This is a genomic window from Streptomyces sp. NPDC050549, from assembly GCF_040655035.1.
Lineage (GTDB): Bacteria > Actinomycetota > Actinomycetes > Streptomycetales > Streptomycetaceae > Streptomyces.
Genome location: NZ_JBFAJD010000013.1, coordinates 168906 through 216443, shown reverse-complemented (window position 1 = coordinate 216443; position 47538 = coordinate 168906). Strand labels below are relative to the sequence as shown.

Annotated in this window: 41 protein-coding genes, 3 tRNA genes and 2 pseudogenes (1 of these 46 cut by a window edge); 24 read left to right on the top strand and 22 right to left on the bottom strand. The window is 71.5% G+C overall.

Annotated elements, in window-relative coordinates; genetic code table 11:
• Nucleotides 1-686: 686 nt before the first annotated feature.
• The 4 genes and pseudogenes from AB0I51_RS21265 to AB0I51_RS21250 all read left to right on the top strand — a co-directional run.
• Nucleotides 687-1154 (top strand): annotated as a pseudogene (locus tag AB0I51_RS21265) (hypothetical protein); the annotation flags it as partial.
• Between the two features lie 119 nt (nucleotides 1155-1273).
• The gene (locus AB0I51_RS21260) at nucleotides 1274-1939 is read left to right on the top strand and encodes a vitamin K epoxide reductase family protein (RefSeq protein WP_362977292.1); all 666 of its coding nucleotides are present in this window, start codon (nucleotides 1274-1276) and stop codon (nucleotides 1937-1939) included.
• A gap of 343 nt (nucleotides 1940-2282) precedes the next feature.
• Nucleotides 2283-4214: a trehalase family glycosidase gene (locus AB0I51_RS21255; RefSeq protein ID WP_362977290.1), complete on the top strand. Its 1932-nt coding sequence runs from the start codon at nucleotides 2283-2285 to the stop codon at nucleotides 4212-4214.
• A gap of 2 nt (nucleotides 4215-4216) precedes the next feature.
• Nucleotides 4217-5164 carry a hypothetical protein gene (locus tag AB0I51_RS21250; RefSeq protein WP_362977289.1) on the top strand — a complete coding sequence of 316 codons (948 nt, stop codon included), beginning with the start codon at nucleotides 4217-4219 and terminating at the stop codon, nucleotides 5162-5164.
• Nucleotides 5165-5220: 56 nt separating this feature from the next.
• Here AB0I51_RS21250 and AB0I51_RS21245 read toward each other — a convergent pair whose 3' ends face one another.
• Together AB0I51_RS21245 and AB0I51_RS21240 are read right to left on the bottom strand one after the other, a co-directional pair.
• A complete protein-coding gene (locus tag AB0I51_RS21245; RefSeq protein WP_362977287.1) occupies nucleotides 5221-5556 on the bottom strand; it encodes a hypothetical protein in 336 nt (111 codons plus the stop codon).
• 75 nt (nucleotides 5557-5631) lie between these two features.
• Nucleotides 5632-6234 carry a glycoside hydrolase family 9 protein gene (locus AB0I51_RS21240; protein ID WP_362977285.1) on the bottom strand — a complete coding sequence of 201 codons (603 nt, stop codon included), beginning with the start codon at nucleotides 6232-6234 and terminating at the stop codon, nucleotides 5632-5634.
• A 28-nt stretch (nucleotides 6235-6262) separates the two neighbouring features.
• On the opposite strand from AB0I51_RS21240, the gene AB0I51_RS21235 reads away from it, so the two are divergent.
• From AB0I51_RS21235 to AB0I51_RS21215, 5 genes and pseudogenes are all read left to right on the top strand, one after another.
• Entirely contained in the window at nucleotides 6263-7189 is a 927-nt protein-coding gene (locus tag AB0I51_RS21235) for a hypothetical protein (protein WP_362977283.1), read from the top strand.
• Nucleotides 7190-7224: 35 nt separating this feature from the next.
• Nucleotides 7225-7962 carry an ABC transporter ATP-binding protein gene (locus AB0I51_RS21230; RefSeq protein WP_362977316.1) on the top strand — a complete coding sequence of 246 codons (738 nt, stop codon included), beginning with the start codon at nucleotides 7225-7227 and terminating at the stop codon, nucleotides 7960-7962.
• Nucleotides 7959-9199: pseudogene (locus tag AB0I51_RS21225) on the top strand (ABC transporter permease). The gene AB0I51_RS21230 and the pseudogene AB0I51_RS21225 overlap by 4 nt, the downstream one beginning before the upstream one ends.
• 157 nt (nucleotides 9200-9356) lie before the next feature.
• Complete coding sequence (locus AB0I51_RS21220; protein ID WP_362977281.1) at nucleotides 9357-11411, top strand: phosphocholine-specific phospholipase C; 2055 nt, start codon at nucleotides 9357-9359, stop codon at nucleotides 11409-11411.
• Between the two features lie 52 nt (nucleotides 11412-11463).
• Entirely contained in the window at nucleotides 11464-12282 is an 819-nt protein-coding gene (locus AB0I51_RS21215; RefSeq protein WP_362977279.1) for a phospholipid scramblase-related protein, read from the top strand.
• Nucleotides 12283-12288: 6 nt separating this feature from the next.
• Here AB0I51_RS21215 and AB0I51_RS21210 read toward each other — a convergent pair whose 3' ends face one another.
• Entirely contained in the window at nucleotides 12289-13254 is a 966-nt protein-coding gene (locus tag AB0I51_RS21210; RefSeq protein WP_362977277.1) for a hypothetical protein, read from the bottom strand.
• The gene (locus tag AB0I51_RS21205; RefSeq protein WP_362977275.1) at nucleotides 13251-14048 is read right to left on the bottom strand and encodes a phosphatase PAP2 family protein; all 798 of its coding nucleotides are present in this window, start codon (nucleotides 14046-14048) and stop codon (nucleotides 13251-13253) included. The genes AB0I51_RS21210 and AB0I51_RS21205 overlap by 4 nt, the downstream gene beginning before the upstream one ends.
• Nucleotides 14049-14272: 224 nt before the next feature.
• On the opposite strand from AB0I51_RS21205, the gene AB0I51_RS21200 reads away from it, so the two are divergent.
• Complete coding sequence (locus tag AB0I51_RS21200) at nucleotides 14273-14887, top strand: TetR/AcrR family transcriptional regulator C-terminal ligand-binding domain-containing protein (protein ID WP_362977273.1); 615 nt, start codon at nucleotides 14273-14275, stop codon at nucleotides 14885-14887.
• 153 nt (nucleotides 14888-15040) lie between these two features.
• On the opposite strand, the gene AB0I51_RS21195 is transcribed toward AB0I51_RS21200, so the two are convergent.
• On the bottom strand, nucleotides 15041-16066 hold the full coding sequence (locus AB0I51_RS21195; RefSeq protein WP_362977271.1) for a DUF2510 domain-containing protein: 1026 nt from the start codon (nucleotides 16064-16066) through the stop codon (nucleotides 15041-15043).
• A gap of 322 nt (nucleotides 16067-16388) precedes the next feature.
• Here AB0I51_RS21195 and AB0I51_RS21190 point away from each other — a divergent pair, with 322 nt between their 5' ends.
• Nucleotides 16389-19073 (top strand): AAA family ATPase, encoded by a 2685-nt coding sequence (locus AB0I51_RS21190; RefSeq protein ID WP_362977269.1) that lies wholly within the window; start codon nucleotides 16389-16391, stop codon nucleotides 19071-19073.
• A gap of 69 nt (nucleotides 19074-19142) precedes the next feature.
• Here AB0I51_RS21190 and pcaD read toward each other — a convergent pair whose 3' ends face one another.
• The 7 genes from pcaD to AB0I51_RS21155 are packed head-to-tail and all read right to left on the bottom strand — an operon-like array spanning nucleotide 19143 to nucleotide 25586.
• Entirely contained in the window at nucleotides 19143-20261 is a 1119-nt protein-coding gene (gene pcaD / locus AB0I51_RS21185) for a 3-oxoadipate enol-lactonase (RefSeq protein WP_362977267.1), read from the bottom strand.
• Complete coding sequence (gene pcaB, locus AB0I51_RS21180) at nucleotides 20258-21592, bottom strand: 3-carboxy-cis,cis-muconate cycloisomerase (RefSeq protein WP_362977265.1); 1335 nt, start codon at nucleotides 21590-21592, stop codon at nucleotides 20258-20260. Before pcaB ends, pcaD begins: the two co-directional genes overlap by 4 nt.
• Nucleotides 21589-22194, bottom strand: a complete 606-nt coding sequence (pcaG, locus tag AB0I51_RS21175; protein ID WP_362977263.1) for a protocatechuate 3,4-dioxygenase subunit alpha — start codon at nucleotides 22192-22194, stop codon at nucleotides 21589-21591. The genes pcaB and pcaG overlap by 4 nt, the downstream gene beginning before the upstream one ends.
• A 6-nt stretch (nucleotides 22195-22200) precedes the next feature.
• The gene (pcaH, locus tag AB0I51_RS21170; protein WP_362977261.1) at nucleotides 22201-22974 is read right to left on the bottom strand and encodes a protocatechuate 3,4-dioxygenase subunit beta; all 774 of its coding nucleotides are present in this window, start codon (nucleotides 22972-22974) and stop codon (nucleotides 22201-22203) included.
• A gap of 7 nt (nucleotides 22975-22981) precedes the next feature.
• Entirely contained in the window at nucleotides 22982-24184 is a 1203-nt protein-coding gene (locus AB0I51_RS21165; RefSeq protein WP_362977259.1) for a thiolase family protein, read from the bottom strand.
• Nucleotides 24181-24825: a CoA transferase subunit B gene (locus tag AB0I51_RS21160; RefSeq protein WP_362977257.1), complete on the bottom strand. Its 645-nt coding sequence runs from the start codon at nucleotides 24823-24825 to the stop codon at nucleotides 24181-24183. The genes AB0I51_RS21165 and AB0I51_RS21160 overlap by 4 nt, the downstream gene beginning before the upstream one ends.
• Nucleotides 24825-25586, bottom strand: coding sequence for a CoA transferase subunit A (locus AB0I51_RS21155; protein WP_362977255.1), 762 nt, complete (start codon nucleotides 25584-25586; stop codon nucleotides 24825-24827). The genes AB0I51_RS21160 and AB0I51_RS21155 overlap by 1 nt, the downstream gene beginning before the upstream one ends.
• Nucleotides 25587-25820: 234 nt before the next feature.
• Between AB0I51_RS21155 and AB0I51_RS21150 the strand changes: the two genes are divergently transcribed.
• Nucleotides 25821-26285: a MarR family transcriptional regulator gene (locus tag AB0I51_RS21150; RefSeq protein ID WP_362977254.1), complete on the top strand. Its 465-nt coding sequence runs from the start codon at nucleotides 25821-25823 to the stop codon at nucleotides 26283-26285.
• Between the two features lie 17 nt (nucleotides 26286-26302).
• Here the strand turns inward: AB0I51_RS21150 and AB0I51_RS21145 are convergent, their stop codons facing one another.
• Nucleotides 26303-27295 carry a DUF3048 domain-containing protein gene (locus AB0I51_RS21145; RefSeq protein WP_362977252.1) on the bottom strand — a complete coding sequence of 331 codons (993 nt, stop codon included), beginning with the start codon at nucleotides 27293-27295 and terminating at the stop codon, nucleotides 26303-26305.
• Nucleotides 27296-27420: 125 nt separating this feature from the next.
• On the bottom strand, nucleotides 27421-28491 hold the full coding sequence (locus AB0I51_RS21140; protein ID WP_362977250.1) for an ATP-dependent DNA ligase: 1071 nt from the start codon (nucleotides 28489-28491) through the stop codon (nucleotides 27421-27423).
• Nucleotides 28492-28566: 75 nt separating this feature from the next.
• On the opposite strand from AB0I51_RS21140, the gene ligD reads away from it, so the two are divergent.
• From ligD to AB0I51_RS21125, 3 genes are all read left to right on the top strand, one after another.
• The gene (ligD, locus tag AB0I51_RS21135; RefSeq protein ID WP_362977249.1) at nucleotides 28567-29601 is read left to right on the top strand and encodes a non-homologous end-joining DNA ligase; all 1035 of its coding nucleotides are present in this window, start codon (nucleotides 28567-28569) and stop codon (nucleotides 29599-29601) included.
• Nucleotides 29602-29605: 4 nt separating this feature from the next.
• Nucleotides 29606-30535, top strand: a complete 930-nt coding sequence (locus AB0I51_RS21130; RefSeq protein WP_362977247.1) for an ornithine cyclodeaminase family protein — start codon at nucleotides 29606-29608, stop codon at nucleotides 30533-30535.
• An 89-nt stretch (nucleotides 30536-30624) separates the two neighbouring features.
• Nucleotides 30625-31671, top strand: coding sequence for a LacI family DNA-binding transcriptional regulator (locus tag AB0I51_RS21125; protein WP_362977245.1), 1047 nt, complete (start codon nucleotides 30625-30627; stop codon nucleotides 31669-31671).
• Between the two features lie 25 nt (nucleotides 31672-31696).
• Here the strand turns inward: AB0I51_RS21125 and AB0I51_RS21120 are convergent, their stop codons facing one another.
• Nucleotides 31697-32488, bottom strand: coding sequence for a VOC family protein (locus tag AB0I51_RS21120; RefSeq protein WP_362977243.1), 792 nt, complete (start codon nucleotides 32486-32488; stop codon nucleotides 31697-31699).
• Nucleotides 32489-32778: 290 nt separating this feature from the next.
• Between AB0I51_RS21120 and AB0I51_RS21115 the strand changes: the two genes are divergently transcribed.
• The 5 genes from AB0I51_RS21115 (at nucleotide 32779) to AB0I51_RS21095 (ending at nucleotide 35841) form a co-directional block, all read left to right on the top strand.
• The gene (locus tag AB0I51_RS21115; RefSeq protein ID WP_362977241.1) at nucleotides 32779-33024 is read left to right on the top strand and encodes a WhiB family transcriptional regulator; all 246 of its coding nucleotides are present in this window, start codon (nucleotides 32779-32781) and stop codon (nucleotides 33022-33024) included.
• A gap of 64 nt (nucleotides 33025-33088) precedes the next feature.
• Nucleotides 33089-33160, top strand: a tRNA-Ala gene (locus tag AB0I51_RS21110).
• Nucleotides 33161-33170: 10 nt separating this feature from the next.
• A tRNA-Glu gene (locus AB0I51_RS21105) sits at nucleotides 33171-33242 on the top strand.
• Between the two features lie 29 nt (nucleotides 33243-33271).
• Entirely contained in the window at nucleotides 33272-34621 is a 1350-nt protein-coding gene (locus AB0I51_RS21100) for an SDR family oxidoreductase (RefSeq protein ID WP_362977239.1), read from the top strand.
• Nucleotides 34618-35841: a ribonuclease inhibitor gene (locus AB0I51_RS21095; protein ID WP_362977237.1), complete on the top strand. Its 1224-nt coding sequence runs from the start codon at nucleotides 34618-34620 to the stop codon at nucleotides 35839-35841. Before AB0I51_RS21100 ends, AB0I51_RS21095 begins: the two co-directional genes overlap by 4 nt.
• Here AB0I51_RS21095 and AB0I51_RS21090 read toward each other — a convergent pair.
• The gene (locus AB0I51_RS21090; protein WP_362977235.1) at nucleotides 35819-37645 is read right to left on the bottom strand and encodes an AAA family ATPase; all 1827 of its coding nucleotides are present in this window, start codon (nucleotides 37643-37645) and stop codon (nucleotides 35819-35821) included. The genes AB0I51_RS21095 and AB0I51_RS21090 overlap by 23 nt on opposite strands.
• The gene (locus tag AB0I51_RS21085) at nucleotides 37646-39049 is read right to left on the bottom strand and encodes a hypothetical protein (RefSeq protein WP_362977233.1); all 1404 of its coding nucleotides are present in this window, start codon (nucleotides 39047-39049) and stop codon (nucleotides 37646-37648) included.
• Between the two features lie 91 nt (nucleotides 39050-39140).
• Between AB0I51_RS21085 and AB0I51_RS21080 the strand changes: the two genes are divergently transcribed.
• A tRNA-Trp gene (locus tag AB0I51_RS21080) sits at nucleotides 39141-39216 on the top strand.
• A 15-nt stretch (nucleotides 39217-39231) separates the two neighbouring features.
• Here the strand turns inward: AB0I51_RS21080 and AB0I51_RS21075 are convergent.
• From AB0I51_RS21075 to AB0I51_RS21060, 4 genes are all read right to left on the bottom strand, one after another.
• Nucleotides 39232-40080 (bottom strand): hypothetical protein, encoded by an 849-nt coding sequence (locus AB0I51_RS21075; RefSeq protein ID WP_362977231.1) that lies wholly within the window; start codon nucleotides 40078-40080, stop codon nucleotides 39232-39234.
• Between the two features lie 74 nt (nucleotides 40081-40154).
• Entirely contained in the window at nucleotides 40155-41129 is a 975-nt protein-coding gene (locus tag AB0I51_RS21070; protein ID WP_362977229.1) for an acyl-ACP desaturase, read from the bottom strand.
• Nucleotides 41130-41345: 216 nt separating this feature from the next.
• On the bottom strand, nucleotides 41346-42122 hold the full coding sequence (ddaH, locus tag AB0I51_RS21065; protein WP_362977227.1) for a dimethylargininase: 777 nt from the start codon (nucleotides 42120-42122) through the stop codon (nucleotides 41346-41348).
• 135 nt (nucleotides 42123-42257) lie between these two features.
• Entirely contained in the window at nucleotides 42258-43880 is a 1623-nt protein-coding gene (locus tag AB0I51_RS21060) for an ABC-F family ATP-binding cassette domain-containing protein (RefSeq protein WP_362977225.1), read from the bottom strand.
• Between the two features lie 338 nt (nucleotides 43881-44218).
• On the opposite strand from AB0I51_RS21060, the gene AB0I51_RS21055 reads away from it, so the two are divergent.
• A complete protein-coding gene (locus AB0I51_RS21055; protein WP_362977223.1) occupies nucleotides 44219-45052 on the top strand; it encodes an isocitrate lyase/phosphoenolpyruvate mutase family protein in 834 nt (277 codons plus the stop codon).
• Between the two features lies 1 nt (nucleotide 45053).
• On the opposite strand, the gene AB0I51_RS21050 is transcribed toward AB0I51_RS21055, so the two are convergent.
• Nucleotides 45054-45470: an SsgA family sporulation/cell division regulator gene (locus AB0I51_RS21050; RefSeq protein ID WP_362977221.1), complete on the bottom strand. Its 417-nt coding sequence runs from the start codon at nucleotides 45468-45470 to the stop codon at nucleotides 45054-45056.
• A gap of 296 nt (nucleotides 45471-45766) precedes the next feature.
• On the opposite strand from AB0I51_RS21050, the gene AB0I51_RS21045 reads away from it, so the two are divergent.
• Both AB0I51_RS21045 and AB0I51_RS21040 read left to right on the top strand, forming a co-directional pair.
• Nucleotides 45767-46807, top strand: a complete 1041-nt coding sequence (locus AB0I51_RS21045) for an oxidoreductase (protein ID WP_362977314.1) — start codon at nucleotides 45767-45769, stop codon at nucleotides 46805-46807.
• Between the two features lie 70 nt (nucleotides 46808-46877).
• Nucleotides 46878-47538, top strand: partial view of an endonuclease V gene (locus AB0I51_RS21040; protein WP_362977219.1) — the 5' portion only. The gene runs 29 nt beyond the window's last position; only the first 661 of its 690 coding nucleotides appear in the window; its start codon is at nucleotides 46878-46880; its stop codon lies beyond the right edge, outside the window.

Sequence of the window (47538 nt, the reverse complement as noted above, 5' to 3'; positions counted from 1 at the left end):
TCCGGCACCGGCAGGGCCCTCGTACCCGGCCCCAGCCTTCCGCCGTCCTCCGCGGCGTGCTGCCGATCAGCACCTCTCCCGGCGACACCTCCACCACCGCACGCAAAAGACTGGCCGCACACCACCGGCCGTCCGGCCATGGGGAGTTCGGCAGCCCGGCCGCGGAGGACTTCCACTCATTGAAGCGCCTCTCCCCTGAAGCGCCTCCGCCTCCAGCGGTCTGCGACGCGGGGCATACGGCTTTGATCGCAATGTGCGGTGTGAAGGGTCCCGGGCGTGGAGGAAGGCTCAGGCACCCGAGTGCGGCCCAGGGTGTGACGCCGCCTCGGATGCCGCCACATCTCGCGAGCCGTATTTCCCCCCGGCAAGGCGTGAGAATCCCCGCAGGCCGTGCCGTACGGAACGGCCGGACGACTGTATGACGCCCGTGACCGGATCAGACCGGACAGGGCCATTTGCCGCGGCCGACTGGCCCAACCAGCCTTCTCTGCCGGGGCCGTTCGGCCCTTGTCGCTGGTTGGGCGGACTGACTTCACTGATCTTGCGGTCCTGCCCGTGCTGCTTGGATCCCGCCCATGAACCGGTCTTAGCGGTCCCGTTCACGGGTAGGGCGGGCGGGGCCGTCCATGGCGAGGGGAAACGGCACAGCGCCGGATCGACGGTTCGGCTGGGAGGTGAGCGGGGAGATGATCGCGGCGGTTGGGCATGCCGACCTGGCTCCGGGCGCGCTGACGCTGGTGGAGGCCGAGCTGCGGGCGCGGCTGGAGCGGATGGCCGCCGGGGTGCCGGGGCTGGTGCGCGCAGGCGCCGGTGTGCCGTTGGCGTTCGGTCGGGCGCTGCGGGCGGCTGGGCGTCAGCTGGTCGTGGTGACGCCCACGCAGGGGATGGTGCCCGCGTTGCTGCCGGGGCGGGATCGGGTGGCGACCGGTGAATTGCTGGCCCTCGCCTGGCAGGTGCGGTTGCTGACGTACGACCCGGCCGACCGGGACGCGTGCGTGGCTGCGGACGAGCGGATGATCGCCGGTGCCCGACAGCTGCTGGCCGTGTGGGACGGTTCCCCGTCCGATGGACGTGACGCCACCGCGCATCTGGTGGCCTATGCCCGTGCTCACGGCGTTCCGGTCGAGATCGTGTGGCCGCGGGGCGCCGTCCGTGAGGGCATGCGCATCGCGCCGCAGCCGGAACGCGGGCGCGGTCCGCATGACGGCGGACATGCGTCGATCACCGTGGGCCGCCGGCCCACCCCGACCACCAGCGAGACGAGAACCCTCTGATGACCGGCATCACCACGAGCGTGCACCACCCCGTCACCAGGGCCCGGCGGGACGGAGGCGACCGGGAGATCACAGCGGCGGGCGCGACCGGAGCCTCGCGTGCGCTCGCCTGGCTGCTGATCGTCTCGGGTGCCCTCGGGATCCTCGCCTCCTTTGTGATCACCATCGACAAGTTCCAGCTGGTTCAGGACCCGGGCTTCACGCCGTCGTGCAACATCAGCCCGGTGCTGTCGTGCACGAACGTGATGCGCAGTCACCAGGCGTCCGTCTTCGGCTTCCCGAATCCGCTGCTGGGCCTGATCACGTATCCGGTGGTCGTCGCCGTCGGTGCGGCGTTGCTGTCCGGAGCCCGCTGTCGCCGCTGGTTCTGGCTCGGCCTGAACCTCGGCACGCTGTTCGGCGCCGCCTTCTGCATGTGGCTGATGACCCAGGCGCTGTACGAGATCGGCGCGCTGTGCCTGTGGTGCTGCCTCGCCTGGGCGGCCACCATCGCCATGTTCTGGTACGTCACCGCCCACAACCTCCGCCACGGCATCGTCCCGGCACCGCGCGGACTGGTCGCGGGGGTTCGGGAGTTCCACTGGGTGGTGCCGGTGACCTGGTACCTGAGCATCGTGATGCTGATCGCCACCCGCTTCTGGACCTACTGGCAGACGCTGCTCTGAGCCCGCACGAGCGCCTCGATCTCACGATGGGAGACGCCGGGGGTGAATGGATTCAGCTCTGGATCAAAGGTCCATACCTCTACCCGTACTCGACGCAGTGAACCGGCTTGGTGCGGCCCTGTCAATGTCGTAAGGTGCGCTTTTTGCCTGGGAGTTGAAGGCCGTCGCGATGGGTTGACACCCGCTCTCCCGGCGCCCATCATCGGTGCGAACTTCGGCGAGTCATCTCGCGCACCCGTCACTCCTCTGACTCCTGGCTTCCGTGGTCGATCGAATTGAATCGATTCACCCACCTGGTTGTCCAGTTGAGCGGCTGGTTCCCCCACCGATCCGGGAGGCACCCATGCGCCGTCGCAGGCCAGCGCTGAACCGAAAGCCCAGACCAGGGCGCCTAGTCGGGCTCGCCGTGGTGGTGGCCGCCGCGCTGGCCGTGACCCCGGCCCTGTCCGCCGGGGCGGCACCGGCGAGCGCGACGCCCGCTCCCAGGGCGGCGCTCGACGCCGTGAACTACTCGCCGACCTCGCGCACCCTCAAACCGACCGCCGTCTACCGCACCTCCGGCAGTGTCGCGAACCCGACGAACGTGCTGAACGGGCAGGCGACCCGGATCTCCGGCTCGCAGTCCGCCGTCACGCTCGACTTCGGGAAAGAGGTCGGCGGCTTGGTAACGTTGTCATTCGGCAGCACCAGCTCCAGCGGCCGGCGCGTCGGCCTGGCCTTCAGTGAGTCGTCGCTGTACGTGGGCAACAACAGCGACCGCAGCAGTGGTCGCGACGGGGAGGACGGCGCCCTCTACACCACCCCCTCGGCCAATGGCGCCTACACCGTGCCCACTGCCCAACTCCGGGGCGGCTTCCGCTACGTGACCGTCTTCCTGGACAGCACGGGCTGGGTCGACCTCAAGGGCGTCAGCCTCGACTTCACCGCGGCGCCGGGGAAGTCCGACCCGGCCGACTACGCCAACTACTTCACCTCCAGCGACGAGTTGCTCAACCGCATCTGGTACGCCGGGGCGTACACCGTGCAGTTGAACACGATCGCCTCCAACCAGGGCCGCGCCTGGCCGCCGCCCTCCTCGGCCTGGGACAACAGCGCCACTGTCGGCGTCGGCGACTCCGTGCTGGTGGACGGGGCGAAGCGCGACCGTACGGTGTGGCCCGGCGACATGGGCATCGCCGTCCCCACGCAGTACGCGTACTCCAACGACCTCACCTCGACCCGCAACGCGCTGACCACGATGTACAACGCGCAGTCGTCCGCGGGTGAAATCCCCTGGTCCGGCCCGCCGTTCAACCTCACCGGCTCGGACACCTACCACACCTGGACGCTGCTGGGGACGTCCACGTACTACACGTACACCGCCGACCGGGCGTGGCTGGACTCCGAATGGTCCAACTACAAGCGGGGGATGGCCTTCATCACCAACAAGATCGACGGCAACAACCTGCTCAACGTGACCCGCACCCAGGACTGGGCCCGGGTCGGCCAGGGCGGCGAGAACATCTCCGCCAACGCGCTGCTGTACGGCGCCCTCAGGGGCGGTGCGACCCTCGCCACGGTCGAGGGCGACAGCGCGCTCGCCGCGAGCTGGAACAGCAGGGCCGACGCCATCAAGGCCGCGGCCAACTCCCGGCTGTGGGACGCCTCCAAGGGCATGTACAAGGACAACCCGACCAGCGGCCTCTATCCGCAGGACGGCAACTCCCTCGCCGTCTGGTACGGGTTGAGCGACTCCACGGCCAAGTCGAAGGGCATCATCGCGGGGCTCGGCAACAACTGGGGCATCTACGGCCCGACCACGCCCGAGTGGGGCGGCAACGTCTCGCCGTTCGCCGGCGGCATGGAGCTGAACGCGCGCTTCACCGCCAACGACGACTACACCGCCCTGGACCAGATCCGCCGTACCTGGGGCCACATGCTCGACAGCGACATCGGCACCAAGAGCACGTTCTGGGAGGGCATCCAGTCCGACGGCGGCCTCGCCTACGGCGGTTCGTTCATGAGCCTGGCCCACGGCTGGTCGACCGCGCCCACCTCGACGCTCACCTTCGACGTGCTCGGCACCGCGCCCGAGTCGTCCACCGGCGCCTACCGCTTCGTCCCGCACCCCGGCGACCTGACCAGTGCCCAGGGCCGCATCACCACGCCCCAGGGTGCGATCACCGCCTCCTGGTCCCGCGACCCGTCGGCCGGCACCTACTCGGCCACCTCTCCAGCCCGTCCGGCAGCACCGGCCGGATCGGCGTCCCGAAGCTCGGCGGCAACATCACGGTGACCGTGAACGGCGCGACCGTCTGGAGCAACGGAACCTTCACGCCCGCCTCCGGCATCACCGGCGGCAGCCAGGACGACACCTACGTCTACCTCACCGGCGTCGCCCCCGGCAGCTATACCGTCTCCGCCTCCGGCCTCGGCAACCCGGCACCGCCCACCGAACCCGGCACCGGCGCCCTGCGCGCGGGCTACACCCGGTGCGCGGGCGAGGGCGGCACCTGCTCCTTCAGCGGCACCCGCTCGGTGGCCTACGGCGCCGGGACGTACACGTACAAGACCGTGACGAGCAGCACCGCCTGCTCCAACGACTCCTTCGGCGGCGACCCGGCGGCGAACCTCGTCAAGTCCTGCTACGTCGCCGACGCGGGCGGCCCGCCCGGATACACCGCCTGTGCGGCCGAGGGCGGCACCTGCTCCGTGCCGGGCTACAACCGTGACGTCGCCTACGGAGCCAACGGCAACTTCGTCCACCAGGTCACCGAGGGCTCCGTCGACTGCTCCAACGCCCACTTCGGCGATCCCGTCGACGGCGTCGCCAAGTCCTGCTACCTGCCGCCCGCGGGCGGCCCGGCCGGCGGCTGGACCAAGTGTGCCGACCAGAACGGGACTTGTTCGGCGGTGGCGGGACAGCCGGTGATGTACGGCGCCTACGGAGCGTTCACCACGGCCACCGCGACCGGCGACACCGCGTGCACGGACGCCACGTTCGGCGACCCCATCTCCGGTGAGTCGAAGGCCTGTTACACCGCCACCGGCGGCCCGGTCGGCTATGCCACCAACTGCTCGGCGGAAGGCGGCACCTGTGCCTTCAGCGGACAGCAGACAGTCGCCTACGGCGCCCGGGGCCGCTTCCTCTACAAGACCTTCAGCGGCGGTACGAGCTGCACGACGGCCGCCTTCGGTTCCGACCCGCTGCCCAACGTGAGCAAGTCCTGCTACCTCACGTCCTGAGCGGCCCGACACCTCCGGCGGCCCCCGCCCTCCCCGTGTGCTCTGGGGCTGCCGGATCACTCCGGATGTGCCACCGCCTCCTTCTGGAGCTGCACCGCCGCCAACAGGCTCAGCCCCGGTTCCGCCTGCCGCAGTGCCCGTACCGCGGCGACCGAGGCGAGGTCCCCGGTGAAGCCGGCCGCGGTCAGCCGGGAGCGGACCCAACGGGCCCGCAGCCGGCCTTCGTCGGAGGCCGCGGTGGACTCGACCAGCGCGGCGGCGCGTTTCAGGCCGGGGCGTTCCTCGGGGGAGGCCCCGGCCAGTGCCTGACGCAGGGCCGCCGCGATCACGTCCGCGTCCCGGACGGTCAGCACGAAGGTGTTCTTCCTGCCCAGTCCCGTGATTCCTGTCATAGGGACAGACTGGCCGTCATCTCCGGTACTCGCCAAGCGACTTGAGGAGACTCAGAGACTCAGGGGCCGGCCCGGTCACTCGTCCGCGTCCTGCGCCGTCAGGGCGAAGGCCAGCAGGGCCGTCGTGGTGAAGTCCAGCGAGGGCTCCACCGTCTGCCATGCGCCCACGTCGTCCACGTACCGCGAACCCTTGCCGTCGAAGTCGGCCCAGGCTCCGGCAGGCGGCCCGGCGGTGCACTTCTTCATGGTCGGAAAGCCGTTCAAGTCGGTCAGTTTCTCTGCCGCGTTGGGGCCGTTGACCACCGCGCCGCGCAGGATCGCGCCCTTCCCGTCGTGGCTGCCGTGCAGGTTGGCCAACTGGTGTTCCGGGCAGTGCGGGTAGACCTCGCCCGCGCCGATCATGAAGCTGGTGCCCCACGGGTTGGCGCCGAGCGCCCAGCCCCGCTGCCGCCCGGCGCAGGCCGCGAAGCGGGTGTCCCCGGTCGCCTCGGCGTAGAGGCGGGCGGTGGCCACCAGACCGAACGTGTGCGGTACGGCGTCGAAGTCGTCGTAGACCGCGCCCGCGCCGAACGGGTCGTGCCCGGCGCGCTCGACCCCGTCCTCCAGCTGGCGGCGCAGGTCCTTGTACAGGTCGTCGGCCCCCACGCCGTTGCTGCGGCTGCCCGCCCCCAAAGCCACGGTCTCCCGGGGCCGCCCCCTGTACAAGGTGGACAACGTCCCCGTGCCGGTGTTCTACGGCGGCACCCCCCTCTACCGCACGCTGAGCGCGCGGGGCACCACCGGGCCCGACGTACGGGTGGTCGCCGACAACCTCAAGAAGCTCGGCTACGACAGCGGCGTCCAGCCGGGGGCGGGGACCTGGGTCACTCAGCACCCGGCCGCCGCGGACCGGGCCGGCACCGGCGCGTCCGGCAAGACGGACGGTACGGCCGCCCCCTCCGCGAGCGCCGCCCCTTCTCCCGCGCCCGCCCCCACCGCGACCTCGGTCAAGGTGAAGGAGGGCGACGGAGTGCTCACCGCCGAGCTGATCGCCGCGATCCGGCGCCGGCAGGCTCATGTCGGGGTGCCCGCCACCGGAGTGCTCGGCATCGGGGACGTGACGGTGCAGTCCGGCGAGGTGCGCGTCGGCGCGGTGCAGGCGCAGAGCGGCGACGACGCCACCGGGGCCCTGATGACGGTCAGTTCCACCACCAAGAAGGTGTCCGTGCCGGTGGACGCGACGGAGGTCGGCACGATGTCCCGGGGCGATCGGGTCACGGTGGCCCTGCCGGACAACTCCACCGTCAAGGGGACCATCGACGTGGTCGGTTCCACCGCCGCCACCGACAACTCCCAGGGCGACACCAGCGGTTCGGCCCCCGCGCAGCTCACGGTCACCGTCTCGCTGCCCGACACCGGGGCGGTCCGGAAGCTGACCTCCGCCCCGGTGCAGGTCGCGTTCACCTCGGAGAGCCACAAGGGCGTGCTCGCCGTACCGGTCGGCGCGCTGCTGGCGCCGAGCGAGGGCGGCTACGCCGTCCAGCTGCCCGGCGGCCGGCTGATCGCGGTGAGGACCGGGATGTTCGCCAAGGGGCTGGTCGAGATCAGCGGTGCCGGTGTCACGGCCGGGATGAAGGTCGGGACCACCTCGTGAAGAGCCGACCGGTACTGGCCGTGATCGACGCGGGCATGGAGTACCCCGGCGGGGTGAAGGCGCTCGACGGTGTCCCGCTCGCCATCGCGGAGGGCGAACTCCTCGCCATCGTCGGCCCGTCCGGGTCCGGCAAGTCGACCCTGCTGAACATCATGGGCACCCTGGACCGGCCGACCGGCGGCACCGTGGAGACCGGCGGCCACGATGTCGCGGCCCTCTCCGACCGCCGGCTCTCCGCGCTGCGCGGGCGATGGCTGGGCTTCGTGTTCCAGCAGTTCCATCTCGCCGACGGACTGACCGCGGCCGAGAACGTCGCAACCGGCCTGCCCTACGCCGGAGTTCTCCGCCGGCAGCGCGCTCCGCTGGCCAGGGAGGCACTTGCCCGGGTCGGCCTGGCGCGCCGCGCCGGCCATCTGCCGAACCAGCTCTCCGGCGGCGAACGCCAACGGGTCGCCATCGCCCGCGCGTTGGTCAACCGCCCGGCCCTGGCCCTCGCGGACGAACCCACGGGTGCCCTGGACACCGCCAACGGCCGTGCCGTACTGGAGCTGTTGACCACCCTGAACGACGAGGGCACCACCATCGCGATCATCACCCACGACCGGGACATCGCCGCGCACCTGCCCCGCAGGGTGGAGATCCTCGACGGCCGGCTGGTCGCCGACGTCCAGGGCGAGGACACCAGGGCCGTCGACACGGCCGACTTCGCCGACGACACCCTCGCCATCCGCAGGGACACCTTCACCGACACCCATGGGGAACGCCGGTCATGACCATCACCGCACCGAAGCCGACTGCCGTCCAGGCCGTCGCGGACACGAGGCCGGTGCGCCTCGCCCCGCTGGACATCCTGCGCCTGGGGCTGCTCGGCATCCACACCCGCAGGATGCGTGCCGCGCTGTCCGCGCTGGGCATCGGATCGGCATCGCCACGATGATCGTGGTGACCGGGATCCCGGCGTCCAGCCAGAAGGCGCTGATGAACCAGCTCTCGGCACTTGGCACCGACATGCTCCAGGCCGTCCCCGTGCCCAACCAGACACCACCGGTCCAACTGCCGCCCCAGTCGGTGGACATGGTCCGCCGGATCGGACCGGTCACCGTGGTCGGCGCGGTCGCGAACACGCACGTCGAGGTGTTCCGCAACGACCGTGTCGACGCCGACGACCACGCGGGGCTGACCGTGCTGGCCGGCAGGACCGACCTGTTGAAGGCGATCAACGCCGAGGTCCAGTCCGGGCGTTACCTCAGCGCGAGCACCGAGCGGTTCCCCACGGCGGTCCTCGGCCCGGTCGCCGCCACCCGGATGGGCATCGCCAAGGTGGTCCCGGGTCGGCCGGCCCCGCAGATCTACATCAACCACCGCTGGTTCACGGTCATCGGCGTCCTCGCGCGGACTCCGCTGTCGCCCGACATCGACCGCTCGGTCCTGGTCGGCTGGGACGCCGCGCGCACCCAACCGGGCTTCACCGGGCACCCCACCATCATCTACGTCAAGGCCAGGGAGGACGGCATCGACGCCGTCCGCAACGTGCTCGCCCCGACCATCTATCCCGAACTCCCCGGCATGGTGCAGGTCAGCCGCCCCTCCGACGCCCTCGCCGCGAAACGCGCCACACGGACGACGTTCTCCGCGCTCTTCCTCGGCCCGGCCGGAGTGGCCCTCCTGGTGGGCGGGATCGGCGTGGCCAACACCATGGTCATCTCGGTCCTCGAACGCAGAAAGGAGATCGGTCTGCGGCGGGCCCTGGGAGCCGACAGGGGGCAGATCCGCGGCCAGTTCCTCCCCGAGTCGGTGGCCCTGTCCTGTCTCGGCGGCCTGGCCGGAACGGTCCTCGGCATCCTGGCGACGGTCGGCTGCGCCGCCTGTCGGGGCTGGCCGCCGGTGATCCCGCTGCCGGCGGTGGGCGGCGGCTTCGGCGGCGCCGTCCTGATCGGCATGTCCGCCGGTGTCTACCCCTCCATCAGGGCCTCCCGCCTCACCCCGACGGAGGCGTTGGCGACAGCGTGACGGTTCGCCCCGCCGCTTCGACCCCGCACATACGCACGACTTTCACACGAGCGTCACCAGGCCCTTCCCTGACGTTTGCTGCACTTGGAACACTCGCAGCGCGCGCATTACGTCACGTTCCGGCCAGCCGCGCGTCAGGATGAGAGGTACCTCACCCATGTCCGAAGTCAACCGGCGCCGCTTTCTCCAACTCGCGGGGGCCACAACGGCGTTCACCGCGCTGTCCAACAGCATCGAGCGTGCCGCCGCGCTCCCCGCGAACCACCGTTCCGGAAGCATCGAGGACGTCGAGCACATCGTCGTCCTGATGCAGGAGAACCGGTCCTTCGACCACTACTTCGGTTCGCTCAGAGGCGTCCGGGGCTTCGACGACCCGCGTCCGGTCGTGACCCGGCAGGACGGCAAACCGGTCTGGTACCAGTCGGACGGCACGAAGGACATCCTTCCGTTCCGGCCCGAGGCCGACGACCTGGGCCTGCAGTTCATCCAGGACCTCCCGCACGGCTGGAACGACGGGCACGCCGCGTTCGACGGCGGCAAGTACGACAAGTGGGTGCCGTCCAAGGGCTCCACGACAATGGCGTACCTGACGCGCGAGGACATCCCGTTCCACTACGCGCTCGCCGACTCCTTCACCATCTGCGACGCCTACCACTGCTCGTTCATCGGCTCCACGGACCCCAACCGCTACTACATGTGGACGGGTTACACGGGCAACGACGGCAGCGGCGGCGGCCCCGTCCTCGGCAACGACGAGGCCGGCTACAGCTGGACGACCTACCCCGAGCGGCTCGAAAAGGCCGGGGTCTCCTGGAAGATCTACCAGGACGTCGGCGACGGCCTCGACGCGGCCGGCAGCTGGGGCTGGATCCAGGACGCGTACCGCGGCAACTACGGCGACAACTCGCTGCTCTACTTCAAGCAGTTCCAGAACGCCCAGCCCGGCGACCCGCTCTACGACAAGGCCCGCACCGGCACCGACGCCACGAAGGGCGAGGGCTTCTTCGACCAGTTGAAGGCCGACGTCAAGGGCGGCAAGCTGCCGAAGATCTCCTGGGTCGTCGCCCCCGAGGCCTTCACCGAGCACCCCAACTGGCCCGCGAACTACGGCGCATGGTATGTCTCGCAGGTCCTGGACGCGCTGACCTCCGACCCCAAGGTGTGGGCGAAGACGGCCCTGTTCATCACCTACGACGAGAACGACGGCTTCTTCGACCACCTGGTCCCGCCGTTCGCGCCGGGCTCCGCCGCGCAGGGCAAGTCGACCGTCGACGTCGGCCCCGACCTCTTCAAGGGCGACGCCAGTCACCCGGCCGGCCCCTACGGCCTCGGCCAGCGGGTCCCGATGATCGTCGTCTCGCCCTGGAGCAAGGGCGGGTACGTCTGCTCGGAGACCTTCGACCACACCTCGGTCATCCGCTTCATGGAGCGCCGCTTCGGCGTCCACGAGCCCAACATCTCGCCCTGGCGGCGCGCGATCTGCGGCGACCTGACCACCGCCTTCGACTTCTCCCACAAGGACGTCAAGAAGGTCCCGCTCCCGGACACCGACGGCTACCAGCCGCCGGACAAGAACCGCCACCCCGACTACGTGCCGACCCCGCCCGCCAACCCCGTGCTGCCGAAGCAGGAGCGCGGACTGCGCCCGGCCCGGCCGCTCAAGTACGCGTCCGTGGTGGATGGTTCGGCGGACACGGCGGCCGGGAAGTTCACGCTCGCCTTTGCGTCCGGTGCGAAGGCCGGAGCCAACTTCCTGGTCACCTCCGGCAACCGCACGGACGGGCCCTGGAGTTACACCACCGAGGCGGGCAAGACCGTTTCGGACACCTGGAACTCGGCCTACTCGGGCGGCTCCCACGACCTCACCGTGCACGGCCCGAACGGCTTCCTGCGCGTCTTCAAGGGCCCCGGCAAGAGCGCCGGACCCGAGGTCACCGCCCGGGACTGCGGCGACGACGTCGAGCTGACCTTCACCAACAAGGGTTCAGGGACGGTGCAGTTGAGGGTCGCCAACGGCTACGGCGGCAGGACCCGGGCCGTGAAGGTGCGGGCGGGCGCCACCGTCCGGCACACCTTCGACCTCGGCGCGAGCAGGCGGTGGTACGACCTGACGGTCACCTCCGACGGCGACGCGGGCTTCCTGCGGCGATTCGCCGGACATGTCGAGAACGGCCGCCCGGGGGTCAGCGACCCGGCGATCGGGCGGGTATGAGCACTGCCGTAGAGCCGGTTGTATTCCGGGGCACTCGCGGTAGTGTGCCCCGGTGACCACGCATTCGAACACACCTGCAGGCTGGTACCCGGATCCGCACGGAGCGCCCCAGACCCTCCGTTACTGGGACGGCGCGAAGTGGACCGAGCACACCAACGCGGACCAGCAGGCGCAGCCGCAGTCCGTGCCCCAGCAGCAGGCGGGGCCGGACCCGCGGGTCCGGCGTCAGGTGCAGCAGCAGGCCGGGGTCGCCGGGGGCGGCCCCGGCGGCGGCGGTCTGTTCAGCGAGCCGGTTCTCGTGGTGAACCAGAAGGCCAAGCTGATCGAGCTGACCAACGAGTACAAGGTCATGGATCAGAACGGCAATCTGATAGGCACCGTCACCGAGATAGGCCAGAGCGCGCTGAAGAAGGCGCTGCGCTTCGTCTCCAGCCTCGACCAGTTCATGACGCACCGGCTGGAGATCCGGGACGCCCACGGGCAGCCGCAGTTGGTGCTGACCCGCCCCGCGAAGATCATGAAGTCCCGGGTGATCGTGTCCCGTCCGGACGGTTCGCAGGTGGGTGAGATCGTCCAGCAGAACATGATCGGGAAGATCAACTTCGGGCTGATCGTGAACGGCCAGCAGATCGGCGCGATCAAGGCCGAGAACTGGCGGGCCTGGAACTTCGCCATCGTCGACCACGCGGACAACGAGGTCGCCCGGATCACCAAGACCTGGGAGGGCCTGGCCAAGACGATGTTCACCACCGCGGACAACTACGTCCTGCAGATCCACTACCAGTTGCCCGAGCCGCTGTTGAGCCTGGTGGTGGCGACGGCGCTGACCGTCGACACCGCCCTCAAGCAGGACTCGCGGGGCCTCGGCTGACCCCGGTCACAGTGCGGTGAGGTGCCCCGGCTCGGACCGCCGGCCCGGCTGCCGGGGCATCAACGCCGGTTCCAGGGAGGCCGATTCGGGCTCCAGCGCCAGGACGGCGGCCACGGGATGATCGTGGTCGCCGTACTCGTTCGGCAGCGGCACCACCGGGGTCACCCGGGTCAGCAGCACCACACCCCACGACGCGAGTGCGGCCCCCGCCAGCGCGAGGAGGATGCCGGCCGCGCCGCCCTGGAGGCGTTCGCCGAGCAGGGCCAGGCCGATTCCGGCGGCGGCCACCGGGTTCGCCAGGGTCACCACCGCGAGCGGGGCACCGAGGCCGCCCCGGTATGCGGTCTGCGACAGCAGCAGCCCGCCCGCCGCGAACACCGCGACCAGCAGGGCGACTCCGACCACCTGCATGCTCAGCAGCGGACCCGAGCGGTCCGTCGCCGCGACCGTCACCGTCTGCGTGAGCGCGGAGGCGACGCCCGAGGCGACACCGGACGCCGAAGCATGCCGTAGACCGGGCTTCGCGCCGCGCCGGGCCAGCAGGCCGATCAGCGCGGACGTCGCGCCCGCGACCGCCAACGCCTGCGGAACGGTGAGGACTTGGTCGGGCTGCGGCCCGGACGCCGTGACCAGCAGAGCCGACAGGCCGAGCAGGGTGAGCGCGGTTCCCCGCCACTCGGCCGTGCTGACCCGCCGCCCGGCCACCCGCGCGCCCATCGGCACGGCGGCGACCAGAGTGAGCGCGCCCAGCGGCTGTACGACGGTCAGCGGACCGTACTTGAGGGCCACGACGTGCAGCAGCGCGGCCGACGCGTTCAGCACGACCGTCCACCACCAGGAACCCGTGGCGAGCAGCCGCAGCATGCCCGCGTCGGAGTTGCGGGACGCCAGCCGCTCCTGCGCCACGGCGGCGGCCGCGTAGGCGACGGCCGAGAAGAGGGAGAGGACGACGGCGACGAGGGTGGCGTTCATCGGCCCGCTCCGACGAGTACCGGCTGCTTCTCGGGGGCGAGTTCCGGCTGGCCGCGGCCAGCCGTGGTGGCCGTGCGGTGCGGCGGGTGGATCAGCGCGAGGGCGATGCCGAGCATCGCGGTGGCGACGATCGCGTCGAGCCAGTAGTGGTTCGCCGTGCCCACGATCACCATCAGGGTGACCAGCGGATGCAGCAGCCACAGCCAGCGCCGGCGCGAGCGGGTCGCCACGATCAGGCCGATCGCGACCATCAGCGCCCAGCCGAAGTGCAGCGAGGGCATCGCCGCGAACTGGTTCGAGAGGTGGTCGCTGGTCGGCGGCCCGTACACCGAGGGGCCGTAGACCTTCGCGGTGTCGACCAGGCCCGTCGCGGCCAGCATGCGCGGGGGCGCGAGCGGGAACACGAAGGGCAGGACGAGGGCGGCCGAGGTGACCGTCGCCAGGACCCGGCGGGCCCAGACGTAGTGCGCCGGGCGCCGCAGGTACAGCCAGACCAGGAAGGCCACGGTGGCCGGGAAGTGGACGGTCGCGTAGAAGGTGTTCGCGAGGTGCACGAGGGTGTCGTTGTGCAGCAGCACCGACTGCACCGAGCCCTCGTTCGGGAGACGCAGGGTCCGTTCCAGGTCCCACACGTGGCGGGCGTTGTGCAGTGCCTCACCGGTGTGGCCCGTCGCCAGCTGGCGGCCGAACTTGTAGACGAGGAAGAGCCCTGCGACGAGCAGGAGCTCACGGACGAGCGGGGGCCGCGCTATCGCGCTGGTCCCCTTCTCTGCAGGCTCGGTGCGGGCATTCATCCCCCGGCCCCTTCGCTGACGGTGGTGCGTGTGGTGGTGCTGGCTGGGCTTGTGACCCTTCCGGCGGACCGAACTCATCGGTACGAGTCCGTTCCGATACGACAGTGTACCGATACGAGATGGTACCGATACGGTGGAGTACCGGTACACTGGCGTATCGATAGCGAAACGAGACACACTGGAGAGCGGACCCCGGGTCCGCGGGCCGAGTGAGGGGAAGAGCCATGACGTCGCAGGCTGAGGACGCACCGGACACGGTCGCCGCCTCGCGCCGCTCCAAGATCACGCCCGAGCGTGAGCGGGAGTTCTTCGACGCCGTGCTCGAACAGATAAGAGAATGCGGCTACGACTCCGTCAGCATGGAGGGCGTCGCCAGCAGCACCCGGTGCAGCAAGTCCACGCTGTACCGGCAGTGGGGGACCAAGCCCCAGTTCGTCGCCGCCGCGCTGCGTGCCAACCGCCGGGCGCACTTCACCGGCATCGACACCGGCTCCCTCGCGGAGGACCTGCGCCAGGCGGCGCGGGCCGCGGGCGCCTGGTCGGCGAAGGACACCAAGCTGGTCTCGGCCCTCGGCCACGCCGTCACCCAGGACAGCGAACTCGCCGAAGCACTGCGCGAGGCGCTCGTCCACCCGGAGATCAAAGCGCTGGAGGACATCCTGCGCCGCGGGGTGGAGCGCGGCGAGATCCCGGCGGACCACCCGGCACTGCCGTACGTCCCCGCCCAGATCTTCGGCGTCCTGCGGGCCCGCCCCGTCCTGGAGGGCTGCTACGCCGACCCCGACTACCTCGTCAGATTCGTGGAGGCCGCGGTGCTGCCCGCACTCGGACTGACGTGAGAATCAGGCCGCCGTCCATGGGATGACTGGACGGTGACCTGGTCGCGCCGCACCGTGGGGACGGGGGCGGCGCGCACCCCCCGGCCGGGTGGGGTTCCTCTTGAGCGGAGAGGTCCCCCACCCGGCCGACTCTTTGCCGGGGGCGGAACGGGATCAGATCGTCTGGCCGTCGCCGCCGCCCGAGGCCACCTTGATGCCCGCGGTGATCTCGTCGATCACGGACTCCTTCTGCCCGACGTCGACGCCGAACCGGACCACGACCATCTGACCGGTGCTCGCGGGCGAGGGGAACGCGAGCGACTCGACGTAGCCGTCCGCGCCCTTGCTGGTGACCGCCTTCCAGCGCACCAGGTAGCCCTTCTGCCCGGCGACGGTGACGGCCTTGGACGCCAGCACCTCGTGCGAGGTGATGCTGCCGTAGGTCGTACCGCCGTAGGACTCCTTGGCGTTGGCGGCGATGTCCGCCTTCGCGACCTCCTCGGCCGTGGTGCCCTTCGTGCCCAGGACGATCGCGGGAGCCGAGTACGCCCCGCCGTCGGTGCAGGTCTGGGCGGTGTTGCCGGGGCACTTGTAGGACGTGTTCGACGTGACCGATGCGCCTGCCTCGACGACCTGGCCGTACCAGTCGGCCGGCACGGTGAAGCTGATGCCGTCGAGCGAGTCGGTCACCGTGCCGCCGGCCTTGACCTTCGGCTGCGCCGACTGACTGGGCGCGGGTGTCGCACCGCCCGTACCACCGGACCCGCCAGTCCCACCGGACCCGCCGAAGGGATTGCCCTGCCCGCCCGTACCGCCCTGCCCCTCGGGGCCGCCCTGGCCGCCGATGCCGCCCTGTCCGTTCGGCGCCTGCTGCGTGCCGGCCTGGTTGCCGTTCCCGCTGCCGTTGCCGTTGCCGGACAGCGCGTAGGCACCGACACCGATGGCCGTCAGGACCGCGACGGCCACCGCCACGGCTATGCCGGTGCGCAGATTGCGGCGCTGCGCGGCCGGGGGCTGCGCGGGATACGCCGGGTACGCCCCGGGGTACGGCGGCTCGGTCGGGGGACCCCATTCGGCGGCCGACCCGGCCGGGCGGGTCCGGTCCGTCCATGCCTTGCCGTCCCACCAGCGCTCGGTGGCGGGACCGTCATTCGTCTGCCCGGGATCGGGGTACCACCCGGGGGGAGTCACCTGCGTCATGTCCCTACCGTATGAGGCGTCGGTGAAAGCGGGATGAGAGGATCCGGCCGCGACGGCGACACCGGCACCGCCGGCGATCGCGGGCCCGGCCCTCGCCTGCCGCGTCCGACGCCGTTGGTGGACAGTGCGGTACGCCTGTTCACGCTGTTACGTGATTGATCGAAAGTGGCTCTATTTCGACGCCTTCTGACTGCTCGTCACGCCCGCGCACCCCGCCGTCACCCGATACGGCAACAGCTGCCCGGACCGCCCTCCGCCGCGGCAGCGGGACGGCTACGCTCGATGTCTGTACGTCGTTCGGCCTACTCGGGGAGGAATCGGGATGACGGAGGACCGGCCTCCGGAGGCCACCTCGGCCTCCCTGTGGGAGCGGGACGAAGAGGTCGCAGGCGTGGTGGAGGCGATCGACGCCCTGTGCGCGAACCAGTCGTCCTCGGGCAGTCTGCTGGTCGTCCGGGGCGAGGCGGGGTTCGGGAAGACCGCGCTCCTGGCGGAGACCCGCCGCATCGCCGAGGAGCGCAACTGCGTGGTCTGGCAGGCCCGCGGCGGCGAGACCCTCAAGTCCGTCCCCTTCAACGTCGTACGGCAGCTGCTCCAGCCCGCACTGCTCTCGCTGATGCCCGAGGAGGCGCGCGAGTACCTCGGCGACTGGTACGACATCGCGGGCCCCGCCCTCGGCATCGCCGAACCCGGCGAGCGACAGGCCGACCCGCAGGGCGTGTGCGACGGCCTGGTCGCCGCCGTCCGCAGACTCGCCAAACGCGAGTGGCCCCTCGTCCTGCTGATCGACGACGCCCACTGGGCCGACCAGGAGACCCTGCGCTGGCTCGCCGCGTTCGCCGAGCGCCTCGACGACCTGTCCGTCCTCGTCGTGGTCGCCCGCAGGCCCGGCGAGATCCCCGGCGAACGCGGCCGGTATCTCGACGCGATCGCCGCCCTCACCGGCCACCCCGTCGCCCAGCTGAGCGCCCTGACCCCGCCGGCGACCGCCGGCCTCACCCGCGCCACCGTCGGCCCGCACGCCGACGACGCGTTCTGCCGCGAGGTGTGGGCGGTCACCGGCGGCAACCCGTACGAGACCGTCGAACTCCTCGCCAAGGTGCAGGACAGCCAACTCGACCCGGTCGAGGCCTCGGCCGCCGAACTGCGCGCCCTGAACCGCTCCTCGCGCGGCGGCGGACTCGTCGCCCGCCTCGACGGACTCGGCGCGGAGGCCACCCGGTTCGCCTGGGCCGCCGCCATCCTCGGCACCGGCATCTCCGTGAAACTGGTCGCCCGGCTCGCCACCATCACCGGCGACGAGGCGGACCGCTGCGCCGAACTGCTGCGCAGCGCCCGTATCCTCACGATCCCCGACCCCGCCGCCTCCCAGGCCGACGTCGGCGAGCTGGAGTTCGTCCACCCGCTGATCGCCAGCGCCGTCTACGACTCCATCCCCGGCGGCTGGCGTACGGCCATGCACGGCATCGCCGCCCAGGTCGTCACCGACTCCGGGCGCGGCGCCGCGGCCGCCTCACGGCACCTCCTCCAGGTGCACCCGGAGGAGGACCAGGAACTCGTCGAGCAGCTGCGCGAGGCCGCCAGGGAACACCTCTCCATCGGCGCCCCCGACGCCGCCCGCCGCTGTCTGGAGCGCGCCCTGGTGGAGCCGCCGCTCGCCGAGACCCACGCGAGCGTGCTCTACGAACTGGGCTGCGCCACCCTGCTCACCGCGCCCGCCACCACCATCGGCCACATCCAGAGCGCCCTCGCCATGCCGGGCCTCGAAGGCCAGGCGCGCGTGGACGCCGTCTTCCGGCTGTCCCAGGCGCTGACCCACAACGATCAGCTGGAGGAGGCCGTCCGCACCGTCGAGGCGGAGGCCGCCCGGCACGAACCGGGCGCCGCCCGGATGCGGCTGCAGGCCGTGCAGTACATGTGGGAGGGCATCCACGCGGGCGAGGGCACCTCCCCGGGACGCTCCGAGCGGCTCGCCGAACTCGCCGCCACCTGCACCGGCCGCGACAACTCCGAGCGCGCCCTGCTCATCCTGCGCGGCTTCGACGCCATGACTCACGGCGAGAACGCCGAGGAGGTCGTCGAAGTGTGCGACCGCGCTCTCGTCAACGGACGGCTCGCCCCCGGCCTGGGCTGGACCGACACCGAGTGGGGCCTCGAAATCCTCATGATGCTGGCCAGCGCCTACGCCTACACGGACCGCCTGGACCGCGCGGAGAGCCTGTACAACGAAGCGCTGCGCGCCTACGAGTCGGCCGGCTGGAGCGGCGGCCACCTCTCCCTGGCGCACGCCTATCTCGGCCTCGGCCTGCGCAGGCGCGGCCGGCTCCGGGAGGCGGAGGTCTCGCTGCGCGAGTCCCTGCGGCTGGCCGAGCGGGTCGGCCGCGGACTGCCCCTGTACTGGTCGGCGACCTGCAACCTGGTCGACACGCTGCTCGCCCGCGGCCATGTCGAGGAGGCCTGGGCGATCGCCGAACAGTACGGCTTCGCACCGCCGTACCCGTCCACCATCGTGCTGCCCGACCCGCGCTGTGTACGCGGCCGGCTGCTGATCGCCGTCGGCCGGACCAAGGACGGCATCAACGAACTGGAGCAGGCCGCGAAGGCGGCGAGCGTACGCAGCCATCACAACCCGGTCCTGGTCCCGTGGGCCGTCGACCTCGCCCGGGCCCTCGCCGTCGAGGACCCGACCCGCGCCGCCCAGCTCGCCTCCGACGCCCGCCGCCGGGCCGAACGCTTCGGCACGGACACCGCCATCGGCGAGGCCCTGCGCTGCGCCGCCGCACTGGAGACCGGCCAGCGCGCGGTACGGCTCGCTGCGCAGGCTGTTGCGTACCTGGAGTCCTCGCCCTGCCAGTACGAGCATGCGGCGGCCCGCGTCGAGTACGGCATCGCAGCCCGTTCCGTGTCCGAACTCAACAGGGGCCTGACCCTGGCCCGTTCGTGCGGTGCGGACGGCCTGGCGGCTCAGGCGCGGGAGGTGTTGGAGACGGGGCGGGGGTTGCGTTGAGTTGTTCTTCGGCTGCGCGACCAGCCACGACGAACCCGCAGACGACGCACGACAACCAGCCCCACCCCCTCAGTCGCCCTCTTCCTCCAACACCCGCTGCGCCACAGCAAACGCCGAGTTCGCCGCAGGCACCCCGCAGTACACCGCACTCTGCAACAGCACCGCGCCGATTTCCTCCGCCGTGAGGCCATTGCGCCGAGCCGCCCGCACATGCATGGCCAACTCGTCGTAATGCCCGTGCGCGATCAACGCGGTCAGCGTGACCATGCTCCGCTCGCGCCGCGACAACGTGGTGTCGGTCCAGATCTCGCCCCACGCGTACCGCGAGATGAAGTCCTGGAAGCGCGCGGTGAAAGGAGTCTGCCGGGCCTGCGCCCGGTCCACGTGCTCGTCGCCGAGCACCTCACGCCGTACGGTCATTCCCCGCCTCGCGCCCCCGTCCAGGTGCGCGCGCAGCGCCGTGAGGACGGCCTCCGGGCACTGCGCGGGCGCCAGATGCGAGGCGCCCGGAATCTCGACCAGGGCCGCGCCGGGCACCGCGTCGGCGATCTCCCGCAGATGCGCCGGCGGCGTCGCCGGGTCCTCGCGCCCGGCGATCACAAGCGTGCGCGCGCCGATCCCGGGGAGCAGTTCACGCAGGTCGTACGCGGCCAGCGCGTCACAGCACGCGGCGTACGCGGCCGGGTCGGCGGCCCGCTGGTCGGCCACCAGCTCCGGCACGGTGAACCCGGGCGTGAACCAACGGGAGTTCGCGTTCTCGGCCAGCCAGTCCAGCCCCTCGCTCCGCACCCGCGCGGCCCGTTCCTCCCACGGCTTCGACCCGTTGAAGTGCGCCGAGGAACAGATCACGGCCAGCGACGACACCCGCTCCGGGTGGTGCGCGGCGAGATGCAGACCGACCGCACCGCCCAACGACACACCCGCGTAGGCGAATTGCCCGATCCCGAGGGAGTCGGCGAGCGCGAGCACCAGGCCGGCGAGGTCACCGACGGTCGCCCCGGGACCGATAAGACCGGGTGCCGAACCACCGTGTCCGGGCAGGTCCCAGCGGATCACCCGGTGGGTGATGGACAGCTCGGGCGCGACCTTGTCCCACAGGGCGTACGACGTGCCCAGCGAGGGCCCGAGCAGCAGCGGGGGAGCGGAAGCGGGCCCCTCGGCACGGAAGTTGAGCAGCTTCTCGGTCAACGTCGCTCCAGCGCACGGTCGGTGAGGGCTCCGGCGGAACCCGTGTAGCGGGCGGGGTCGGTGAGGGCGGAGAGGTCGAGGCCCTTCAACTCCGGCTCCCCGGCGAGCAGTTCGGCCAGGGGGCGGTCTGTGGTGTATGCCCGCCGGGCGACCTCCGTGAGCAGCTCCTTCGCCCGGGCCCGGCCGAGCAGCGCTGCCAGTTCGGCCGACAGCCGCTCGGAGACGATCAACCCATGGGTGACATCGAGGTGTTCACGCATCACGTCCGGGTGCACCCGCAGCCCCTCGGCCAGTTCGGCTCCATCGCGCGCCGCACCGCCGACCAGCCGCAGCAGCTCCCTGAGCGGCTCCCACTCGGCGTGCCAGGCTCCGGCCGGCCGCTCGTCCTCGGCGACCAGCGAGCCGTAGAGGACGGCCGCGAGCTGGGGTGCCTGCCGCGCGGCGGCGGCGATCAGTGTGGACCGTACGGGATTCGCCTTGTGCGGCATGGTCGACGAACCCCCACCGCTGCCCTCCGAGACCTCGGCGATCTCGGTGCGGCCCAGGACGAGCACATCGGCGGCGAGCTTGCCCAGTGCCCCCGCCGTGAAGGCCAGGCACCCGGCGAGATCGGCGATCGGCGTGCGCAGTGTGTGCCAGGGCAACAGCGGCGCGGCCAGGCCGAGTTCACGGGCGTACGCGTCCGGCAGGGCGAGCGGGTCCTCGGCGCCGTACGCGACGAAGGCCGCCAACGTACCCGCCGCACCCCCGAGTTGGACGGGCAGCGTGCTCCGCACGACCTGCACCCGGTCCCGTGCGTCGAGTACCAGCGACCGCCACCCGGCGGCCTTCAGCCCGAAGGCCGTCGGTACGGCGTGCTGGGTGAGCGTGCGGCCCGGCAGCGCGGTGTCGCGGTGGGCGGCGGCCAGCACCACCAGCGCGACCTCCGTACGCGTGAGGTCGGCCAGGACCAGGTCCAGGGTGCGGGCGGCGACCAGCATCGTCGCGGTGTCCATGATGTCCTGGCTGGTCGCGCCCCGGTGGACATAGGGGCCGTACTCCGCGCCGACCGCCTTCGTCAGATCGGCGACCAGCGGGATCACCGGGTTCCCGCCGCCGCGGGCGCGCTCCGCGAGGGACCGTACGTCGAAGCGGTCCACGTCGGCCGCGGCCGTGACCGCCGTCGCGGCCTCGGCGGGGGCGAGCCCCAGTGCCGTCTGGGCGCGGGTGAGCGCGGCCTCCGCTTCGAGCAGGGCCCGTAGATAGGCGGTGTCGCCGGTCGCGGACGCGGCGGGGGAGCCGGCCCACCCGGGGGCGAGCAGGCCGGTGTCCGACGGGTCGGCAAAAGTCACTGGAACTCCAGGAAGACCGTCTCGCCTTCGCCCTGAAGGCGGATGTCGAAACGGTATGTGCCCCTGCCTTCGTCCTGCGCGATCAGCGTGTCGCGCCGCGCCGCATCCAGCCCGGACAGCAGCGGGTCCGCGGCCGGCGCGGCCTCGTCGCCTGGGAGGTAGATGCGGGTGAACAGGTGCACCAGCAGTCCGCGCGCGAAGACGCACACGCTCAGGTACGGGGCGTTCCGCCCGCGTGCGCCGGGCCGCAGTGTCCGCGCGTACCAGTGGCCGTTGGCGTCGGTCTGGATGCGGCCCCAGCCGGTGAACTCCACACCGTTGCGGCCGAGATAGCCGCCGCTCGCCGGGTCGCGCCGGATCGAACCGTCGGTCGTGGACAGGTTGCCGTCGGGGTCGGGACCCCACAACTCCACGAAGGCGTCCGGCAGCGGCCTGCCCTCGCCGTCGTACACGTACCCATGGACGGTGATCGTGTCCGGGTGCCCGACCGGTGCGATGTCACCGCCGCCGGGGAAGGGCAGCGCGTAGCCGTAGAAGGGGCCGACCGTGTGCGACGGGGTCGGCAGCACGGACTCCGGGCGGCTCGTGTCGATCTTCGTCATGGCGGGTCAGCGTCCTTCTTCGATCCAGGTGGCGTGCGGGCCGTCGAGCACGATGTCCCAGTGGTAGCCCATCGAGAACTCGGGCACGGACAGGCTGTGGTCGTAGGTCGCGACGAGGCGCTGCCGGGCCGCGTCGTCCGTCACCGACTGGATGATCGGGTCGTAGGGGAACAGCGGATCGCTCGGGAAGTACATCTGCGTCACGAGGCGCTGCGTGAAAGCCGTGCCGAACATCGAGAAGTGGATGTGCGCCGGACGCCAGGCGTTGACGTGGTTGCGCCAGGGGTAGGGGCCCGGCTGGATCGTCGTGAAGTGGTACCCGCCCTCGTCGTCGGTCAACGTGCGCCCGACACCGGTGAAGTTGGGGTCCAGCGGGGCGTCGTGCTGCTCGCGCTGGTGCGCGTAGCGGCCGGCCGAGTTCGCCTGCCAGATCTCCACCAACTGACCGCGGACCGGCCGCCCGTCGCGGTCCAACAGCCGCCCGGAGACGGTGATCCGCTCACCGATCGGCTCCCCGTTGTGCCGGCGGGTCAGGTCGTTGTCGATCTCGGTGATGTCCCGCTCGCCGAACGCGGGCGAGGCGAGTTCCACCAGCTCCGGGTCCTTGGAGACGTCGATGGTGACCGGCGGCTGTTTCGGGTGGCGCAGCAGTGAGGAGCGGTAGGGGGCGTAGTCGCGGCGCGGGTGGTGCTCGACCGGGGCGCCGTCCGCGACCCGCTTCTCGTACGCCGCGTGCTCGGCCGCTATTTCGAGGTCGATGTCGTGCTGGGTGAGAGCCATGGGGTTCCTACCGTTCCAGGACGAGGGCGAGGCCCTGGCCCACGCCGATGCAGAGGGTGGCGACACCGACTCCCGAGCCCTTGCGGGCGAGTTGGTGGGCGACGGTGCCGGCGAGCCGGGCACCGGAGGCGCCGAGGGGGTGGCCGAGGGCGATGGCGCCGCCCTGCGGGTTGAGGATCGCCGGGTCGAACTCGGGCCATTCGGCGACACATCCGAGGACCTGGGCGGCGAAGGCCTCGTTGAGTTCAAGGACTGACAGATCGTCAAATCCCTTGCCCGCCTTGGCGAGTGCGCGGTTCACGGCCTCGACGGGGGCGAGTCCGAAGTAGTCCGGGTCGAGTGCGTGCACACCGGTCGCCGAGACCCGGGCCAGGGGCTGACGGCCGGTGGCCCTGAGGCCTTCCTCGTCGGTCAGCAGCAGGGCGGCGGCACCGTCGTTGAGCGGCGAGGCGTTGCCCGCGGTCACGGTCCCGCTCTCCGTGCGGAACGACGGCCTGAGCCTGGCCATCGCCGCCAGGGAGGCGTCGGATCGTACGCATTCGTCGGCGGCGAAGGCGACCGGGTCGCCCTTGCGCTGCGGGACCGGGACGGCGGCGATCTCGCCGTCGAAGAGGCCCGCGGCCTGCGCGTCGGCCGCCTTCTTGTGGCTGGCGAGCGCGAACTCGTCCTGCTGCTCGCGGTTGATCTTGTGCTTGTCGGCGATCAGCTCCGCGCTCTCGCCGAGCGGGATGGTCCACTGCGGGTTCATGGCCGGGTTGACCATGCGCCAGCCGAGCGTGGTCGAGTACAACTCGGTGTGCCCGGCCGGGAAGGGGCGGTCCGACTTGGGCAGGACGTACGGTGCGCGGGTCATCGACTCCACCCCGCCCGCCACGGCGATGGAGGCGTCCCCGACCGTGATCGCGCGGGCGGCCTGGACGACCGCCTCCAGGCCGGAGGCGCACAGCCGGTTGACGGTCACGCCCGGCACCGAGGTGGGCAGGCCCGCGAGGAGGCCGGCCATGCGGGCCACGTCGCGGTTCTCCTCGCCGGCGCCGTTGGCGTTGCCGAAGTAGACGTCCTCGATGCGGGCCGGGTCCAGGTCCGGGGTGCGGGCGAGGAGTTCGCGGATGGCGTGGGCCGCCAGGTCGTCGGGGCGGACCGGGGCGAGGCCGCCGTTGTACTTGCCGAACGGGGTGCGGACGGCGTCGACGATGTAGACCGTGTTCACAACAGGCCCTCCGTGATGGTGAGTTCGGCGTCGGTCCTGGCGACGATCTCCTCGACGGTCACACCGGGCGCGGTCTCGGTCAGCACCAGTCCCTCGGATGTCACGTCGAGCACGCCGAGATCGGTGATGACCCGGTTCACGCACGCCTTGCCGGTGAGCGGCAGCGCGCACTCCTTGAGGATCTTCGGGGAGCCGTCCTTGGCGACATGGGTCATGACGACGATGACCGTGCGGGCGCCGTGGACGAGGTCCATCGCCCCGCCGATCCCGGTGATCAGCTTGCCGGGGATCGCCCAGTTGGCGAGGTCGCCCCCGGCGGAGACCTGCATCGCGCCCAGTACGGCGACGTCGATGTGCCCGCCCCGGATCATTCCGAAGGAGAGCGAGGAGTCGAAGAAGGAGGCGCCGGGCAGGACCGTCACCGTCTCCTTGCCGGCGTTGATGAGGTCGGGGTCGACCTGGTCCTCGGTCGGATACGGGCCGGTGCCCAGGATGCCGTTCTCGGATTCGAGGATCACCTCGACGCCCGGCGGGAGGTAGTTGGGGATCAGGGTCGGCAGGCCGATGCCGAGATTGACGTACTGCCCGTCTGCAAGTTCGCGTGCCGCGCGGGCCGCCATCTCTTCACGTGTCCAGGCCATCAGCCGCTCACCGTCACTGTCCGCTGCTCGATCCGCTTGTCGGCGGCCTGTTCGGGGCTGAGGGCCACCACCCGCTGCACGAAGATCCCGGGCAGGTGCACCGCGTCCGGGTCGATCTCGCCGGGCTCGACCAGTTCCTCGACCTCGGCGATCGTGACCCTGCCGGCCATCGCCGCGAGGGGGTTGAAGTTCCGGGTGGACTTGTTGAAGACCAGATTGCCGTGCCGGTCGCCCTTCGCGGCCCGTACCAGGGCGAAGTCGGTGCGGATGCCGCGCTCCAGCACGTACTCGGTGCCGTCGAAGTCCCGTACCTCCTTCGGCGGGGAGGCGAGCGAGACGCCGCCGGAGCCGTCGTAGCGCCAGGGCAGTCCGCCCTCGGCGACCTGGGTGCCGACCCCCGCCGGGGTGTAGAAGGCGGGGATGCCCGCCCCGCCCGCGCGCAGCCGCTCCGCGAGGGTGCCCTGGGGGATCAGCTCGACCTCCAGCTCCCCGGCCAGGTACTGGCGGGCGAACTCCTTGTTGGCGCCGATGTAGGAGCCGGTCACCCGGGCGATCCGGCCGGCGGCCAGCAGTACGGCGAGGCCCGACTCCAGCGCCCCGCAGTTGTTGGAGACCACGCCCAGCGAGCCGACCCCGCGCTCGTACAGCGCCTGGATCAGCACGTTCGGTACACCGCTCAGCCCGAAGCCGCCGACGGCCAGTGTCGCTCCGTCCGGCACATCGGCCACTGCCTCCAGGGCTGTGGCGACCACTTTGTCCATCCGTGTAGCTCCGTCCCGTCCGAGCGCCCGGTCGGCAGTCCATGCGATTCAGCTCGCCGCAGTTCGTCAGGGCACTGAGCATTTCGGTGAAGTTTCCTTCACGCTGCCACTGCGGGGCCCTCTCGTCAAGACCTGGGAGAAGCACCAGGTCGGCTCCGTGCACAGGCCTGGACTCGGCCCCAGGACCCCCGGGTATCGTTCAGTGCACGGACGAATATGACTTCGGGAGGGCACATGGGCGCGGTGGACCTCACCATCCACCCCGGGCACCTCGCCCGGCGGCTCCAGCAGGCGCACTACCTGCTGTGGAACACGATGGTCTCCGAGGAGATCACCTCGCCGCAGTTCGCGGTGCTCAACGCGCTCGTCGCCGAACCGGGGCTCGACCAGCGCACCGTGGGCGAGCGGGTGGGCCTGGACCGGTCGACCGTCGCCGAGGTGATCAGCCGGCTGAGCGGCCGAGGCCTCCTCGACAAGGTACGTGACGCGCACGACGGCCGCCGTTTCGTGCTCTGCCTCACCGACGACGGCCGGCGCGTCCACCGCAAGCTCGCCGTCCGCACGGCCCGGATGAACCAGATCTTCCTGGCCCCCCTCTCCGCGGAGGAACAGGGCGTCTTCCTCGACCTCATCCAACGCGTGTCGGACGCGGCCGAGGGACTCCGCAACCCCACGGAGCCCCTCGCCGCCCGCCGCTGACCCCCGGGCCGTCGCTGTCAGGCCTTCGCGAACACCACCCAGACCTGGCCCTTGGCGAAGTTCACGGGTGTGCCGTCGGGGGTGGTGAACTCCGTTCCGTCCGTCGCCTCCGGCCGCTTCCAGTCGACGCTGTAGGTACGGCCGTCCCTCAGCACGTCCGCCTTCCCGGAGCCGACGGTCACGGTGTACGGCGTGTTGTTGCCGAGCACGTCGTGGTAGGCGGACCTGCGGATCTTCACGTACTGGATCACGACCGTCGCCGGGGCCAGCCGCTTGCCGGCGGTCGTCACGGTGGGTGTGCCGTCCTCCGTGACCAGCCAGCGGTGCTGGGACCCGGACCAGGTGAAGGTGAAGCGGGCCGCCGGATAGCGCACCGTGCGGGAGGTGGTGGCCCGGCCGCCCGCGGGGGGCGCGCCGTAGTGGAAACCTGTGGTCAGGGCCGCCGCGCCGGGGGCGGCGGAGAGCAGCTTGCCCGGGTGGAGGTAGAGGTTGTGGGGGGCGGACTTGTCGACACCCCGGTAGTAGGCGCTCGCCACCTCGTCGGGCGACGCGGACCGCAGCGGTGCCTTGGCGATCAGCGGCAGCAGCTTGTGCTGCGCCCCGGAGAAGGCGAGCGTCGGGTCGTCGAACTGGCGCAGCAGCTCCAGATCGGACACACGGGCGCTGCGCACCGGTCCGACGGACTTGGGCAGCTTGGTGGCGAACACCGCCATCAGCCGGCTCAGTCCGCCCTCGACCTGCTCGGCGTAGACGATGTCCGCCGAGTCCAGGCCCGTCTGCGGCCGGGCCGCGGGCACGTTGTCGATCTTCACCGCGAGCACCGGACCGGCGGCGGGGGCGACCGTGCCGCCGGAGCTCGGGCTCTGCGTCGGGGACTGGCTCCGTCCGCGTCCGTCGTCGGCCGTGCCGCCGTGATGCGCCGTGCAGCCCACCGCGAGGGAGGCCGTCATCGTGGCGGCCAGCAGCGCCGCTCGTCTCGCGCCGCGACGCCGGGGCGCCTTCTGTCCCATGCCCACCGTTGCCACCAGTCTGTGTTTTCGATTGTGCGCTTATAAGTTCATTGGTGGCCATACCCGCTCGGTTGTGATTGTGCGCGTCGAATGGGCCGATCGGCCCACCGAAGATCCGGAAGGTGTCAGTCCGGCGGGCCGAGGATCTCCGCGAGGTCGTAGCGGACCGGCTCCTCCAGCTGTGCGTAGGTACAGCTCTCGGGCGTGCGGTCCGGGCGCCAGCGGCGGAAACGCGCCGTGTGCCGGAAGCGCGCGCCGTTCTCCATGTGGTCGTACGCCACCTCGGCCACCCGCTCCGGCCGCAGCGGCACCCAGGAGAGGTCCTTCTTGCCCGACCAGCGGCTCGGCGCCCCCGGCAGCCGGGCGCTCTCGTGGGCGGCCTCCTCCGCCCAGGCCGCCCACGGATGCCCCGCGGGATCGTCCATGCGCAGCGGCTCCAGCTCCTCGATCAGCTCGGCGCGCCGCTTCATGGTGAAGGCGGCCGACACACCCACGTGCTGCAGGGCGCCGTGGTCGTCGTAGAGACCGAGCAGGAGGGAGCCCACCACGGGTCCGCTCTTGTGGAGGCGGTACCCGGCGACCACCACGTCCGCCGTCCGCTCGTGCTTGATCTTGAACATGGCGCGCTCGTCCTGGCGGTAGCGCAGATCCAGCGGCTTCGCCACGACACCGTCGAGCCCGGCCCCCTCGTACTGCTCGAACCACCGCCGCGCCACCTCGATGTCGGTGGTCGCGGGCGCCAGATGCACGGGCGCGGTCACGGCCGACAGTGCCCGGGCGAGGAGTGACCTGCGGTCGGCGAGCGGTACGTCCACGAGGGACTCGTCGGCCAGGGCCAGCAGGTCGAAGGCGACGAAGGAGGCCGGGGTCCGCTCGGCCAGCGTCCGCACCCGCGAGTCGGCCGGGTGGATTCGCTCGGTCAGCGCGTCGAAGTCGAGCCGCCCCTCCCGCGCGACCACGATCTCGCCGTCCAGCACGCAACGCTCCGGCACCCGCTCCTTCAGCGCCTCGACCAGCTCGGGAAAGTACCTGGTCAACGGCTTTCCGGTACGGCTGCCCAACTCGACCTCGGCGCCGTCGCGGAACACGATCGCCCGGAAGCCGTCCCACTTCGCCTCGTAGTGCATGCCCGGCGGAATCCTCGCCACCGACTTGGCGAGCATCGGCTTCACGGGTGGCATCACCGGCAGATCCATGGTTCCGATTCTGCGCTCGTACGCCGCTTGTCGCCCGGTATGCAATGTTCGGACGGCGGGCCTACCGTGGCTCGCATGGGCGAAGCGGTGGAACTGGAGGCGGGCGGCCGAACCGTACGGCTGTCCAGTCCCGACAAGATCTTCTTCCCGGAGCGCGGCTTCACCAAGCTGGACCTCGCCCGCTACTACATCGCGGTCGGCCCCGGAATCCTGCGCGCCCTGCGCAACCGCCCCACCACCCTGGAGCGCTACCCGGACGGGGTCGAGGGCGAGAACTTCTTCCAGAAACGGGCGCCCAAGAGCATGCCCGACTGGATCCCGACCGCCCACATCACCTTCCCCAGCGGACGCAGCGCCGACGAGATGTGCCCCACCGAGGAGGCCGCCGTCCTGTGGGCCGCCCAGTACGGCACGCTCACCTTCCACCCCTGGCCGGTCCGCCGCGACGACGTCGACAGCCCCGACGAACTCCGCATCGACCTCGACCCGCAGCCCGGCACCGACTACGACGACGCGGTCCGCGCCGCCCACGAACTCCGTGCCGTGCTCGACGAGTTCGGCGGTCTGAAGGGCTTCCCCAAGACCTCCGGCGGACGCGGCCTGCACGTCTTCGTGCCGATCGAACCCAACTGGACCTTCACCCAGGTCCGCCGCGCGGCCATCGCGGTCGGCCGCGAACTGGAACGCCGGATGCCCGACCAGGTGACGATCAAGTGGTGGAAGGAGGAGCGCGGCGAGCGCATCTTCGTCGACTACAACCAGACCGCCCGCGACCGCACCATCGCCTCCGCCTACTCCGTACGACCCCGCCCGCACGCCCCCGTCTCGGCACCCCTGCGCTGGGACGAGGTCGACGCCGCGCACCCCCGCGACTTCGACCTCGCGACCATGCCGGCCCGATTCGCCGAACTCGGCGATGTGCACGCCGACATGGACGACCACCGCTACTCCCTCGACGCCCTCCTCGAACTGGCCCGCCGCGACGAACACGACCACGGGCTCGGCGATCTGCCGTACCCGCCGGAGTACCCGAAGATGCCGGGGGAGCCCAAGCGGGTGCAGCCGAGCCGCGCGAAGAAGGACCCGGACGTCACCCCTGACGGATCATGAACGCATGACCCGCCTCCTGACCCGAAGCGACCTCGGTGACCTCCTGGAACCCTCGGCCTGCCTCGCCGCGCTGCGCGACGGCTTTCGCGCCGTGGGGGCCGGGGCGGCGATTCCCGGCCAACGGGTGCGCACCGACCTGCCGTTCCCCGGTACGGCCACCGCCCTGATCCCCGGACTGCTGCCCGGCATCGAGGCCTACACGGCGAAGGTCAACGCCAAGTTCCCCGGAGCGCGGCCCGCGTTGCGGGGTGTCATCTGCCTGTACAGCGGTGTGGACGGCGAGTTGCTCGCCCTGCTGGACTCGGCGACGATCACCGCCTGGCGTACGGGGCTCGCGGCGGCGCTGGGCACCCATGTGCTGGCGGGTCCGGCGGAGGACGCGGTGGTGGGGGTGATCGGTGCGGGCGCGCAGGCTGAGTTGATGGTGCGGGGATTGGGCGTCCTGCGGCCCTACGGTCAACTCCTCGTCCACGACACGGACTTCGAGCGGGCGACCGACTTCGCCGTGCCGCACGGCGGCCGGGTGCTGGGCTCGGCGACGGAGATCGCCTCGGCCGCCGACGTCGTGCTCCTCGCGACCTGGTCCCGCACCCCGCTGCTGTCTCTCGCGGACACCCGCGAGGGACAGCACCTCACCAGCCTCGGCGCCGACGAGCCCGGCAAGCGGGAACTCGCCGCGGACCTGCTCGACGCGGCGCTAGTCGTCGTCGACGACCGCCAACTGGTCGCTTCCGTGGGCGCGTTGGCCCCCGCCGACATCGACACGACACTCGGCGACGTACTGCGCGGCGACCACCCGGGCCGCACCGACGCCGACGCCCGCTCCGTGTACGCCCCCGTCGGGCTGCCCTGGCAGGACCTGGCGCTCGCCTGGCTGGCGTACCGGAGGGCGGAGGAGGACGGGGTCGGACGGAGGGTGAATCTGCTGGGGTGAGCCGGGGGATCCCGTCGGGTTGGGAGCGCTCTCACCGTCTGCTTCGCCCGCGGCTATCCTGATCCGCAGCATCGAGGAGGGGTCCAGAAGTGACCGAGACAGCACCGCGCCCCACGCTGGAGGCCGTGGCCGCGCGGGCGGGGGTGTCGCGGGCCACCGTCTCCCGGGTGGTCAACGGCGGGGACGGGGTGCGGGAATCGCTCGTCGAACGGGTCCGGCAGGCCGTGGAGGAACTCGGCTATGTCCCCAACCAGGCCGCCCGCAGTCTGGTGACGAGGCGGCACGACGCCATCGCCGTGGTGATCGCCGAACCGGAGACCCGGGTCTTCGCCGACCCCTTCTTCGCCATGCAGCTCCGGGGCATCAGCAAGGAGTTGACCGCCCACGACTCCCAACTCGTACTGCTCCTCACCGAGGGCCGCGCCGACCATGCCCGCGTCGGCCGCTATCTCGCCGGCGGCCATGTGGACGGCGCGCTCGTCTTCTCCCTCCACCTCGACGACCCGCTGCCCGGACTGATCCAACGGGCCGGTGTCCCCACGGTGTTCGGCGGGCGGCCCTGCTGGAGCGAGGGGACCCGCGCGTCCGGGCCCACCGTGTACGTCGACTGCGACAACCGGGGCGGTGCCCGCGAGGCCGTACGGCATCTCGTCGGGCTCGGCCGCACCCGGATCGCGCACATCACCGGCGCCCTCGACCAGACGTCCGCGGTGGACCGGCTCGACGGGTTCCGGGACGTCATGGTCGACGTCGACCCCCGGCTGATCGTCGAGAGCGACTTCACGCCGGGCGGCGGCGAGCGCGCGATGCGCGAACTCCTCGACCGCTGCCCCGATGTGGACGCCGTGTTCGCCGCAAACGACCTCACCGCCTACGGTGCCATGAAGGTGCTGCGCGAGGAGGGGCTGCGGGTGCCCGAGGACGTGGCCGTGATCGGCTTCGACGACATGCTGCCGGTCGCCGAACAGACCGAGCCGCCGCTCACCACGGTCCGACAGGACATAGAGGAGATGGGCCGGTTGATGGCGCGCCTGCTGCTGCGCGGCCTGGATCGCCGTGGGGTCAGGGACGGCATCGGAGGCGCGCCGTCCAGCGTGATCCTGCCGACCACCCTGGTCCACCGCGCCTCCGCGTAGGCCTCTTCCCGACACGGGCGCTGCCTCAGTCCTGCGGCGGTTCGCTCTTGATGATCGCGAAGCGGGCGCCGTGCGGGTCGGTGAGCTGGGCCAGGCGGCCGACGCCCTCCATGCTGGCGGCGGGCACTGCCACCTTGCCGCCGGTCTCCAACGCCTTGGCCACGGTGGCGTCCACGTCGGCGACCTCGAAGTAGGCCAGCCAGTACGCCCCCGAGGCCGCCCCGGTGGCGTCGAAGTCGAGCGGGACGACGCCGCCGAACATCGCGTCCTCGCCCGCACCCGCCGGGTTGAGACAGGTGTAGTCACCGCCCGGCATGGGCGCGGCCGAGGTCTCCAGGCCGAGCGAGGCGTGATAGAACGCGGCAGCCGCGGCGACGTCCGGTGTGTACAGCTCGACCCAGGTCAGCGAACCGGGGTCGCCCGCCACGTCGACACCCTTGGTCCGGCCCGGCTGCCAGATGCCGAACGCGGCGCCCGCCGGGTCCCTCAGAACCGCCATGTGCCCCTCGCCCATCACGTCCAGCGGCTGGAACAGGACCGCGCCGTGCGCCTGTTCCACCGCCTTGGCCGTGGCCTCCGCGTCCGGGCTCTGGAAGTAGACGGTCCACGCGGACGAGTCGTGCTCCGGGGGCAGTGGCATGCCGCCGGCGACCGTCTTGCCGTCCAGTTGGAATAAGCCGTAGCCGCCGGCCTCGGGTCCCGCGGACTGGAACTGCCAGCCGAAGAGACCGCCGTAGAAGGAGATGGCGCCGTCGATGTCGGGCGAGCCGACGTCCAGCCAGTTGGGAGCGCCGTTGACGAAACGGGTGGTGAGCATTTTTTGCCCTCCTCATTGAAGGGTCCCGTACTTGAGGGGGCCCGTTCTCTGCACTGCCGAGTCTTGCACCGCCCACTGACAATCGCTGCCGGTGTGGCCGTGGTGAGCCGGCTAGACCGTTTTGTTCACCCTCGGTGACCGCGGAAGTTCTCCGTGTTTTCCTCCGGTTCCGCGCGCCGCCGTGCGCCGGTTCGGGCGCGGCGCCACCATCGGGGTGGCCGGAGGCCTCGGAGCGCGGCGTTGATCCCGCGTTGATCGAACGTTTTTCACCGCACGGCACGCTCCTGGTCATGCACATCGACACGATCACCGCGCCCGACCTGGACTGGCAGCAGGAGGCGTTGTGCGCGCAGACCGGGGCGGACTTCTTCTTCCCCGAGCCCGGCAGCTCCGTCCGGGAGGCCAAACGCATCTGCGGCATGTGCCCGATCCGCTCCGTCTGCCTGGAGTACGCCCTCGACAACGACGAACGCTTCGGCGTGTGGGGCGGCCTCTCGGAGAAGGAACGGCTGGAGCTGAGGCGCTCCTCGCAGTGACGCGTACCGGGGCGTTTGTCGATGCCGCTCGCGCGGGGGCGTGCGGTTAGGATCCGGGAGCGCACCCGGGCGTAGCGCAGAGGCAGGCGCACGTCTTGGCAAGACGGTCACATCGGTTCGAATCCGATCCCCGGGCTGCGTTCGCGGGCCCTGTAGAGCAGAGGCAGACTCGCCGCCCTCTCACGGCGGATACGCCGGTTCGAATCCGGCCGGGGCCCCCTTCGGAGCACGGCCGGGGCGGGAACCGATGACTGACGAGGGCGGGATCACCGAGGCGGAACTCGCGGCCTTCCACCACGCGGTGGGCAGGCTGCGGGAGTTGCCCGTGGACGATCCGGTGCGATTGCGCGCGGAGCAGGTCGCCGCGTCCTTCGCCCGGGACGGGCGGCTGCGGCGCCGCAAGGCGCGCGGCGCCGACCTGTCCGCCGCCGACGCGGCGGCGATGGCCGCGACCGCGACGGGCGCGGCGGACCGGCGCGAGGACGCTCCGCTGGGTCCGGCGGGCGAGGCCCAGGTGGACGCCGGTGGTGTGTACCGCAAGCCGCGAGGTTGCTATGTCTGCAAGTCGCCCTATCGACAGGTGGATTCGTTCTACCACCGGCTCTGTCCCGACTGCGCCGCCGACAACACCGCCCGCCGTGCGCTGAGTACGGATCTGAGCGGGCGCCGGGTGCTGCTCACCGGCGGGCGGGTGAAGATCGGTTTCCAGTTGGCCCTGATGATGCTGCGGGACGGCGCGGAGGTGCAGGTCACCTCGCGGTTCCCGCACGACACCGTGCGCCGCTTCCTCGCGGAGCCGGGCAGCGAGAAGTGGCTCGACCGGCTGACCGTGCTCGCCGTGGACCTCCGCGACCCGCGCCAGGTCCTGGGCCTGTGCGAGGAGTTGCGGCAGACCGGCGAACCGCTCGACATCCTCGTCAACAACGCCGCCCAGACCGTACGGCGGCCCCCGCAGTCGTACGCCCTGCTGGTGGGCGGCGAGCGCGACGCACTGCCCGAAGGGGCCCGGCAGGCACCGGGGTTCACACCCATGCGGATGCTCGCGGGCGGGGCTTCGGCGCTTCCCGTCGTCCTGCGCGAGGCCGACGAGGCGGGACTGCTGCCCGACCCCTCCCCGGAGAACTCCTGGTCGGCACGGCTCGGAGACCTCGACCCGGCCGAGGTCCTGGAGACCCAGCTCGTCAACGCGCTCGCCCCCGCCCTGCTGTGCGACCGGCTGCTTCCGCTGCTGCTCGCGTCACCGCACCCACGCCGGTACGTCGTCAACGTGACCGCCGTGGAAGGCCGGTTCGCCGTCCGCAACAAGACCGCCGGACACCCGCACACCAACATGGCCAAGGCCTCGCTCAACATGCTCACCCGCACCAGCGCCGCCGAACTCGCCGAACAGGGCGTCCACATGTGCGCCGTCGACACGGGCTGGATCACCGACGAGAATCCCGCGCCCAAGAAGAGCCGCATGGCCCGCGCAGGCTTCCGTACACCGCTCGACATCGTGGACGGCGCGGCCCGCGTCTACGACCCGATCGTGCGCGGCGAGTCGGGGGACCCGGTGTCCGGGGTGTTCCTCAAGGACTATCGGGAGGCGGCGTGGTGAGCGGGGACACGGTGGACACGGGTGAGGTCGGCTTCGCCGGTGTGGTGTACGTCCCGCCGCGTCCGGTCGCCGAACTGGGACCGCTGCTGGACTGGTTGCGGGCGGGACAACCTGCCGGGGAGCGGCTGGACTTCGCCGTGGGGACGGCGCTGCCGGACGGGCGGCTCGATCTGTGCAAACAGGGCCTGGGCGCGCAGGGCGCCGCGCGCATCGCCGAGGCGCTGGCTCAAGGCCCGTCGCCCGTACGGCACTTGCTGCTCGGTACGGACGGGCTCGGTGACGAGGGCGCCGAGGTCGTGGCGGGCGGGAGCGGTGAGGTCGAGACGCTCTACCTGGGCTGCAACGGGATCACGGCCGGGGGCGCCTGCCGGATCGCCGACCGGTTGCGGGCCTCGCCGCAGGTCGTGACCGGTGTGTGGCTGAAGCGCAATCCGCTGGGCAGCGGCGGTGGGCGGGCGGCGGCCGAACTCATCGAGTCCGCGCGGTCGTTGCGCACGCTCGACCTCGTACAGACCGGGCTCGACCCGGCGGGCGTGACCGTCCTCGCCGACGCGCTGATGGCCGCCGCCGGCAACGGCCGCCGAATCGAGCGCCTCTTTGTCGGCGGCAACCCGCTCGCGGCGGACGGTGCGGCACCGCTCGCCGCCGTCGTGGCGGCGGCCGCGATCGACGAACTGTATGTGCCCGCCGCGCAGTTGGGCGATCCGGGCGCCCTCCGGTTGGCCGACGCCCTGGAACGCGCACCGTACGGACGGCTCGCGCGACTGTCCGTCGCCAGCAACGGCATCGGCCCGCGGGCCGCGGCACGGCTGGTGGCGGCGGCCACCGCGGCCGGGGTCCGCCTGCTGGACCTCGGCCGGGTCCGGGCGGCGGCGGTGCTGGGCGCGGCCGACAACCACGTCGACCTGCCCGCCGCCGAGACCATGGCCCACATCCTCGCTGCCGCAGAGCACCGCCTCACGCACCTCGTCCTGTCCCACACCGGGATGCGCAGCCGCGAGGCCCACCGCCTCCTCGACACGGCACCCCGGGCGCTCACCCCCACCCGCTTCGTCCTCGGCCAGGGCATCGCCGCCAGCATCAAGCGCCGCCTGGAGACCCTTACCGCCCACGTCCCGCCACCATCGCTCGCCCCCGACGTGGCCGCCGTGCGCAGCGTGCACCGCACGGCACGACCTGGGGAGGGCGAGCACGGGGTCAGCGACGCGCCATCGCGGTGAATATGTCGGTCCAGAACCGCTGTTGCTGTGCCGACGCCCCCACCAGATAGGTGGCCCGGAGCTTCGCCGGGAGCAGTGCCACCATGCGGGCCACCACCGCGCGGTGTTTCTTCAGCTGGGACAACTCCGCGTTGGCGAGGATCTGGTGGACCACGTCGCTGTCGTCGCCGCCCTCGTCGGTGTGCTCGGCGGCGCGGCGCAGCCGGGCCTCCCAGTGGTCCGCCTCTCGGGCCAGCTCACGCAGGCCGGTGACCGGGCGGCCCTTGAAGCGGTCGATCAGGGCGGTGAGCGGCACGGGCGCGTACTCGCCGTCGCCGAGGTAGACCGTCGCCATCTCCAGCGGCAGCCCCCGCCGGTGCAGCTTGACGAGCCGCTCCAGGGTGCGCTTGGTGATCCAGGCGCGGCCGTCGTCGTCGATGTCGTGCTTCCACCACTCCAGCACCGTCTCGGCGTCGGCCCCGTAGCGCGCGAGCAGCCACTCGTTGGCCGGGATGTCAGCCGGATCCACCGTCAGCGAGGCCGTGAACCGTGTCGCCTGGGCGATGTTGTTCCGCGAGACCAGCAACTTGCGGCCGAGGTGGTATGGCGGGTTCTGCACGGCGATCTGCGCCCGCAGGTTCTCGATGCGCCGGCCCGCGAGGGACCACTCCTGGGTGATCTCCATGAGCTTGGCGAACGCGGCCTTGTCCTTGGGGCGGTTGTACTCGTCCCACACGATCGCCTTGGGGTCCGAGCCGGTGAAGTTCGCGGCCAGCAGGTTGTCCAGGGTGCCGTCCGGCGACGGGATCGGTGCGCACAGGTCCTCGACGTTCGTCACCGGCAGTGAGAAGTACAGCGGCTCGCGGCCCAGGCCCGCGCGGACCGTCTCCCGGACCAGCTCCGTCTTGCCGCAGCCTGGCGGCCCTTGCAGGAGTACCGTCCAGCGGTTGCGCAGCGCGGCCCGCACCACCTGCCGTACCGGGTCCGGAACCGTGGCCGGGTTGGGCACGCCGAGAGCCTGGGCGAGGCGGTCCAGGATCTCCGCCGTGCGGTCCTGGCCCGGCCTGCCGTCGGGGCCCGGTTCGGTCAGCCGCAGCCGCTCGCCGTCGATCAGGGGCAGACCCCAGCGGAGCGGGAAACCCTCCTTCGCGTTGGCCAGGACATGGTCCAGCGTCCGCGGGGACAGCAGCTCGCGCAGCGCGGGGGAGAGCGACGCCCACACCGCGAACACCGGATTCAGGTCCCAGGGGCGGTACTTCGAGGCGAGATGCCGGCGCCAGGACGTGTCGTTGGCCGTGATCCGCATCGTGACCATGCGGTCGAGCAGCGCGAGGTCGCCGCGCCGGGCCGAGGTCTCGGACAGCGACTCGTTGTCCGTGAGAAAGACACCGACGCAGCCCAGCGCCCGCAGATCGTGCTCGCCCAGCGTCCAGTTGCAGGCGATCTGCATCAGCTGCGACTGGATCGTGTCGCCCGCCTGCAGCGAGTCGTCGATGAGCAGAACGAACGGCGTGCCCGGCTTCAACTGGCTCATCACCAGCTGCCGCAGCACGAGTTCACCGGTGTGCGGGTCCCGCACCGGCGCGTTGACCAGCAGGTCGTCCGGCGTCAGATTGGCCGCCGGGACGTACACCAGCGCGGTGCCCGGGTGGGCGCGGCCGATGTGGGAGAAGAACGTCGCCGTCTTGCCGATGCCGTGCTCGCCGAAGATCTGCCCGGTCTGCCCCAGGTCGATCATCGCGTCGATGAAGGACTCCAGGCGGGACACCTCCCGCCCGCCGCGCCCGGTCGCCGGGGTCGTCAACTGCCCTGTCTCCGTGCTCATTTACCGCGATCCTGTCGTGACGCGATGGCAGTCCATCGCCGGGGTGTGCGTCTCGGGCCACTCGCTGCTGCCCTCGGTGATCAGCCAGATCCACTTGTCCGGCTCGGCGGGCGAGATCGGCGGGGCGTACCCGTCGGTGAGCATCACGACCGCGTCCGGGGTGACGTCGAACCGGCGGCCGTTGACCTCCGTCCGCCCCTCCACGTAGTCCGCGACCGCCTGGAAGCTGGTGCCGCCGCCGCCGTGGACCCTTTCGCCCGGTGTGAACGGCATGACCACGGCGTCGAAAGACAGCCAGTGCGCCTCGACTCCGTCGATCCGGCCGACGAGTTCGGTGAGCCAGGTGATCACGTGCTGGGGCATCGAGCCCGAGGTGTCGTAGGCGATGACCAGGACCTTGTCGCGGACCGGGCCGCGCCGGGAGAGCATCGGGTCCTGGCCGAGGGCCGCGAGCAGTGCGCCGCGCTTCTTCGGGTACACCAGCCGCTCGCCGTCGCGCAGTTTCGAGCCGAGGACGTCGACGAGCCAGCGCTGCCACCAGTGGACCGCACGCGTGCGTGCCGTCTCGCCGCGCAGGACGCCCGCGCCGAGGTTCCCCCAGATCCGGGCGGCCCGCGCGGAACCGTCCTCCGTACGACCCATCAGGTCGAGCAACTCCCCCTCCGCGCCCGCGTGTCCGCGCCGCGCCGCCAGCAGGGAGTTGAGCAGCGCGGACGAGGCCACCGCGTCCACGGTCTCCTGGTCGGCCGGTACGCCACCGTCCACCAGGTGCACGCACAGCCGCCGCTCCGGGACCGGGGGATGTGCCATGCGCTTCAGCTCGCCGTAGACCTTCATGTCCGTGGCGACGAACTCCTCGTAGGGGACGGGCTCCAGGCCGTGCGTGGTGAGGTCGTCCTGGTACAGGGTGTGGATCCGCCGTGGATCGATGCCTGTCGGGCGGCCGTCCAGCAGGGGCAGTTCGGGGCGGCCCAGCCGGACCAGGGCGACATGGTTGATGGAGACCTCGGCGGCCAGCTCGAACACCGGGTCCTCGCGCAGCTCGGGGTCGGCGAACAGGTGTCGCTGGACCAGGTGCCGGGCCTCGTGGAAGAGCACGAACTTAACGCCCGCCAGGCCGAGTCGGACGAAGAAGTCCGGGTTGAAGAGCAGCAGGCAGGAGCCGTCGCCGGAGGCGACCACGGCCGCGGTGTCCAGCGCCGTGGTCGGGATCTGGTGGTGGCACTTCGCGTACAGCCAGGACGCCACCGCCGACTCGGTCAGCCCGAAGTCCAGCAGCGCGGCCTCCTTCAGCCGCCGCGCCTCGGCGACCGTCGCCGGGTCCGCCGGCCGGTACCGCTCCAGGGCTCTGCGGTCGGCCGGATCGACCACAGGGGTACGCCCACCCCGCTCCCCGTACGCCATCCCACACCCCCCGCACCGCAGTTCCCCCGATGGCTCATTGGTACCAGGCCCCACTGACATCGGGCCAAGGCATTACGCTCTGGCCCCAAGGGCGGGGTCGTAGCGCAGAGGCAGGCGCACCGGTCTCCAGAACTGGGGCACGCTGGTTCGAATCCAGCCACCCCGCCCCCTCTCGGCCCGGCTCAGGCGATCGCGCCCGCCGTCACCACCAGCTCCGCCACGTTTCCCTGGAAGGTTTCGATCAGCTGCGCCAGCACCGCCCAGGCGTCCTCGCGAGCGGCCAAGTGGTCGCGCACCAGCGGCCGTAGCGCGTCCTGGGCCTCGCCCACGCGTGTGGGGAACAGCAGTTGGCCTGTGGACAGCACGTTCAACACGTGTGACGCGGGGCCCCAGGAGGTCGCGTAGTCGGCGGGGCCGTCCAGCACTCCGGCCTGCTCGACCCGGTGGGTGAACTTGCGGTGCGTGCCGAACTGCGCGCGGAGCGCAGGCGGGCAGTCCGGGCGTATCGCCAGTGCCCAGCGCGCGTAGCCGGGCAGTGGGCGGTCCCGGTCCGCCTCGGTGACCGCCTGCCAGTCGGAGCGCTTCAGGACCATCGACGCGGCCGTCCGCGCGGCCTGCATGGAGGTGGCCTCGCGCAGGGCGCCGAGAAGGCCGAAGCGGGTGAAGCTCTCGGGCACCGGTGGTTCCAGCTCCGGGCTCAGGCCCTCGACAACAGTCGGCGAATCCTCGTCGGCGGGACCGAACGGCACGCCCCGGACGATGGCCCGCCGCATCGCGTTGTCCGCCGACACATGCCGCCAGACGCTGAGGTTCAGTTCCGGATCGTTCTCCTCCAGAACCCACAGCAGCACGGAGGCCGGTACCGCCGTCCTCGTCCAGGACCACATCAGGACGTTGCGCCGCGCCTCGGCACTCCTGTCGTCCTCCGGCTCCGGCAGCCCGATCCGCCGCCGTACCCGCTCGGCGTCTCCGCCGCCGATCAGGCCCAGCAGGAAGTCGACGGCCGACCCTGACGTGCTGTTCTCACGCATGGCCGCATGATGCCGCAGCAAGGCGGCGGCCCGCACCGGCAAATGGATCGCCGGGCGGGCCGGGGCCGGTCGGGTCAGGCGCTCGCGCGGGCCGCCATGCGGGCCTTGCGGATGGCCAGCTTCTCGTCGAACTTGGAGGCCTCGGAGTCGAGGCCGCCCATGTACAGGCCGATCTCCTCCTGGGCGCGCCGGCCCTCGGGGCCGAGACCGTCGATCTCCATGACCTTCAGGAAGCGCAGCACGGGCTGGATCACGTCGTCGTGGTGGATGCGCAGGTTGTAGACCTCGCCGATGGCCATCTGGGCGGCGAACCGCTCGAAGCCGGGCATGCCGTGACCGGGCATCCGGAAGTTGACGAGGACGTCGCGCACGGCCTGCATGGTGAGGTCGGGGGCGAGCTCGAACGCGGCCTTCAGGAGGTTGCGGTAGAAGACCATGTGGAGGTTCTCGTCGGTCGCGATGCGGGCCAGCATGCGGTCGCAGACCGGGTCGCCCGACTGGTGGCCGGTGTTGCGGTGCGAGACGCGCGTGGCCAGTTCCTGGAAGGCGACGTACGCCACGGAGTGCAGCATCGAGTGCCGGTTGTCCGACTCGAAGCCCTCGCTCATGTGCTGCATGCGGAACGCTTCGAGCTTGTCCGGGTCGACCGCGCGGGAGGCGAGCAGGTAGTCCCGCATGACGATGCCGTGCCGGCCCTCCTCCGCCGTCCAGCGGTGCACCCAGGTGCCCCAGGCGCCGTCGCGGCCGAACAGGGAGGCGATCTCGTGGTGGTAGCTGGGGAGGTTGTCCTCGGTGAGGAGGTTCACCACGAGGGCGATGCGGCCGATCTCGGTGACCTTGGACTGCTCCTTGTCCCAGGCCTCGCCGTCCTCGAAGAGGCCGGGGAAGTTGCGGCCGTCGCTCCAGGGCACGTACTCGTGCGGCATCCAGTCCTTGGTGACCTTGAGGTGCCGGTTGAGTTCCGTTTCGACGACTTCCTCCAACGCGTACAGCAGCTTGGCGTCGGTCCAGACTGCGGGGCTGCCGAGGTGCGGGGAAGTGATCGTCACGGGGACTCCAGGGGGACGTGGTGCAAAACTGAACAAACCGGCGAGCGGTGCCGGGGTCTGTGCAACTTACGGAATCGTAGGCTACGAAACCGTAGGTTACGAGACCGTAGGTTAAGGACGCTGTAAAGATCGCTGTTCAGGCCCGCGTCGCCGGGGTATCCCGAACAGCGCCAGGGCCGCAGGTCCCGGCGTCGGACGGGTGATCCGTCCACCCGCTCAGGCGTACAGATCCCGGAGCCTGACCGAGAGGCACGTCACACAGCCTTCGAGCTTCTCGAACTCGCTGATGTCCACCACGACCGGCTCGTGGCCGAGGTCGGCGAGCAGGTCGGCCGTCTTGGGCGCGCTCGCCGCCATCAGCAGCTTGTCGCCGCCGAGCAGCACCACATGCGCACCGGCCTCCTCGGGCACCGACAGGAAGCGCGGGAACAGCGCGGGCCGGTCCACCTTCGGGATGTGCCCGAGCACCGTCCCGTCGGGCAGCGCGGTGACCGCCGACTTCAGATGCAGCACCTTGCTCACGGGTACGGCGACCACACGCGCCCCGAGCGGCTCGAACACGGCCCGCAGCTGCTGCACACCGGCCGCGTTCGTACGCCCGCCCCGGCCGACGTAGATCGTGTCGTCGACCTTGAGGACGTCGCCGCCCTCCAGGGTGCCCGGTTCCCAGACCCAGTTCACCGAGCAGCCGAGCCGGGCCACCGCCTCCTCCACCCCGCCGGTCTCCTCGCGCCGGGACTCGGCGCCGGGCCGGGTGATCAGCGCCACGTTCTTGTACATCACCACCGTGTCCTCGACGAACACGGAGTCGGGGAAGTCGTCGGCGGGCTCCACCTCGATCGTCTCCCAGCCGTGCGTCCGCAGCGCCTGCACGTACGCCTCCCACTGCTCGACGGCTCGCTCGACGTCGACCTTCTCCCGCTCGATGTGCGTGACCAGCCCTTCGGCCAGGCGCGGGCTGGGGCGGCGGACGAGGGCCTTGTGGCTGGGCACGAGCGGGACTCCGTATCGGCGGGATCGTTTCCGGTGCCGGCGTCGCGGCACCGGTTGGCCATCATGCGTCACCCGTCCGTGCCGACAAAACCCCTGCCGTGAGGCTGTGGCCCTCCTGAGATGCGCCGCCCTGTCCTAGTCCGGCTGTTCCACCTCCTCCGGAGTGATCGTCCGCAGCTCCCCGTCCAGCAGCAGCCAGCGGGTGACGCCGACGGACTCCAGGAACGGCAGATCGTGACTGGCCACGATCAGCGCGCCCTCGTAGGACTCCAGCGCCGTGGTCAGCTGGCGCACGCTCGCCATGTCGAGGTTGTTCGTCGGCTCGTCCAGCATCAGCAGTTGCGGGGCGGGCTCCGCCAGCATCAGCGCGGCCAGCGCGGCCCGGAAGCGTTCGCCCCCGGACAGGGTCGCCGCTAGCTGGTCGGCGCGGGCGCCCCGGAACAGGAAGCGGGCGAGCCGGGCCCGGACCCTGTTGTTGGTGGCGGCAGGCGCGAACCGGGCCACGTTCTCGGCCACGGTCAGCTCGTCGTCGAGGACGTCGAGCCGCTGCGGCAGGAACCGCAGCGGGACATGTGCCGTCGCCTCGCCCGACAGCGGCGCCAGCTCCCCGGCGATCGTGCGCAGCAGCGTCGTCTTGCCCGCGCCGTTGCGCCCGATCAGCGCGATCCGCTCCGGCCCGCGCACATCGAGCCCGCCGGACACCCGCGCGCCGTGGGCGAGTTCGAGGTCCAGGAGGGTCAGGACCGTACGACCCGGCGGTACGGCCGTGTACGGCAGGTCGACGCGGATCTCGTCGTCGTCCCGTACGGCCTCCACCGCCTCGTCGAGCCGTTCCCTCGCCTCGGTGAGCCGCTCCTCGTGCATGATGCGGTGCTTGCCCGCGGACTCCTGCGCCGCCCGCTTCCGTGCCCCCATGACGATCTTCGGCTCGCGCTTCTGGTCGTTCATCTTCTGCCCGTACCGCTTGCGGCGGGCCAACTTGACGTGGGCGTCGACCAGTTCGCGCTTCTGCTTGCGGAAGTCGGACTCGGCGACGCGCACCATCCGTTCGGCGGCGTCCTGTTCGACGGCGAGGGCCTCCTCGTAGGCGGAGAAGTTGCCGCCGTACCAGGTGATCCCGCCGGAGCGCAGATCGGCGATCTGGTCGACGAGGTCCAGGAGTTCGCGGTCGTGGCTGACCACGATCATCACTCCCGGCCAGGATGCGACGGCCGTGTACAGCCGTCTGCGCGCGTACAGGTCGAGGTTGTTCGTCGGTTCGTCGAGGAGCAGGACGTCCGGCCGGCCGAGCAGCAGCGCGGCCAGCCGCAGCAGGACCGACTCGCCGCCGGACACCTCGCCGATGGTGCGGTCCAGGTCGATGTGTCCCAGGCCGAGTTCGCCGAGGGTGGCGAGGGCCCGTTCTTCCACGTCCCAGTCGTCGCCGAGCGTCTCGAAGTGTTCCTCGGCCGCGTCACCGGCCTCGATGGCGTGCAGGGCGGCCCGGCGCGCGGCGATGCCGAGGGTCTCGTCGACGCGCAGGGCGGTGTCGAGCGTGACGTTCTGCGGGAGGTGTCCGACCTCGCCCGCGACCCGCACTGTGCCGTCGACCGGGGCGAGTTCGCCCGCGATCAGTTTCAACAGGGTTGATTTTCCTGATCCGTTGACGCCGACGAGACCGGTTCTGCCGGGTCCGAAGGCGACGTCGAGGTCTTCGAGGACGGGGGTGCCGTCGGACCAGGCGAAGGAGAGGGACGTACAGGTGACGGAGGAACTCATGCAGACCTCGCGGTTGCTCGATGCGGTCAGGGCAGACGCGTTGCGAGACACCGCGGGGCGGGAGGCTGGTCCCGGAGGGCACGGAAAGGGCCCTGTTCCGGAGGACGGCTCGGACGCCGAGGTCGAACACGACGGACACACCTCAGGGGTGTGTGACGCGGTGTCTCAGAACCTCAGACGAGCAACGTCCTTCTCCAATCGATGGCAACAGGACCGAGGGAAACGCTACGGAGGGCCCTTGTCGCCTGTCAACGCAATTAAAAGGGCGCCCCCGGCCGACACATCGATGTCGGATTCCTGCCAGCCGACATGCGCCCGCGGCTGCTTGAGTGGGGCACATGACGAACCACAACACCCTTCGTGACCGGGCGCCGGCCTTCCGCGCGCTGCATGTACCGGGGCGTCCGCTCGTCCTGCCGAACGCCTGGGACGCCGCCAGCGCCCGCATCGCCGAGGACGCGGGCGCGTCGGCCGTGGCGACGACCAGCGCGGGCCTCGCCTGGGCCCTCGGCGTCCCGGACGGCGACCGGCTGGACCGGGACCGGGCCCTGGAGGCGGTCGCCCGCATCACCTCGGCCGTGTCCGTGCCGGTGAGCGCCGACATCGAGAGCGGCTTCGCGAAGGACCCGGCGGGCGTCGCCGACACGGTCCGCGCGGTGCTCGCGGCGGGCGCGGTGGGGGTGAACATCGAGGACGCGCTCTACGGCGGTGAGGGCGTCCTGCGCCCGGTCGCCGAGCAGGCCGAGCGGATCGCCGCCGCCCGGGAGGCCGCCGACGCGGAGGGGGTGCCGCTGTTCGTCAACGCGCGCATCGACACGTTTCTGCGGGGCGCCGGGGGAGTGGACGCGACCCTGGAGCGGGCCGCCGCGTTCCGGGCCGCGGGCGCGGACGGGATCTTCGTCCCCGGGGCCGTCGAACCGGGAACGGTCAAGGAACTCGCCGACGGGATCGACGGTCCGCTCAATGTGCTGGTCGGCCCCGGCGCACCATCGGTCGCCGAACTGGCCGCGCTGGGCGTCGCCCGGGTGAGCGCGGGCTCCGGCGTCGCCCTGGCCGCGTACGCCGTGGTCCGCCGTGCCGCGCGGGAGCTGCTGGACACGGGTACCTACGACGCGCTGGCGGGAGGGCTGGGCTACGGCGAGCTGAACTCGCTGCTGGACCGGGGGAAGTAGCTCAGCAGGCGTCCCGCATCAGCTCGGCGAGGTCGTGGTCCAGGTCGAGCTGGAGGTGTTCGAGACCGGCGGGCACCAGCTCACCGGTGGCCCGCAGGAAGCGGCGGATCTCCGTCGAGCGGACATGCACGACGGCGGTGCCCTCGGGGGCGTGGAACTCCAGGACGGTGCGGTCGAAGCCGTAGGGCCGCACCCGGACGTCGCCGTGGCCCTCCGCCCCGTGCAGACCGGCCGACAGGAGTTCCCGGGCGAAGGTCCAGCAGACCTCGACGCCCTCCAGGGTGGCCGGCGCGGGGAAGGTCATCCGGACGGCGAAGGGGTCGCGCCGGTCGTAGTGCAGGGTGGCGGGAATGCTCAGCATCCGCGGTGCGGCGGCGACGAGACGGGCCTCTACGGGCTGCTCGATGACGATGGACAACGCCTTGCTCCCTTGTGTGACGGCGGTGCGGACTGCGGTGACGGCCGGAAGGACTCCCGGAAGGACTCCGGAACGGACCTCCGGGTGGACTGGTCCGCATTGGAAGAGACGCCGGAACTGGCCAATCCGTGCACACCAATTTCTAGTGACCTCTGTCACCGCCGCCCATATGCGCCCAAGGCGGGCGAGGGCCATCTGGACGGCCTCCGGACAGTGGGCTAGCTTCGCCCGCCATGAGGCGCATGGGGAACACGCGACAGGTGGGACGTACGTACCGAAGGGCGGCGGCCGGGGTGATGTGCGCGACGGCGCTGGCCGTGCTGACCGCCGTACCGGCGCAGGCACGGGACACGGCGCACCGGGCCCCGCACTGGGAACTCAAGGACAGCGGGGCCGCCGGTGTGCGCTTCCGGGGACTGTCGGCGGTCAGCCGGAACACCGCGTGGGTGGCCGGGACCGCGGGAACCGTGCTGCGCACCACCGACGGCGGGGCGAGCTGGCGGAACGTCTCGCCGCCCGGCGCGGCCGACCTGCAGTTCCGGGACGTCGAGGCGTTCGACGCGCGGCGCGCGGTGGTGCTGGCGATCGGCGAGGGCGAGGCGTCCCGCGTCTACCGCACCGACGACGGCGGGACGACCTGGACCGAGTCCTTCCGCAACACCGACGCGAACGCCTTCTACGACTGCATGACCTTCTTCGACAGCCGCCACGGCCTCGCGATGAGCGATCCGGTGGACGGCAGGTTCCGCATCCTGTCGACCGGCGACGGCGGCCGCTCCTGGAAGGTGCTGCCCAGTACCGGGATGCCGGCCGCGCTCGACGGCGAGGCGGGCTTCGCGGCCAGCGGCCAGTGCCTGGTGAGCTCCGGGCCCCGGGACGCGTGGCTGGCCACCGGCGGGGGTGCACGCGCGCGTGTCCTGCACTCCGCCGACCGCGGCCTCACCTGGACGGCGACCGACACACCGATCCCGGCCGGTGACCCCGCGCGCGGGGTCTTCGCGCTCGCCTTCCGCGACCGTACGCACGGGCTCGCGGTCGGCGGCGACTACACCGCCGACCAGCCGTCACCGCTGGCGGCGGCCGTCACCGGCGACGGTGGCCGCACCTGGGCCCCCGCCACGACCCCGCCGCCCGCCTACCGCTCCGGCGCGACCTGGCTGCCCCGCAGCCGCTCCACCGCCCTCGCGGTCGGCCCCACCGGCACCGACGTCACGACCGACGCGGGCCGTACCTGGAAGACGGTCGACACCGGCTCGTACGACACCGTGGACTGCGCGGCCGACCTGGGCTGCTGGGCGGCGGGGGAGAAGGGGCGCGTCGCACGGCTGGAGGACTGAGGGCCGTGGGCGGTGCGGCGGGCCCTTCATGGGCCCCGCCGCCGGAGATGCCCGTACGCTCGGCACCACCATGACGACCGTACGCATTCCCGCGGGCTGGCCCGCGACCGAGGAGCAGGCCCGCGCCGTCCAGGACGAGTTGCGGGAGCGGGTGGTGACCGGTGAACCGGGACCGCCGCCGGGGACCGGGCACGTCACGGGAGTCGACGTCGCCTACGACGACGAGCGGGACGTGGTGGTGGCAGCGGCGGTCGTGCTGGACGCGGCGGACCTCACCGTCGTCGCCGAGGCCACGGCCGTCGGCAGCGTCTCCTTCCCGTACGTGCCGGGGCTGCTCGCCTTCCGCGAAATCCCCACGGTACTGGCCGCGTTGGAGTCCCTGCCCGGCCCGCCGGGCCTGGTCGTGTGCGACGGCTACGGCCTGGCCCACCCCCGCCGCTTCGGCCTCGCCAGCCACCTCGGTGTCCTCACCGGCCTGCCCACGATCGGCGTCGCGAAGAACCCCTTCACCTTCACCTACGACGACCCGGGCAGCCCGCGCGGCTCCGCCACTCCGCTCCGCGCGGACGCCGACGAGGTCGGCCGCGCGCTGCGCACCCGCGACGGCGTGAAGCCGGTCTTCGTCTCCGTCGGCCACCGGGTGACCCTGGACAACGCCTGTGCCCACACCCTCGCGTTGACCCCGCGTTACCGCCTCCCGGAGACGACCCGCAGGGCGGACGCGCTGTGCC

Excerpts from the sequence above, each read along its gene's own strand:
- AB0I51_RS21205 (WP_362977275.1), bottom strand. The coding sequence starts at position 14,048 with ATGAATGCCCGCACCGAGCCTGCAGAGAAGGGGACCAGCGCGATAGCG.
- AB0I51_RS21075 (WP_362977231.1), bottom strand. The coding sequence starts at position 40,080 with ATGCGTGAGAACAGCACGTCAGGGTCGGCCGTCGACTTCCTGCTGGGC.
- AB0I51_RS21150 (WP_362977254.1), top strand. The coding sequence starts at position 25,821 with ATGGGCGCGGTGGACCTCACCATCCACCCCGGGCACCTCGCCCGGCGG.
- AB0I51_RS21060 (WP_362977225.1), bottom strand. The coding sequence starts at position 43,880 with ATGAGTTCCTCCGTCACCTGTACGTCCCTCTCCTTCGCCTGGTCCGAC.
- AB0I51_RS21055 (WP_362977223.1), top strand. The coding sequence starts at position 44,219 with ATGACGAACCACAACACCCTTCGTGACCGGGCGCCGGCCTTCCGCGCG.
- AB0I51_RS21230 (WP_362977316.1), top strand. The coding sequence starts at position 7,225 with ATGGAGTACCCCGGCGGGGTGAAGGCGCTCGACGGTGTCCCGCTCGCC.
- AB0I51_RS21090 (WP_362977235.1), bottom strand. The coding sequence starts at position 37,645 with ATGAGCACGGAGACAGGGCAGTTGACGACCCCGGCGACCGGGCGCGGC.
- AB0I51_RS21220 (WP_362977281.1), top strand. The coding sequence starts at position 9,357 with ATGTCCGAAGTCAACCGGCGCCGCTTTCTCCAACTCGCGGGGGCCACA.
- AB0I51_RS21045 (WP_362977314.1), top strand. The coding sequence starts at position 45,767 with ATGTGCGCGACGGCGCTGGCCGTGCTGACCGCCGTACCGGCGCAGGCA.
- AB0I51_RS21255 (WP_362977290.1), top strand. The coding sequence starts at position 2,283 with ATGCGCCGTCGCAGGCCAGCGCTGAACCGAAAGCCCAGACCAGGGCGC.
- AB0I51_RS21155 (WP_362977255.1), bottom strand. The coding sequence starts at position 25,586 with ATGGACAAAGTGGTCGCCACAGCCCTGGAGGCAGTGGCCGATGTGCCG.
- AB0I51_RS21140 (WP_362977250.1), bottom strand. The coding sequence starts at position 28,491 with ATGGATCTGCCGGTGATGCCACCCGTGAAGCCGATGCTCGCCAAGTCG.
- pcaG (WP_362977263.1), bottom strand. The coding sequence starts at position 22,194 with ATGACGAAGATCGACACGAGCCGCCCGGAGTCCGTGCTGCCGACCCCG.
- AB0I51_RS21145 (WP_362977252.1), bottom strand. The coding sequence starts at position 27,295 with ATGGGACAGAAGGCGCCCCGGCGTCGCGGCGCGAGACGAGCGGCGCTG.
- AB0I51_RS21260 (WP_362977292.1), top strand. The coding sequence starts at position 1,274 with ATGACCGGCATCACCACGAGCGTGCACCACCCCGTCACCAGGGCCCGG.
- AB0I51_RS21245 (WP_362977287.1), bottom strand. The coding sequence starts at position 5,556 with ATGACAGGAATCACGGGACTGGGCAGGAAGAACACCTTCGTGCTGACC.
- ligD (WP_362977249.1), top strand. The coding sequence starts at position 28,567 with ATGGGCGAAGCGGTGGAACTGGAGGCGGGCGGCCGAACCGTACGGCTG.
- AB0I51_RS21200 (WP_362977273.1), top strand. The coding sequence starts at position 14,273 with ATGACGTCGCAGGCTGAGGACGCACCGGACACGGTCGCCGCCTCGCGC.
- AB0I51_RS21195 (WP_362977271.1), bottom strand. The coding sequence starts at position 16,066 with ATGACGCAGGTGACTCCCCCCGGGTGGTACCCCGATCCCGGGCAGACG.
- AB0I51_RS21100 (WP_362977239.1), top strand. The coding sequence starts at position 33,272 with ATGACTGACGAGGGCGGGATCACCGAGGCGGAACTCGCGGCCTTCCAC.
- AB0I51_RS21085 (WP_362977233.1), bottom strand. The coding sequence starts at position 39,049 with ATGGCGTACGGGGAGCGGGGTGGGCGTACCCCTGTGGTCGATCCGGCC.
- AB0I51_RS21115 (WP_362977241.1), top strand. The coding sequence starts at position 32,779 with ATGCACATCGACACGATCACCGCGCCCGACCTGGACTGGCAGCAGGAG.
- AB0I51_RS21210 (WP_362977277.1), bottom strand. The coding sequence starts at position 13,254 with ATGAACGCCACCCTCGTCGCCGTCGTCCTCTCCCTCTTCTCGGCCGTC.
- AB0I51_RS21190 (WP_362977269.1), top strand. The coding sequence starts at position 16,389 with ATGACGGAGGACCGGCCTCCGGAGGCCACCTCGGCCTCCCTGTGGGAG.
- AB0I51_RS21160 (WP_362977257.1), bottom strand. The coding sequence starts at position 24,825 with ATGGCCTGGACACGTGAAGAGATGGCGGCCCGCGCGGCACGCGAACTT.
- pcaH (WP_362977261.1), bottom strand. The coding sequence starts at position 22,974 with ATGGCTCTCACCCAGCACGACATCGACCTCGAAATAGCGGCCGAGCAC.
- AB0I51_RS21120 (WP_362977243.1), bottom strand. The coding sequence starts at position 32,488 with ATGCTCACCACCCGTTTCGTCAACGGCGCTCCCAACTGGCTGGACGTC.
- AB0I51_RS21130 (WP_362977247.1), top strand. The coding sequence starts at position 29,606 with ATGACCCGCCTCCTGACCCGAAGCGACCTCGGTGACCTCCTGGAACCC.